Source organism: Rahnella sp. ATs2 (assembly GCF_051851855.1).
In the GTDB taxonomy this organism is placed as follows: Bacteria; Pseudomonadota; Gammaproteobacteria; order Enterobacterales; family Enterobacteriaceae; genus Rahnella; species Rahnella variigena.
This window is the reverse complement of sequence record NZ_JBLYPL010000021.1, coordinates 1-57,671: the sequence shown is the minus strand read 5'-3', so window position 1 is coordinate 57,671 and position 57,671 is coordinate 1. Positions and strand designations below refer to the sequence as shown.

53 protein-coding genes and 1 pseudogene (1 of these 54 running past the window's edge) are annotated in these 57,671 nt (G+C 51.6%); 36 read left to right on the top strand and 18 right to left on the bottom strand.

All coding sequences use genetic code 11. The features are described 5' to 3' along the window. Positions 1-876 carry the 3' portion of an HlyD family secretion protein gene (locus tag ACJY2G_RS20310; RefSeq protein ID WP_430319047.1) on the top strand. 156 nt of this gene lie to the left of the window's left edge, so the window shows 876 of its 1,032 coding nt (coding positions 157-1,032); the start codon falls outside the window, past its left edge; its stop codon occupies positions 874-876. Positions 877-957: 81 nt separating this feature from the next. Here the strand turns inward: ACJY2G_RS20310 and mdoC are convergent, their stop codons facing one another. Beyond that, positions 958-2,142: a glucans biosynthesis protein MdoC gene (gene mdoC, locus ACJY2G_RS20305; RefSeq protein WP_430319048.1), complete on the bottom strand. Its 1,185-nt coding sequence runs from the start codon at positions 2,140-2,142 to the stop codon at positions 958-960. Positions 2,143-2,474: 332 nt separating this feature from the next. On the opposite strand from mdoC, the gene ACJY2G_RS20300 reads away from it, so the two are divergent. From ACJY2G_RS20300 to ACJY2G_RS20290, 3 genes are all read left to right on the top strand, one after another. Then, positions 2,475-4,010 carry a glucan biosynthesis protein G gene (locus ACJY2G_RS20300; protein WP_430319049.1) on the top strand — a complete coding sequence of 512 codons (1,536 nt, stop codon included), beginning with the start codon at positions 2,475-2,477 and terminating at the stop codon, positions 4,008-4,010. Further along, a complete protein-coding gene (mdoH, locus tag ACJY2G_RS20295) occupies positions 4,003-6,585 on the top strand; it encodes a glucans biosynthesis glucosyltransferase MdoH (protein WP_430319050.1) in 2,583 nt (860 codons plus the stop codon). The genes ACJY2G_RS20300 and mdoH overlap by 8 nt, the downstream gene beginning before the upstream one ends. A gap of 204 nt (positions 6,586-6,789) precedes the next feature. Beyond that, positions 6,790-7,035, top strand: a complete 246-nt coding sequence (locus ACJY2G_RS20290) for a YceK/YidQ family lipoprotein (RefSeq protein ID WP_112291169.1) — start codon at positions 6,790-6,792, stop codon at positions 7,033-7,035. Between the two features lie 16 nt (positions 7,036-7,051). On the opposite strand, the gene ACJY2G_RS20285 is transcribed toward ACJY2G_RS20290, so the two are convergent. Further along, the gene (locus ACJY2G_RS20285) at positions 7,052-7,459 is read right to left on the bottom strand and encodes a MysB family protein (RefSeq protein ID WP_112291168.1); all 408 of its coding nucleotides are present in this window, start codon (positions 7,457-7,459) and stop codon (positions 7,052-7,054) included. A gap of 213 nt (positions 7,460-7,672) precedes the next feature. On the opposite strand from ACJY2G_RS20285, the gene ACJY2G_RS20280 reads away from it, so the two are divergent. Further along, positions 7,673-8,071 carry a VOC family protein gene (locus ACJY2G_RS20280; protein WP_430319051.1) on the top strand — a complete coding sequence of 133 codons (399 nt, stop codon included), beginning with the start codon at positions 7,673-7,675 and terminating at the stop codon, positions 8,069-8,071. Positions 8,072-8,104: 33 nt separating this feature from the next. Here ACJY2G_RS20280 and mdtG read toward each other — a convergent pair whose 3' ends face one another. The 4 genes from mdtG to ACJY2G_RS20260 form a co-directional block, all read right to left on the bottom strand. Beyond that, complete coding sequence (gene mdtG, locus ACJY2G_RS20275) at positions 8,105-9,343, bottom strand: multidrug efflux MFS transporter MdtG (RefSeq protein ID WP_430319052.1); 1,239 nt, start codon at positions 9,341-9,343, stop codon at positions 8,105-8,107. A gap of 284 nt (positions 9,344-9,627) precedes the next feature. Further along, positions 9,628-10,062: a DoxX family protein gene (locus ACJY2G_RS20270; protein ID WP_430319053.1), complete on the bottom strand. Its 435-nt coding sequence runs from the start codon at positions 10,060-10,062 to the stop codon at positions 9,628-9,630. 210 nt (positions 10,063-10,272) lie between these two features. Next, complete coding sequence (locus ACJY2G_RS20265) at positions 10,273-11,208, bottom strand: Kdo(2)-lipid IV(A) acyltransferase (protein ID WP_120160600.1); 936 nt, start codon at positions 11,206-11,208, stop codon at positions 10,273-10,275. Positions 11,209-11,548: 340 nt separating this feature from the next. Then, positions 11,549-12,646 carry an NADH:flavin oxidoreductase/NADH oxidase gene (locus ACJY2G_RS20260; protein WP_439292035.1) on the bottom strand — a complete coding sequence of 366 codons (1,098 nt, stop codon included), beginning with the start codon at positions 12,644-12,646 and terminating at the stop codon, positions 11,549-11,551. A 229-nt stretch (positions 12,647-12,875) separates the two neighbouring features. Here ACJY2G_RS20260 and trhO point away from each other — a divergent pair, with 229 nt between their 5' ends. Next, entirely contained in the window at positions 12,876-13,931 is a 1,056-nt protein-coding gene (trhO, locus tag ACJY2G_RS20255) for an oxygen-dependent tRNA uridine(34) hydroxylase TrhO (RefSeq protein ID WP_120506115.1), read from the top strand. A 66-nt stretch (positions 13,932-13,997) separates the two neighbouring features. Here trhO and ACJY2G_RS20250 read toward each other — a convergent pair whose 3' ends face one another. After that, positions 13,998-14,573, bottom strand: coding sequence for a YceI family protein (locus ACJY2G_RS20250; RefSeq protein WP_120160736.1), 576 nt, complete (start codon positions 14,571-14,573; stop codon positions 13,998-14,000). Between the two features lie 64 nt (positions 14,574-14,637). Continuing rightward, a complete protein-coding gene (locus tag ACJY2G_RS20245) occupies positions 14,638-15,183 on the bottom strand; it encodes a cytochrome b (RefSeq protein WP_112291157.1) in 546 nt (181 codons plus the stop codon). Between the two features lie 561 nt (positions 15,184-15,744). On the opposite strand from ACJY2G_RS20245, the gene ACJY2G_RS20240 reads away from it, so the two are divergent. Genes ACJY2G_RS20240 through ACJY2G_RS20230 form a run of 3 tightly spaced genes read left to right on the top strand, consistent with a single transcriptional unit; the run spans position 15,745 to position 21,067 of the window. Next, entirely contained in the window at positions 15,745-16,905 is a 1,161-nt protein-coding gene (locus ACJY2G_RS20240) for an efflux RND transporter periplasmic adaptor subunit (protein ID WP_430319056.1), read from the top strand. A 9-nt stretch (positions 16,906-16,914) separates the two neighbouring features. Next, positions 16,915-20,010, top strand: a complete 3,096-nt coding sequence (locus ACJY2G_RS20235) for an efflux RND transporter permease subunit (protein ID WP_430319057.1) — start codon at positions 16,915-16,917, stop codon at positions 20,008-20,010. A 19-nt stretch (positions 20,011-20,029) separates the two neighbouring features. Next, positions 20,030-21,067 (top strand): AI-2E family transporter, encoded by a 1,038-nt coding sequence (locus ACJY2G_RS20230; RefSeq protein ID WP_430319058.1) that lies wholly within the window; start codon positions 20,030-20,032, stop codon positions 21,065-21,067. Between the two features lie 2 nt (positions 21,068-21,069). Here ACJY2G_RS20230 and ACJY2G_RS20225 read toward each other — a convergent pair whose 3' ends face one another. From ACJY2G_RS20225 to pyrC, 6 genes are all read right to left on the bottom strand, one after another. Beyond that, entirely contained in the window at positions 21,070-21,528 is a 459-nt protein-coding gene (locus tag ACJY2G_RS20225; protein ID WP_439292034.1) for a MarR family winged helix-turn-helix transcriptional regulator, read from the bottom strand. Positions 21,529-21,718: 190 nt separating this feature from the next. Continuing rightward, positions 21,719-22,387 carry a response regulator transcription factor gene (locus tag ACJY2G_RS20220; RefSeq protein WP_430319060.1) on the bottom strand — a complete coding sequence of 223 codons (669 nt, stop codon included), beginning with the start codon at positions 22,385-22,387 and terminating at the stop codon, positions 21,719-21,721. A 202-nt stretch (positions 22,388-22,589) separates the two neighbouring features. Beyond that, the gene (solA, locus tag ACJY2G_RS20215) at positions 22,590-23,705 is read right to left on the bottom strand and encodes an N-methyl-L-tryptophan oxidase (RefSeq protein WP_430319061.1); all 1,116 of its coding nucleotides are present in this window, start codon (positions 23,703-23,705) and stop codon (positions 22,590-22,592) included. Between the two features lie 142 nt (positions 23,706-23,847). Next, positions 23,848-24,102, bottom strand: a complete 255-nt coding sequence (gene bssS, locus ACJY2G_RS20210; RefSeq protein ID WP_013576258.1) for a biofilm formation regulator BssS — start codon at positions 24,100-24,102, stop codon at positions 23,848-23,850. 346 nt (positions 24,103-24,448) lie between these two features. Further along, the gene (dinI, locus tag ACJY2G_RS20205) at positions 24,449-24,703 is read right to left on the bottom strand and encodes a DNA damage-inducible protein I (RefSeq protein ID WP_112291148.1); all 255 of its coding nucleotides are present in this window, start codon (positions 24,701-24,703) and stop codon (positions 24,449-24,451) included. Positions 24,704-24,784: 81 nt separating this feature from the next. Further along, positions 24,785-25,834 carry a dihydroorotase gene (gene pyrC, locus ACJY2G_RS20200; RefSeq protein WP_430319062.1) on the bottom strand — a complete coding sequence of 350 codons (1,050 nt, stop codon included), beginning with the start codon at positions 25,832-25,834 and terminating at the stop codon, positions 24,785-24,787. Between the two features lie 222 nt (positions 25,835-26,056). Here pyrC and ACJY2G_RS20195 point away from each other — a divergent pair. After that, a pseudogene (locus tag ACJY2G_RS20195) lies at positions 26,057-26,343 on the top strand (putative quinol monooxygenase). 82 nt (positions 26,344-26,425) lie between these two features. On the opposite strand, the gene rne reads toward ACJY2G_RS20195, so the two are convergent. Next, positions 26,426-29,752 carry a ribonuclease E gene (gene rne, locus ACJY2G_RS20190; protein WP_430319064.1) on the bottom strand — a complete coding sequence of 1,109 codons (3,327 nt, stop codon included), beginning with the start codon at positions 29,750-29,752 and terminating at the stop codon, positions 26,426-26,428. Positions 29,753-30,352: 600 nt separating this feature from the next. On the opposite strand from rne, the gene rluC reads away from it, so the two are divergent. Continuing rightward, positions 30,353-31,315: a 23S rRNA pseudouridine(955/2504/2580) synthase RluC gene (gene rluC, locus ACJY2G_RS20185; RefSeq protein WP_129638483.1), complete on the top strand. Its 963-nt coding sequence runs from the start codon at positions 30,353-30,355 to the stop codon at positions 31,313-31,315. A 53-nt stretch (positions 31,316-31,368) separates the two neighbouring features. On the opposite strand, the gene ACJY2G_RS20180 is transcribed toward rluC, so the two are convergent. Continuing rightward, the gene (locus ACJY2G_RS20180) at positions 31,369-31,971 is read right to left on the bottom strand and encodes a Maf family protein (protein ID WP_390889610.1); all 603 of its coding nucleotides are present in this window, start codon (positions 31,969-31,971) and stop codon (positions 31,369-31,371) included. 142 nt (positions 31,972-32,113) lie between these two features. Between ACJY2G_RS20180 and yceD the strand changes: the two genes are divergently transcribed. The 22 genes from yceD (at position 32,114) to ACJY2G_RS20070 (ending at position 51,192) form a co-directional block, all read left to right on the top strand. Continuing rightward, complete coding sequence (gene yceD / locus ACJY2G_RS20175) at positions 32,114-32,638, top strand: 23S rRNA accumulation protein YceD (protein ID WP_112291141.1); 525 nt, start codon at positions 32,114-32,116, stop codon at positions 32,636-32,638. A gap of 12 nt (positions 32,639-32,650) precedes the next feature. After that, on the top strand, positions 32,651-32,818 hold the full coding sequence (gene rpmF, locus ACJY2G_RS20170) for a 50S ribosomal protein L32 (protein WP_013576249.1): 168 nt from the start codon (positions 32,651-32,653) through the stop codon (positions 32,816-32,818). A gap of 48 nt (positions 32,819-32,866) precedes the next feature. Then, on the top strand, positions 32,867-33,901 hold the full coding sequence (gene plsX / locus ACJY2G_RS20165; protein WP_430319065.1) for a phosphate acyltransferase PlsX: 1,035 nt from the start codon (positions 32,867-32,869) through the stop codon (positions 33,899-33,901). 6 nt (positions 33,902-33,907) lie between these two features. Then, positions 33,908-34,861 (top strand): beta-ketoacyl-ACP synthase III, encoded by a 954-nt coding sequence (locus ACJY2G_RS20160; RefSeq protein WP_112291138.1) that lies wholly within the window; start codon positions 33,908-33,910, stop codon positions 34,859-34,861. Positions 34,862-34,879: 18 nt separating this feature from the next. Continuing rightward, on the top strand, positions 34,880-35,809 hold the full coding sequence (fabD, locus tag ACJY2G_RS20155) for an ACP S-malonyltransferase (RefSeq protein ID WP_430319066.1): 930 nt from the start codon (positions 34,880-34,882) through the stop codon (positions 35,807-35,809). Positions 35,810-35,822: 13 nt separating this feature from the next. Next, complete coding sequence (gene fabG, locus ACJY2G_RS20150; RefSeq protein ID WP_112291135.1) at positions 35,823-36,557, top strand: 3-oxoacyl-ACP reductase FabG; 735 nt, start codon at positions 35,823-35,825, stop codon at positions 36,555-36,557. A gap of 153 nt (positions 36,558-36,710) precedes the next feature. Further along, a complete protein-coding gene (acpP, locus tag ACJY2G_RS20145) occupies positions 36,711-36,947 on the top strand; it encodes an acyl carrier protein (RefSeq protein WP_015690190.1) in 237 nt (78 codons plus the stop codon). 101 nt (positions 36,948-37,048) lie between these two features. Beyond that, on the top strand, positions 37,049-38,290 hold the full coding sequence (gene fabF, locus ACJY2G_RS20140) for a beta-ketoacyl-ACP synthase II (protein WP_112291134.1): 1,242 nt from the start codon (positions 37,049-37,051) through the stop codon (positions 38,288-38,290). A 233-nt stretch (positions 38,291-38,523) separates the two neighbouring features. Next, the gene (gene pabC / locus ACJY2G_RS20135) at positions 38,524-39,321 is read left to right on the top strand and encodes an aminodeoxychorismate lyase (protein WP_430319067.1); all 798 of its coding nucleotides are present in this window, start codon (positions 38,524-38,526) and stop codon (positions 39,319-39,321) included. A 15-nt stretch (positions 39,322-39,336) separates the two neighbouring features. After that, positions 39,337-40,362 (top strand): endolytic transglycosylase MltG, encoded by a 1,026-nt coding sequence (gene mltG, locus ACJY2G_RS20130; protein ID WP_430319068.1) that lies wholly within the window; start codon positions 39,337-39,339, stop codon positions 40,360-40,362. After that, positions 40,352-40,999 (top strand): dTMP kinase, encoded by a 648-nt coding sequence (tmk, locus tag ACJY2G_RS20125; RefSeq protein ID WP_120160624.1) that lies wholly within the window; start codon positions 40,352-40,354, stop codon positions 40,997-40,999. Before mltG ends, tmk begins: the two co-directional genes overlap by 11 nt. Then, positions 40,996-42,015, top strand: coding sequence for a DNA polymerase III subunit delta' (gene holB, locus ACJY2G_RS20120; protein ID WP_120160626.1), 1,020 nt, complete (start codon positions 40,996-40,998; stop codon positions 42,013-42,015). The genes tmk and holB overlap by 4 nt, the downstream gene beginning before the upstream one ends. Before the next feature lie 28 nt (positions 42,016-42,043). Beyond that, positions 42,044-42,838: a metal-dependent hydrolase gene (locus ACJY2G_RS20115; RefSeq protein WP_430319069.1), complete on the top strand. Its 795-nt coding sequence runs from the start codon at positions 42,044-42,046 to the stop codon at positions 42,836-42,838. Positions 42,839-43,176: 338 nt separating this feature from the next. Continuing rightward, positions 43,177-44,610, top strand: coding sequence for a PTS glucose transporter subunit IIBC (gene ptsG, locus ACJY2G_RS20110; protein ID WP_112291126.1), 1,434 nt, complete (start codon positions 43,177-43,179; stop codon positions 44,608-44,610). A 200-nt stretch (positions 44,611-44,810) separates the two neighbouring features. After that, on the top strand, positions 44,811-45,164 hold the full coding sequence (gene hinT / locus ACJY2G_RS20105) for a purine nucleoside phosphoramidase (protein WP_112291124.1): 354 nt from the start codon (positions 44,811-44,813) through the stop codon (positions 45,162-45,164). Between the two features lie 8 nt (positions 45,165-45,172). Beyond that, positions 45,173-45,541 carry a YcfL family protein gene (locus ACJY2G_RS20100; protein WP_112291123.1) on the top strand — a complete coding sequence of 123 codons (369 nt, stop codon included), beginning with the start codon at positions 45,173-45,175 and terminating at the stop codon, positions 45,539-45,541. A gap of 21 nt (positions 45,542-45,562) precedes the next feature. Then, on the top strand, positions 45,563-46,159 hold the full coding sequence (gene lpoB, locus ACJY2G_RS20095) for a penicillin-binding protein activator LpoB (RefSeq protein ID WP_120160634.1): 597 nt from the start codon (positions 45,563-45,565) through the stop codon (positions 46,157-46,159). Beyond that, complete coding sequence (locus ACJY2G_RS20090) at positions 46,143-47,000, top strand: phosphotransferase (RefSeq protein ID WP_439292032.1); 858 nt, start codon at positions 46,143-46,145, stop codon at positions 46,998-47,000. The genes lpoB and ACJY2G_RS20090 overlap by 17 nt, the downstream gene beginning before the upstream one ends. Positions 47,001-47,048: 48 nt before the next feature. Further along, entirely contained in the window at positions 47,049-48,077 is a 1,029-nt protein-coding gene (nagZ, locus tag ACJY2G_RS20085) for a beta-N-acetylhexosaminidase (RefSeq protein WP_430319116.1), read from the top strand. Between the two features lie 52 nt (positions 48,078-48,129). Continuing rightward, entirely contained in the window at positions 48,130-48,672 is a 543-nt protein-coding gene (gene ycfP, locus ACJY2G_RS20080; protein WP_112291118.1) for an alpha/beta hydrolase YcfP, read from the top strand. 324 nt (positions 48,673-48,996) lie between these two features. Continuing rightward, the gene (locus ACJY2G_RS20075) at positions 48,997-50,301 is read left to right on the top strand and encodes an NAD(P)/FAD-dependent oxidoreductase (RefSeq protein WP_120160639.1); all 1,305 of its coding nucleotides are present in this window, start codon (positions 48,997-48,999) and stop codon (positions 50,299-50,301) included. A 354-nt stretch (positions 50,302-50,655) separates the two neighbouring features. Then, positions 50,656-51,192: a glycine zipper 2TM domain-containing protein gene (locus tag ACJY2G_RS20070; RefSeq protein ID WP_120160641.1), complete on the top strand. Its 537-nt coding sequence runs from the start codon at positions 50,656-50,658 to the stop codon at positions 51,190-51,192. A gap of 71 nt (positions 51,193-51,263) precedes the next feature. On the opposite strand, the gene ACJY2G_RS20065 is transcribed toward ACJY2G_RS20070, so the two are convergent. Both ACJY2G_RS20065 and ACJY2G_RS20060 read right to left on the bottom strand, forming a co-directional pair. Beyond that, positions 51,264-52,247 carry an XdhC family protein gene (locus tag ACJY2G_RS20065; protein ID WP_430319070.1) on the bottom strand — a complete coding sequence of 328 codons (984 nt, stop codon included), beginning with the start codon at positions 52,245-52,247 and terminating at the stop codon, positions 51,264-51,266. Beyond that, on the bottom strand, positions 52,234-52,848 hold the full coding sequence (locus tag ACJY2G_RS20060) for a nucleotidyltransferase family protein (RefSeq protein ID WP_439292031.1): 615 nt from the start codon (positions 52,846-52,848) through the stop codon (positions 52,234-52,236). Before ACJY2G_RS20060 ends, ACJY2G_RS20065 begins: the two co-directional genes overlap by 14 nt. Positions 52,849-53,057: 209 nt before the next feature. Here ACJY2G_RS20060 and ACJY2G_RS20055 point away from each other — a divergent pair, with 209 nt between their 5' ends. Genes ACJY2G_RS20055 through ACJY2G_RS20045 form a run of 3 tightly spaced genes read left to right on the top strand, consistent with a single transcriptional unit; the run spans position 53,058 to position 57,633 of the window. Next, a complete protein-coding gene (locus tag ACJY2G_RS20055) occupies positions 53,058-55,847 on the top strand; it encodes a xanthine dehydrogenase family protein molybdopterin-binding subunit (protein WP_430319072.1) in 2,790 nt (929 codons plus the stop codon). Beyond that, positions 55,844-56,392 carry a (2Fe-2S)-binding protein gene (locus ACJY2G_RS20050; protein ID WP_112291108.1) on the top strand — a complete coding sequence of 183 codons (549 nt, stop codon included), beginning with the start codon at positions 55,844-55,846 and terminating at the stop codon, positions 56,390-56,392. The genes ACJY2G_RS20055 and ACJY2G_RS20050 overlap by 4 nt, the downstream gene beginning before the upstream one ends. Next, positions 56,392-57,633, top strand: coding sequence for a c-type cytochrome (locus ACJY2G_RS20045; protein WP_430319073.1), 1,242 nt, complete (start codon positions 56,392-56,394; stop codon positions 57,631-57,633). Before ACJY2G_RS20050 ends, ACJY2G_RS20045 begins: the two co-directional genes overlap by 1 nt. Positions 57,634-57,671 lie beyond the last annotated feature (38 nt).

Genomic DNA, 57,671 nt, shown 5'->3' with positions numbered 1-57,671 from the left:
ATTTCTGGCACTATCGCCGAGGTCTATGTGCAGGACAACCAGAGCGTGAAGGCGGGGGATGTGCTGGCAAAAATAGACGACCGGGATTACCGCAATGCCGTGCAGACTGCGGAAGCTAATCTGGAAACAGCCAATGCGCAGATGCTCAGCCTGACTGCACAACTGGCTAAGCAGCAACAAACTATTTTGCAGGCGCAGGCACTGGTGAATTCGGATGCTGCAAGCATTGCCTATGCGCGCCAGAGTGCGGATCGCTACAAAAGACTGCTGCAAAATGGCTCTGGCACTGCCGATGCACGTGACGAATCCGATGCCAATTTACGTGCGAAACTGGCGTCGCAGCAAAGTGATATAGCCGCGGCACTGGGTGCTGAAAAGCAGGTGGATGTCCTGAAAGCACAGCAGGCGCAGGCAAAAGCCGGAATCGATTCAGCGGCGACAGCGCTGGCGCAGGCTCAACTGAACCTTTCTTATACTGAAATTACTGCGCCAGTGGATGGCATCGTCGGCCAGCGCTCTTTGCGTATTGGCGGATATGTCAGCGCAGGCACACGCGTTCTGGCGATTGTGCCACTCAGGGACGCGTATATTGTGGCGAACTACCTGGAAACTCAACTGGGTGATGTGCATACCGGGCAGCCGGTAGAAATTAAAGTCGATGCGCTGCCGGGCGTGGTGCTGAAAGGTAAAGTGGACAGTATCTCGCCGGCAACCGGCGTGACGTTTTCACCGATTTCACCTGATAACGCGACAGGGAATTACACTAAAGTTGTGCAGCGGCTGGCCGTGAAAATTGTGCTGGATGCGCATCAGCCTGATGCCCGTCGTCTGAAAGTGGGGATGTCGGTGATCCCGTCGATTCAGACAGCGCGCTGATAAAGCGCCGGCTCAGCAATTAAAAAGGCGGCTCTGCATCAGCAGGGCCGCCTTTTCTTTATGTCCGCTCCGCAAAAGGGATCAGGATGCCTGATTTTGGGGAGGCGTTGGCTCAGATGCGTTTTTCTTTGCCGGATGCTGCGGTTTACCTGAGAACAGGAAACGCAGGATCGGGATGCGTTTGTGAACCTCATAAAGGAAGAACGCGATACCGAACACAAACACCAGTCCCAGGAAGAAGCCCAGCCAGTCGCTGTGAATTTTCGGCGTAATAAATGCACCGTAAATCAGCGTTAACGGATGGTGGATCAGATAGATGAACAGCGATGAATTCACCAGATAGGTTATCCATGGCGCCTGGAAATTCAGCAGATAATGGCTGAACGAGAACACCACGTTAACCATCAGGATGCCCAGCAGGGTAGTGATGATGGCATCAATTTCCATCGAATAAAGCTGCGGGGTATTCACATGCTGATTGAACATGTAAGCCACGAACAGGAAGATGCTGACCACGCCCGCTGTTGCCGAAGGTTTCAGGAACAACTCTTTAAGCCAGGAGAATTTATAAGCAAACGCACCGATGATGAAAAATGGCAGATAAAACAACGTCTGCATAACGATGAAATTAAAAGCACCGTTCGACAGTAGCTCGGGTGCAAAAAGATACAGGCTTCTGTTAAATGCCGCGTAAATTAATCCGATGAACAAAAATATAATTGAGAGTTTTCCTAAGCTGTTTGTACGGCTTTTAATAATTTGAATACGACTACTCTTAATTTCTTTAATGAATTTGAACAGGTAAAAACAAATACTGGTAAGAATAACTAACGTTAACAGGAACCATAAATGAGAGACCAGTTCCCAGACGGTGGTATTAATTTTCTGATAAAAACCCATGCTGTCCCAGCCGGAGAATTTATCGGTAAATTTCATCAGGAAATACAACTGCGGAATAGTGATGAGCGGGAAGGCCGCCGCCAGCGGGATGGCGACACGCTCCAGACGTACCTTTAGCCATTGCTGGGGATTGTAGCGCTCATAGAGCATATAAGAAAAATACCCTGAGATAACAAAGAATACCTGCATCCGGAAGGCGTGAATGACATCATTGAATATTGTCAGGCCGTGAGAAGGTATTGCACTGTTTACCGCCCAGATATGGCTGGAGTAAATCAATGATATATGGAAAGGAATACCCAGCAGCATCAAATATGCGCGGATTGAGTCTAAGAAGAACTCACGTTGAGGTTTTTGTTCTTTCATTACGTATCCGTGGTAGAGAGCTCATCCTAATTTTAGAGCGTGATTTGTCTTTAGGCCTAATTTTACCCGTAAGCAAAAATGACCTTCGTTGACATTAGTTTAGTTTCTAACCTTAAAACATGCTTTGTTATAGGACAAGTTTCCATAGCCGGAGTTTCAACGAATTGATATCCTTGTACCCTGTCGCGCTTAAACGGTTCATCAATGGCTGAACCATCGACTGCTCAAGTTGTCGGAAACCTGACACTTCCCTTAAAATAGTTACAGTTAACGAGTTAAGCGCGCGTAAAGGAGACAAGGTGTCGGATAAAAATTTTTCCATAGGGTCACGTATGATCAAAGTCCGTTTGCTAAGTGCCGCAGTGTTGATGACCATGTTCACCTCATCTGCCTGGGCTTTTTCTATAGATGATGTTGCCAAACAAGCGAAGGCATTAGCCGATAAAGGTTACGAAGCGCCGAAAAGCAATCTTCCGTCTCAGTTCCGCGATCTCAAATTCGCAGATTACCAACAAATTCAATTCAATCATGATAAAGCGTACTGGAAAAACCTGAATACGCCTTTCAAGCTTGAGTTTTATCATCAGGGTATGTACTTCGATACGCCGGTTAAAATCAACGAAGTGACGGCGAACTCAGTTAAAGAAATCAAATACAGCCCGGACTACTTCAACTTTGGCAACGTCAAACATGACGCTGACTCAGTGAAAAACCTCGGCTTTGCCGGCTTTAAAGTGCTTTACCCGATCAATAAAGCCGACAAAGATGATGAAATTATGAGTGTGCTGGGTGCCAGCTACTTCCGCGTGATCGGTAAAGGTCAGGTTTATGGCTTGTCCGCCCGTGGTCTGGCAATCGACACGGCACTGGCTTCCGGCGAAGAATTCCCGCGTTTCCGTGAATTCTGGATCGAGCGTCCAAATCCGGATGAAAAACATTTAGTCATTTATGCGTTGCTGGATTCTCCACGTGCAACCGGTGCTTACCGTCTGGACGTTTATCCGGGTAAAGAAGCGACGGTGGATGTGCAGTCTCAGGTTTATCTGCGCGACAAAGTGGGCAAGCTGGGTGTGGCACCATTAACCAGTATGTTCCTGTTTGGCGCCAATCAGCCTTCACCGGTACTGAACTACCGTCCGGCGCTGCATGATTCCAACGGTCTGTCGATTCACGCCGGTAACGGTGAATGGATCTGGCGTCCGCTGAACAATCCGAAACACCTTGCGGTTAGCCAGTTCTCAATGGAAAACCCGAAAGGCTTCGGTCTGCTGCAACGTGGTCGCAGCTTCTCCAACTTCGAAGATTTGGACGATCGTTACGACTTGCGTCCGAGCGGTTGGATTGAGACCAAAGGCGACTGGGGCAAAGGTAAAGTTGAGCTGGTCGAAATTCCGACGGCTGATGAAACCAATGACAACATCGTTGCTTTCTGGACGCCGGAGCAATTGCCTGATGCAGGCAAACCGCTGAGTCTGAACTATCGTCTACACTTCACCCGTGAAGAGGAGAAATTACATTCTCCTGATCTGGCGTGGGTTGAACGGACAATGCGTTCTACCGGTGATGTGAAACAGTCGAACCTGATCCGTGAGCCAGATGGCAGTGTTGCTTTCCTGATTGATTTCGTCGGTCCAAATCTGAAAGCACTGAAGAGCGATACGCCGGTGGCGTCTCAGGTCAGCGTTGGTGACAACGGTGATCTGGTTGAAAACTCCGTCCGCTATAATCCTGTCACTAAAGGCTGGCGTCTGACGCTGCGCCTTAAAGTGAAGGATCCGAAGAAAGCGATCGAAATGCGCGCTTCTCTGGCCAATGGCGACAAAACTCTGAGTGAAACCTGGAGCTATCAGCTGCCTGCAAATGAATAAGTCAACGCACTCTACTCAAGATTATGTAGAAGCTTTGCCGCTTACTGATGAACAGAAAGCGGCGCTCACTCAGCAGCTTCCCGTTGCTGAAGAGCAGGCTTTTGCAACCGTCCATCACCGCTTAGGCGGTGATGTGTCGGCCATCGTTGATGCTGCGGATCCTGATGCCCCTTTGGTGTCAGTCAAAGCACGCGTCAGCGCAAGCTGGCCAGACGCCCGGGAGAAGGGTTCTCTGGACGAAGTCGATAATGAAGGCCGTACCATCGCCAGCGCGATGCCACCGGTTAAACGCTCCAGCATGTTCCCTGATGTCTGGCGCACCAACCCGGTCGGTCGCTTCTGGGATAACCTGATGGGGCGTAGTGCGGCTTCCCGCCATCGTGCCTCAGAAATGCCTGAGTCGGAAAAGCGCTGGCGTCATGCCGGTTCTGTTCGTCGTTATATCCTGCTTATCCTGATGCTGGTTCAAACGGCGATCGCTACCTGGTACATGAAAACTATCCTGCCTTATCAGGGCTGGGCGCTCATCGACCCAAGCGATATGCTGAATCAGGACTGGCAACAGTCGGTTCTGCAATTGCTGCCTTATGTCTTACAGACCGGAATTCTGGTGCTGTTTGCGATTCTGTTCTGCTGGGTTTCGGCCGGTTTCTGGACCGCACTGATGGGCTTTTTGCAATTGCTCATCGGTCGTGACAAATACAGCATTACAGCATCGACTAAAGGCAATGAGCCGCTGAATCCGAACAACCGTACTGCGCTGATCATGCCAATTTGTAACGAAGACGTGGAGCGCGTTTTCGCGGGTCTTCGTGCAACGTATGAATCAGTCAAAGCCACGGGTGACCTGGATCAGTTCGATATTTACGTGCTCAGCGATAGTTACGATCCTGATATCTGCGTAGCGGAACAAAAAGCCTGGATGGAAGTGTGCCGTGACGTCGAAGGTCACGGGCGTATTTTCTATCGCCGTCGCCGCCGTCGTGTGAAACGTAAAAGCGGAAACATTGATGACTGGTGCCGTCGCTGGGGCGGGGAATATGCCTACATGGTTATTCTCGATGCCGACAGCGTCATGAGCGGTGAATGTCTGACCGGCCTGGCTCGTCTGATGGATGCTAACCCGAACGCCGGTATTATTCAGTCTGCGCCAAAAGCATCAGGTATGGATACGCTGTATGCGCGTTGCCAGCAGTTTGCGACCCGCGTATACGGCCCGCTGTTCACCGCCGGTCTGCACTTCTGGCAGCTGGGCGAATCTCACTACTGGGGCCACAACGCGATTATCCGCGTGAAGCCGTTCATCGAACACTGTGCGCTGGCGCCATTGCCAGGTGAAGGTTCATTTGCCGGTTCCATCATGTCTCATGACTTTGTGGAAGCCGCGCTGATGCGCCGTGCAGGCTGGGGCGTGTGGATTGCCTATGATCTGCCGGGCAGTTACGAAGAGTTACCGCCAAACCTGCTGGATGAGCTGAAACGCGACCGCCGCTGGTGTCACGGTAACCTGATGAACTTCCGTCTGTTCCTGGTTAAAGGGATGCACCCGGTTCACCGTGCGGTGTTCCTGACGGGCGTGATGTCTTATCTTTCTGCTCCGTTGTGGTTTACGTTCCTCGCGTTGTCTACCGCATTGCAGGTCGTTCATACGCTGATGGAACCGCAATACTTCCTGCAACCCCGTCAGTTGTTCCCGGTGTGGCCGCAGTGGCGTCCTGAACTGGCGATAGCCCTGTTCTCGACCACCATGGTCTTGCTGTTCCTGCCGAAGCTGCTGAGTATTGTGCTGATCTGGGCAAAGGGCGCGAAAGAGTTTGGCGGCGCATTCCGTCTGCTGGTTTCGATGTTCCTCGAGATGTTGTTCTCGGTGCTGCTTGCGCCGGTACGTATGCTGTTCCACACCGTTTTCGTGGTCAGCGCGTTCCTGGGCTGGGAAGTGGTCTGGAACTCACCGCAGCGTGATGATGATGACACGCCATGGGGCGAAGCCTTCAAGCGTCACGGATCTCAGCTGTTGCTGGGTGCTGTCTGGGCTGCCGGTATGGCATGGCTGGACTTGCGTTTCCTGTGGTGGCTGGCGCCAATCGTCTTCTCTCTGATCTTGTCGCCGATTGTTTCGGTGTTGTCGAGCCGTGCAACGCTCGGGATTAAGAGTAAACGAGCCAAACTGTTCCTGATCCCGGAAGAGTACAATCCTCCGCGTGAACTGGTAGCGACTGAAGAATATCTGACGCTGAACCGTGAACGTAAGCTGCAAAATGGCTTCATGCACGCGGTATTTGATCCGGGCTTCAACGCACTGGCAACGGCGATGGCAACGTCCCGCCACCTGCTGCGTGATGCCGTTGAAAACGGTCGTCGTGCTCATCTGGAACATGCGCTGAAAACTGGTCCGAAGGATCTGGGTAAAGCGGATCGTCTGATTCTGCTGAGTGATCCGGTGCTGATGGCACGTTTACACTCTGCGGTGTGGACACAACCGGATCAGCAGGCATGGGGTGCATACTACAACCAGCTGCCTCGTAACGTACAGGCGTTCCCTGTTACGCAGACGCTGGAAGTAAAACCCGCCTGACTGACAGTGCAGGGCTAAAAACGGGCAGTATGTGCAAACATACTGCCCGTTTTCTTTATGCGTGAAGACAGGTAATCTTTAGCGGATTACGGTGTAAATTTTACCTCCCCTTAACATTGAAAGTGTCACGCGCGTGCTAAGCTCAGAGCGCAATTTTGCGCTAAAAAGCGTGCTTCTTTTAATTTGATTCGACAGGTTGTGTGAGTGATTAAACGGGTTGTTTTACGGGGATGTGTGCTGGCTTTACTGACCACTCTGCTTGCCGGATGCGGCAGTATTATCAGCCGTACCGTTCCGGGGCAGGGACATGGCAATCAGTATTATCCCGGCGTGCAGTGGGATTTGCGTGACAGCCCGTGGCGTTACGTCACCGTCATTGACGTCCCTTTATCAATGATTGTCGACACTTTTATGTTGCCGATTGATGCCCGCCACGGGCCTTATGAATGAGTCTTAATCCGCGCCCTTAATCAATATCGCGGCCGGGATATTCGTCTTCATCATCCCATTCTTCCGCTGCGGCTTCACCTTCTTCGGTATCAAGCTGCGGCTCGTGCTGGAATTCGCCTTCATCCCATTCATATAACGTGGCTTCGTCATCCCACTCTTCTTCGAGTTCTATCTGATCATAGTCCTCGTCAAAGATAGCCTGCGCTGCCGCGCCGCTGCGGAAAGTCAGTGCGTCGACAGCTTCGCCTTCACCGGTGAAAAATTCTGCCTGCCACATGATATCGCCATCCTGCATGATGTATTTTTGCAGGTTGAACTGATCCGGAACGGGCTCCTCATCACCATGGATCCTGTCTTGCGCAGCTTCGAGAAATTCTTCGCGGGCGGCATCAATAGCTTCTTCAAGCGTTGCGTACATGCTCATTGTTGTCTCCTGGATTGAAAGGAAAATAGGGGGGCAGCAAATAGCGTTATTAATGAACAAGTAACGACCATCTGACAGTGAAAAACCTGATTAAATGATTGTTGTCGATAACTGGCAGGATGCAAGTTTTCAGACCAAATCAGTCGGATTTTTTTCTGCTATTCTCAATTTCTTGCTGGTGATTTTCATCGGACAAAAAGAGAGAAGGTACAAATGGTTTCACGACAGGCAGTTATGCGGGTGGCGCGTCCGACGGATAATCTTGAATCGTTGGCGCGGATGTATTGCGAGGGGCTGGGTTTCGGGGAGATCGGCCGTTTTAGCGATCATCAGGGCTTTGATGGTGTGCTGGTAGGGCATCCGCATCACCATTATCATCTGGAGTTCACGCATCACCACGGCACATCAGTTGGGCGGGCGCCGACGCAGGACAATCTCCTGGTGTTCTATATCCCGGATAACGAGGAATGGCGTAGTCAGTGTGAGCTGATGTCAAAAGCGGGCTTTATCGCCGCGCCATCGTTTAATCCTTACTGGGATGAATGCGGTAAAACCTTTGAGGATATTGATGGTTATCGCGTGGTTCTGGCTCAGCGTGACTGGCGCGCCTAGCGTCAGTACAAGCCTTGCGACGCCAGTCAGGCGCTAGTCCGCAATGGCCTGTTTAGGGCGGCGTTGCAGACACCAGTACGAATATCCCGCATTGAACAGCACGACCATCGCCGTAACGAAAAATACCGTACGGAAGCCGTAACTGGCGGATACCGCCGCGCCCAGTAAAGGACCCGTGACGTTCCCGACGTCGCGGAAAGACTGGTTGTAACTGAACACGCGTCCGGCAACCTGATTGGTACAGTTATAAATCAGCAGCGTCTGCACGGCGGGAAGCAGGGCGCCATCGCAGGCACCCAGCAGAAAGCGCAAAATACCGAGTTGTAATGGCGTCTGGACAAAAGCCATGGGGATCAGAAGCAACACTGACAGTGCCAGCATCGCCACCAGAATTCGCTCCGGGCCAATCCGGTCGCCAAGTTTGCCCAAACGGGGCGCACTCATCAGCGCGGCCACGCCAGGTACCGACGCAATCATCCCACTGATGAACGCCAGATTTTGCGTATTTCCCGCCAGTTCACGCACATATAACGTCAGGATCGGCGCAATTGAGCCGGTCGCAATCTGAATAATCAACGTAGTGACGAAAAGACATAACACCAGCTTGGGGTTTTTCAGCGAAGCAAAAACTTGCTTACGGTTGAGTATGTCTTTTTTATTCACCGGCACGAACTGCTCGCGGATGAAATACAGCGTCATCAGAAAACACAGGAATAACACGCAGGCGGTGATGAAGAATACCGGACGCAAACCGTAGCTGTCGGCGAGTAACCCTCCGACCAGCGGGCCGATCAGTGCGCCACTGACCGCACCGGTAGATAACGTGCCCAGCGCCCAGCCGCTTTTATTGCGCGGGATTTGGGTGGCGATCAGCGCATTGGCATTAGGGACGAATCCGCCAAGAAGCCCGAGGAGCGCACGCAGGATCAGGAATTGCCAGATATTTTGTGCGAAGCCCATCAGCACCATAACAATCGCCATGCCCAGCGCGGAACGCAGCAGCATGAGCTTACGGCCTTTACGGTCGGCGAGTCCGCCCCAGAAAGGCGAAGCGATAGCAGAAAACAGGAAAGTAATACTGAAAACCAGCCCCGACCACATATTCAGGGATTCATGGCCGGTGACACCGAGGGTTTCTATATACAAGGGCAGGAACGGCATGATCAGGCTGAATGCGGCACCGGTCAGGAAGCAGCCAATCCAGGCGACATACAGATTACGTTTCCAGTTTATAGGATCTGGTGCGATTTCAGGTTCAGGTGCCGGAGTCATAAAATACCGAAAAATGAGGTCAGGTTCGCTCTGGAATGACAGACGAAAACAAGACAGAGCACAAGTAACAATCAATTGGCATGATAATTATGCGCCTAATTATCATTCACTTCAATGATGTTAATGAACTGTAACAGTAAGAACTAAAATACAGGTTTAAAAAAATCAGGGAGTGAAGAAGATCAAACGAAGGGTGAAAAATGCAAAAAAAAACGGCCAGCAACGAAGCTGACCGCGACAGACACAGATTTAATAACAGCCAGGATGACGCAAAAAAAGACCGGTCAACGCAAGGCTTCGTTTTTCATAACGGAATAACGGCCACTGCCCAGGAACATGATCACCATACCGCCGAAGAAGTACATGGCTTCACCTTCCAGACCCCAGGCTCCGACTTCTGTGGTGGTAAAGAACTTGCCGGCGACGACCAGGAACACAGCGACTAAAATATTGAAGGCCATTACCAGCGCAGCAGGGCGGGTGAAAATACCCAGGATAATCAGAACCGGCGCAATCACTTCGCCAATGTAAGCGCCATAAGCGATAAAACCAGGCAGACCGTCAGCCTGCAACATCTGGGCAATCCAGCCGACACCGTTTTCTATTTTAGCCACGCCATGAAATAAAATGAGAATACCAAAAGTCAGGCGTAACAGCAGCTTACCGAAATCCTGATGATCAATGGCGCGGGTAAAAGAAGCGTTCAGTTTAGCCAACATAATGTGTTCCTTTTGAAGGTAACATGCCCGGGTGCAGGCAGGGTGTCACGCGGCTCCAAAATCAGCGGAGTAATCACGTGGAGAAATTATGCAGAGAGTATTGGCCTAAACGGGATGGGATAAAATCTGATAACTTTGAAGATGTCTGTCAAAAAAACTGTCGAAGCAAATCAAAAAACCGGCAGAACCTGAGTCCGCCGGTTTTGTTCGTTAATCCCTGAGGGCTTTATAGAGCGACGGTTCCCCTTGCGGGCGCGTTTTGAAGCGGCGGTGCAGCCACATATATTGCTCCGGCGCCTGGCGGATTTCGTTCTCAACCACTTTATTCATATACGTCGCGGCGACCACTTCATCATCCAGCGGGAAGTCAGCCACCTGAGGATGAATGATCATCTCATAGCCTTTTCCACCCGGCAGACGGCGCGGGGTGAACGGGATAATGGCCGGTTTGCCCATCCGCGCCAGCAGGTAGGTGCCGGTGGTCGTGGCGGCTTTATCCACGGCAAAGAAAGGAACGAACACGCTGGCACGCGGGCCATAGTCGTGATCCGGCGCATACCAGATGATGTCGCCCTGCTTGAGACTACGGATCATACCTTTGAGGTCTTTGCGATCGAGCATCCCTTTGTTCGAACGCATACGTCCTTTGGTCTGGATCCAGTCCATCAGCTTATTATCATGCGGACGGTAAACGCCCACGCCCGGGTTGTGAATGCCGAAAATGCGGGCGCCCAGCTCCAGCGTCAGGAAGTGTACGCCTATCAGCAACACGCCCTGTTTGTTGTCACGTGCGTGCTGGATATGCTCCAGACCGCTGACTTTGAACCAGCGCTCGATACGCCAGTCCGGCCAGAACCAGGCCATGCCGGTTTCAAATAAGCCCATCCCCACGGATTCGAAGTTTTTCACCACCATATCTTCACGCTGTTCCGGGTGCATATCCGGGAAACATAATTCGATATTACGCCGCGCAATTTTATAGCGGTGTTTGAGAAAACGCATAGAGAAGCGGCCCAGTCCGGTGCCAATTCGATAAATGACCGGATAAGGTAATAATACCAGCGCATACAGCAAGCCCAGACCAAGCCAGGTGATCCAGTAGCGTGGGTGAAGCAACGATCGGTTAAAGGTCGGTACCTGAGTCATAGATTCTCTGCGTCAATGGATCGAAGTAGAAAGTTTATAAGCTCTGTCTAGTGCAGCAGCCTGCCACGGAAATACGTCCATATTTCGATGGGAATAAAAGTTGTTTGTAATTATTTGCAGTAAAGTGAAACATTGTGGCATTTTTTTTGGATGAGGTGAAAATTCACGGCACTAATACCTCATTTTACTTATGGATTGGGTGAATGGAAAACAATTTGGTTTTTATCTACTCATCCGTTTTGCCATGGTATACATCGCATCAAATATCAGCAGAGAAACGGTTTTGTCAATGAAACAGGCAGCCCTGAAGGCTGCCTGTTGTGCTTTTGCGACTGAGGGGTTATTCCGAATGGAACAGACCTTTCAGCCTGTGAGGCTCACTGCGCCAGTACTGTTTCGGCGCCGAAACTTTGGCGCCCAGTTTCGCGGCAGCATGCCACGGCCAGCGCGGGTTATATAAAATGCCACGAGCGAGGGCAATCATATCAGCCTGACCGGTGCCGATAATGGCTTCAGCCTGCTCCGGTTCGGTGATAAGTCCTACGGCGATCACTGGCATGTTCACATAACGCTTGATGCCGTCAGCGAAAGGCACCTGATAGTTCGGGCCAACGGCGATTTTCTGCTGCGGACTCAGGCCGCCGCTGGAGACGTGAATATAGCTGCAACCCAGCTTGTCCAGCGCTTTAGCCAATTCAATGGATTGTTCCAGGTCCCAGCCACCTTCCACCCAGTCAGTGGCAGAGATTCGCACACCAATCGGTTTTTCAGCCGGGAATTCGGCTCGTATTTCCTGGAAGATTTCCAGCAGCAATCTCATACGGTTTTCCAGTGAGCCACCGTACTGATCCGTGCGCTGGTTCGACAATGGTGACAGGAACTGATGCAGCAGATAACCGTGCCCACCGTGCAGTTCGAGCAGGTCTAAGCCCAGACGATCCGCGCGGCGGACAGTCTCAACGTACGCTTTTTTCAGCTCATCAATACGCGCCAGAGACATCGCCTCAGGTGCTTCAGTGCCCTCTGTGAAAGCAATAGCGGAAGGTGCGACCGTTTGCCAGCCGCCAGCAGATTGTGGGATTTGCGCGCCACCGTTCCACGGCGCAGCGCAGGAGGCTTTGCGACCGGCATGTCCCAGTTGCAGACCCAGCGGCATTTTGCTGTTGGCGCGCAGGCCGGAAATCAAATCTTTCATTGCTGCTTCAGTGGCATCGTCCCATAACCCCAAATCCTCGGCAGAGATACGTCCTGCGGCTTCAACGGCAGTGGCTTCAAGGATGAGCAGACCGGCACCGGAGAAGGATAACTGCCCCAGATGGGCGTGATGCCATGCAGTAGCTTTCCCCTCATCGGAGGAATACTGGCACATTGGAGCGATCACAATGCGGTTTTCCAGCGTCAGCTCGCCTAAGGTAATTGGTTCAAAAAGCTTACTCATATTTCATGCCCCTTAAATTCAGCGTAGTGAAGAGTTCCCAAGGATGGGTGACATCTAAGAATAGGTTATCGCATTTAAAACATGGGCAATGAACAGCAGGTGTTTTTCTTATGACGAATTTGCAACGGAAGATGTCCTCGTTGTTGCTTTAATGTATAATCTTGCCGCTTCAAAAGTAGCTATTCGGTATCCAATAGTTAAATTCCCCTGAAAGACAGGAACGTACACCATGCCAGTGTTACATAACCGTATTTCTAATGAGGAACTCAGGGCGCGCATGTTGGCTGAAACAGAGCCGCGCACCACCGTTTCTTTTTATAAGTATTTCCAGCTCGAAGATCCGAAAACCTTCCGCGATGCTTTGTATGTCAGCCTGACACGTCTTAACGTGTTTGGTCGTATTTACGTGGCAAAAGAAGGGATTAACGCGCAAATCAGCGTTCCGCAGAGCAAGTTTGAGGCGTTTAAAACCGAGCTGTTTTCCAGCCATCCGGCGCTGGATCAAATTCGTCTGAACGTGGCGCTGGAAGACGACGGTAAATCCTTCTGGGTGCTGCGTCTCAAAGTGCGTGACCGTATCGTGGCGGACGGGATTGATGATGATTCTTTCGATCCTTCTAACGTGGGGGAGTATCTGAAAGCCGAACAGGTCAACGCCATGATTGACGATCCGGACACGCTGTTTGTTGATATGCGTAACCACTACGAATATGAAGTGGGGCATTTTGACAAAGCGATAGAAGTGCCATCGGATACCTTCCGCGATCAGCTGCCAATGGCCGTTGATATGCTTAAAGAAGACAAAGACAAAAAAATCGTGATGTATTGCACGGGTGGGATCCGCTGTGAAAAAGCCAGCGCCTATATGCTGCATAACGGTTTTAAGAATGTGTATCACGTTGAAGGCGGCATTATTGAATATGCGCGCCGTGCGAAAGAGCAGGGCTTACCGGTCAAATTTAAAGGCAAAAACTTTGTCTTTGATGAACGCATGGGTGAGCGTATTTCTGATGACGTGATCGCGCATTGCCACCAGTGTGGCGAAGCGTGCGACAACCACACCAATTGTAAAAATGACGGCTGCCATCTGTTGTTTATTCAGTGCCCGACGTGTGCGGCGAAGTTTGACGGTTGTTGCAGCGAAATCTGTATGACCGAACTGAAATTGCCGGTGGAAGAACAGCGTGCGCTGCGCGCTGGCCGTGAAAACGGCATCAAGATTTTCAATAAGTCCAAAGGCCTGTTGCAAACCACCATGCATATTCCTGCTCCGGAAAACGACTGACTGGTGTCTGAATGACAAAAAGCCCTGAACGGCATTCGCTGTTCAGGGCTTTTTTGGCCCAGTGAATTACTTCTCCTGCACACCTTCCACGGAAATAATCAGCTCCACATTCTGAGACGCAGGGCCCAGATCGGTGGTGATGCCGTAATCTTTCAGCGCGATAGTGCCTGCGGCTTCAAAGCCTGCACGATAGCCGCCCCACGGATCCTTGCCCTGACCGAGCAATTTGGCCTGAAGGGTCAGCGGTTTGGTGACGCCGTTGAGAGTGAAATCACCGGTAACTTCCAGATCCTCACCTTCTTTTTTCACTGACGTTGATTTGAACGTTGCCTGCGGATGTTTGCCGACATTCAGGAATTCAGCGCTGCGCAGATGTTTGTCACGTTCGGCATGATTGGTAAACACGCTGGTGGTGTTGATGGTCACATTCACTTTATCCGCCGCTGGGTCTTTCTCGTCGAAAGTGAATCCGCCGTCAAAATCGTTAAAGCTGCCGTAGAGCCAGCTGTAACCTAAATGTTTGATACGAAATTCGATAAAGGCGTGCTGACCTTCTTTATCAATTTTGTAATTTGCTGCGGTGGCAGAACCGGCGGCCAGTAACAGGGATGCCAGCGTCAGTCCCAGAGTGGTTTTTTTCAACATGGTTATTCTCCGTTTATCCATAATGTGAACAACATAAGTAAAGAGCAGAACGTTAACCGGATCAGCGCCCCAGCATGCGTGTCAGGGTGCTGTCGCGGTCAATAAAATGATGTTTAAGCGCTGCAAGCGCGTGGAACCCTGAGACAATCACAATGCCCCACGCCAGCCACAGATGCAGGGTGCCTGCAATGTCCGCCTGCTGATTCAATCCGAACAGCGTCGCGGGAAGTTCAAACCAGCCGAAGACGCTGACGGCCTGGCCTTCAGCGGTCGAAATGAGATAGCCGCTGATAAGAATGCCGAACAACCCGATAAATAACAGAACATGAGCAAGCCACGCGCCGATCCGGGTTTTCGCGCTATAGCTTTCAAGAGGCGCAGGCGGCGGTGAAATAAAGCGCCAGGCCAGACGAAATACCATGGCAATAAATACCAGCACGCCAATACTTTTATGTATTTCCGGCGCTCGGTGATACCAGGTGTCGTAATAACCCAGTCCGACCATCCACAATCCCAGTGCAAATAATCCGTAAACGGCCAGTGCAATAATCCAGTGAAGGATTACGGATATATGACCAAACCGGACGGGCGTATTTTTCCACAACATAAACAGGCAATCTCAACAAAGGCTTTTTGTGGAAATTAAACATTTAGAAACATTCTGGCAAACTATTATTTCCAAAAAAGACGATTAATTTTACTCTTTCATTATTTTTGATGTTCTTATCATGATCTTATTCAGTGCTTTCGTTTTATCTGCACGGCGGTACGGGTTTTTGAGTACAAGGCAGAGCTGGCAAGGGTTGTCAGTTTTTGTCATCGAAGGTAAAGTTTGCTTTTCTTCTAAAAATTTGAGTAAAAATAATGATTACTACAGTGATTAATAATATCGGATGTTTTTGGTTTCAGGTTTTTTGAATGAATGAGGATCTGGAGTAACGCAGTGTTTATGTCGTAAAGACTCAATGTTTCTTAAAGAAAGCGTAAAGACTTTTAGGGTTTTGTTCAGACCTGATCGAGATCAGCTTATGCAATAGGATGATATTTATAATCCTTTTTAATTCCAATTAGGAATATTTTTATTGTCTTATATTTGATGTTTCCTGATGAGGTTTCTTTCCCTGAATTCAAAGAGAGCGGCATCCGGCATCACATGGAGAGTGACACTATGTTTACTGCAACAAAACGGTTCACTGCAACAAAACGTTTTGCCGCCATTCCGGTACTGCTGGCATTATTCATCGCCCCGCAGGTCGTTCAGGCTGCGCAGCCCCTGCCGGTAGTAACCGCTGCCACTATCAAAACCCAGGCTGACGGCGTTGGCCGCACTTATCTCGGGCGCCTTGAGGCCGTTCAGGCGGTGAATATTACCAGCCGGACGGAAGGATTTATTGCCCGCCGCGCCTTTGAAGAAGGGCAGTTCGTGAATGCCGGGGATCTGCTGTATGAAATCGAACCGGCCCTGCATCAGGCTGCGGTTGCTCAGGCAAAGGCTCAACTGGACAGTGCCAATGCCACCGCGCGCCACGCCCAGACACATCTGAACCGTATTCAGCGTCTGGGAGATGCGCGAACGGTAAGTCAGTCCGATGTCGATACCGCGCTCGCCGCACGTGATACCGCCCGCGCAGCCGTGGCGCAAGCGCAGGCTGCATTGAAAACGCAGGAACTTCAGCTCAGTTACACCCGTATCACCGCGCCCATTTCGGGGCGCATCGGCGTGAGTCATTTTCATACCGGCAGTCTGGTCAGCCCGGCCAGCGGTGTAATGACGGAAATTGTGCAACTTGATCCCGTTCGCGTGGTGATTTCGGTCAACGAGCGGGATGTTCTTAGCGCGACGCATACCAGCGGTGACCTCGGACAGGCATTTTCTGATACCCATATGGCTTTGTCCCTGCGCTTATCGGATGGTTCACCCTATATGAAAACGCCGGTGTTTGAGTCACTGGGTAACCGCATCGAAGCACAGACAGGAACGTTGCCGGTCAGGCTGACGGTCGCCAATCCTGAGCATCGTTTATTGCCGGGCGGAACAGTCAATGTCACCGCCCAGCCGCGCACAGGGGATCAGCTGCCGGTATTGCCGGCGCAGGCTCTGCAGCAAAATGCGACAGGATATTTTGTTCTGCTGGTGAATGCTGAACAGCGCATCGAGGCGCGTCCTGTCCGGCTTGGCGCACAAACTTCTCACGGCTATTTCGTGGCTGAAGGATTGCAGGGCGGCGAAAGTGTCGTGACGGAAGGCCTGCAACAGATTCAGCCAGGCATGAAGGTCAGTGTACGGGACGCTTCTGACGTCTCAGCCGCCGCTGCTAAGAAAGGTTAAGGAACAACGATGCTTCAGCAATTTATCAAAAGACCCCGTTTTGCGGTGGTGATCGCGCTGGTGACGGCGCTGTTGGGTGCCGTTGCACTGAAGGTGATCCCGGTCGAGCAGTATCCTGATATTACGCCACCGGTGGTTTCGGTCAGCGCCACCTATCCCGGTGCCAGCGCGCGCGATGTGGCGGAATCCGTCGCTGCGCCTATTGAAGCGCAGGTCAATGGCGTCAGTAATATGTTGTATATGTCATCGAACAGCGGCAATAACGGCAGTTACACGCTGACCATTACCTTTGCCAGTGGCACCGATCCGGACACCGCGGCCGTGGAAGTCCAGAACCGTATTTCTCAGGTCAGCTCGCGTCTTCCGCCGGAAGTGCTAAGCACGGGTGTATCGGTGCGTAAACAGGCGTCTAATATTCTGATGGGGATCAGCCTGCTTTCACCAAAAAATACGCACGACAAATTATTTATCAGTAACTTTGCCAGCATTCAATTGCGCGATGCGCTGGCGCGTATTGATGGCGTAGGTGATGTCAGGGTTTTCGGTTCGCGTGATTACAGTATGCGGATCTGGCTGGATCCGAACAAAATGGAAGCGCTGGATGTCAGCAGCATTGAAATCAGCACGGCTATCCGCGAGCAAAACGTACAGGCCGCTGCCGGACAGATTGGCGCGTCACCCAGTCCATCGATGCAGCAGCAAACCCTGACCATTAGCGGTGCCGGACGGCTGAGTTCGCCGGAAGAGTTCGGCAATATCATTGTGCGCAAGAATGCCAATGGCGGAACGGTTCGTCTGCGGGACGTCGCGCGAATTGAACTGGGCGCGCAGGATTATCAGGTCAATGCCACACTGAATCAGACGCCATCTGCGTTCCTGTCTGTATATCCCGCGCCGGGAGCGAATGCGCTTAATGTGGCCAATGCGGTGCGTGAAGAGATGACGCGTCAGGCGCGCAATTTTCCTCACGACCTCACCTATGAAATTAAATTCGACTCAACCCGTTTTGTCAGCGCTACGCTGGATGAAATCGCTGTTTCACTGGTGCTGACTTTTATCGTTGTTCTGACAATTGTGTATTTGTTCCTGCAAAGCTTGCGAGCGACATTCATCGTCGCGCTGACCATTCCGGTTTCGTTGCTCGGCACATTTGCTGTGCTGTACGCCTTTGGCTATTCCGCCAACACGCTGAGTTTGTTCGCCATTATTCTGGCCCTGACGGTGGTGGTCGATGATGCCATTGTGGTGGTAGAAAACGTCGAGCGTTTGATGATGGAAGACCCGTCTCTCGGACGCGTTGCCGCTACCCGCAAAGCCCTGAAGCAAATTGCGGGCCCGGTAATTGCGACGACCGTGGTTCTGCTGGCGGTATTTGTCCCGATTGCGGTTTTACCTGGCATTACCGGCGCCTTGTATCGTCAGTTTGCCGTTACATTGTCGGCTGCAGTGGTGCTTTCCAGTATCAATGCGCTGACGCTGACGCCGGCACTGTGCGCGACGTTGCTCAAACCGCGCCCTGAGAAACCCGCCCGCATTTTCCACCTCTTTAATCAGGGGCTGGACAGCGTGCGTGATAAGTATGTCAAAACCGCTGCGGGTCTGAGTAAACATGCCCTGACCAGCGTAGCGACGGTGCTGGTCATTACCGGCGCCTGCGTGTGGGGCTACAACAGCCTGCCAAAATCTTTTCTGCCGGATGAAGATCAGGGTTACTTCTTCGTGAATGTGCAGTTGCCAGATGGTGCATCCCTGAACCGGACTGACGCCGTGCTGGACCAGATGCAGACCCTTCTGGAGAAGGATCCTGCGGTGGAAGATGTGATCGCTATCAGCGGTTTTAGCCTGATGAGTGGCGGAAGTGCGCCCAATACTGCGTTCGGCATTGTATTGCTCAAACCCTGGGGTGAGCGCAGCGCAGTGGATCAGGTGATCGGTCGTCTGCAACCGGCAATGGCGGGCATTCCTTCTGCGATGATCATGGCGATAAATCCGCCGGCGATTTCCGGGCTGGGAACCGCTTCCGGACTGGATTTACGCCTTCAGGCATTGCAGGGGCAATCCCCGCAGGAACTTGCAGAAATTGGACGAACGATAATACAGGCGGCCAATCAAAATCCGCAGCTGAGCCGTGTCTTCACTACCTTCAGCGCCTCCGTACCGGAAATTGCCTTAAGCGTGGATCGCGATCGTGCCGCCATGATGCAGGTGCCCGTTGGCCGAATTTTCTCGACATTACAGATGTCTCTGGGCGGTGTGAATGTCAGCGATTTCATCAAGAACAACCGTTTGTTTAACGTGCAGATGCAAAATGAAATGGAAGATCGCCAGCGTGCGGACCAGATTTCGACACTCACTGTGCGCAGTGATAACGGTTCACTGGTAAGCCTTGGGAAAATGGTGGAGCTGACACCTTCACTGGGCGCGCCCTTTATTACGCAATATAACCAGTTCCCGTCGCTGGCGGTGAGCGGGGCGGCGGCGCCGGGCGTCAGTTCCGGTGAGGCGATGGCGCAAATGGAAAATATCCTCAGTGAAAAGTTACCGGCAGGCTATGGCTATGAATGGAGCGGAATGTCATTGCAGGAAATTCAGGCCGGAGGGCAGGCAATCCTTATTTATGCCGCGGCACTTCTGTTTGCCTATCTGTTCCTGGTGGCACAATACGAGAGCTGGAGCATTCCGCTGGTGGTCATGATTTCGGTTATTTTTGCGGTATTTGGCGCTATCGGCGGCCTGCATTTAGCGGGATTAAGTAACGATGTCTATGCTCAAATTGGCATGGTGTTGCTCATCGGGCTGGCCGCGAAAAACGCCATATTGATCGTCGAGTTCTCCAAAGCGCGCAGGGAAGAAGGGGCAACCGTCCGCGAAGCCGCGCAGGAAGGGGCGAAACAGCGTTTTCGCGCTGTTATGATGACGGCCATTTCCTTCATTCTCGGCGTGTTACCTCTGGTAATGGCGTCAGGAGCGGGAGCCATGAGCCGTCATATTATCGGTGTCACAGTGTTTAGCGGCATGTTGCTGTCCACGACGGTGGGGATCCTGTTTATCCCCGCGCTGTATGTTCATATTCAGCGTTTACGTGAGTGGACGAAATCCCGCTAAAGGCATGAGGGAAAGAAATTTGCGTAAGACAATGGTGACAACTCAGGGCCTGAGGATCGTCGTGATGATGGCGATGCTGGTGGTGATATTTGCGGGCATTAAATCGGCAGCAGATATCATTGTGCCATTCATTCTGGCGCTGTTTCTGGCTTTCGTCCTCAATCCGCTGATTGTCTTACTGGGAAAATGGCGGGTGCCCCGGGCACTCGCGGTATTACTGGTTGCGACACTGACGGTATGCCTGATGGTGTTTCTGACCACCAAGTTGCTGATGACCCTGAATGAGTTTGCCCGCACATTACCGCAATATCGCGGGCTAATTGCAGCAAAGCTGATCGAAATTGATGCCTGGTTCCACTGGTCAGAATTTTCATTAACACCTGAACAACTGGCCGGCTATATTGATCCGGCCTTCATGCTCAATCTGGTCAGCAAGCTTATCAGCTATCTGTCTAATGCCATGGCGGGTTTATTTTTACTGCTGATGACCGTCGCCTTTATGCTGCTCGAAGTTCCGCAACTGCCTTATAAGGTGCAGCAGTTGTCCGAAGATCCGGGCAAGGGCATGGCGAATGTTCAGCGTGCGCTCGACAGCGTAACCCGTTATCTGGTGATCAAAACGTTGATCAGCGTCGTGACCGGGCTGGCGGTGTGGGCGTTGCTGGCCGTTATGGGGATCAGGTTTGCGTTTCTCTGGGGGATGCTGGCTTTTGCACTCAATTATATCCCCAACATTGGTTCCTTTATCGCGGCAATTCCTCCCATCACTCAGGCATTTTTGTTCAATGGCTTCAGTGAAGGTCTGATTCTGACCGGAGGATATATCCTGATCAATCTGCTGTTCGGCAGCATTATTGATCCGAAAATTCTTGGCCGCGGGCTTGGGCTTTCGACGCTGGTGGTGTTTGTATCGTTGATTTTTTGGGGATGGCTGATGGGGCCGGTGGGAATGCTGCTGTCAGTACCGCTGACCATTGTGCTGAAAATTGCACTGGAGCCGACCGCTGCTGGACACAAAATTGCCGTCCTGCTGGGCGACGGACCGCTGAAACGCTAATTTCAGTTCTGCTCTTCTATTCGCTGTGCGAGCATTTCGATGCTTTGCAGCGATATCAGTAATTGCTGACGGGCGGCTAGATCAAGCCCGTCAAACAATCTGTCGATGGCTTCCTGCTTGGGTTTTTTTACCTGCGCCAGTGCCTGTTTGCCGGCTTCTGTCAGCTCAAGCAATTGCGAACGGCGGTCAGTAGGATGGCGACGACGCACCAGTAAACCATCTCTGTCCATCGCATCTATCGCATCTGTGATCGTACGGGGAGATTGCTGAAGCACGTTGGCCAGCTCAGCCGGACGGCAGGTCCCTTCCTGGGCAATCGCTGTCAGCAGTTTTTCGCGTGCAAGAGAAAGCCCCTGAGCGGACATGGCGGCGTCTACTTGTTTACGCATCATCCGGATAACCGACAGCAGCGTTTCAGTGATCACCGCCGGAGTTGCATCGTCAGATGTGTGTTCAATCATATTGTGAGGCCGCTCAAAATTAGTCTGCTAACGTTGAGTTTATTGTATCCCTCCGCGGGCGGAGTGCAACCTGCCTGTGGCATGGAGTTTAAAGCACGACGGGTAAAGTGGAAGGTTTGAAGCGGAGAAATAGCGATGACAAAGCCACTTAATACCCTGACTGAACAGGATATTAATTAGCTTTGTTGGCTTAACTGTAGATTTTGTAAATCTGCTGAAGGTCATCTTTAATCTGACGACTGACGGGTGTTGCGGAAATATCATCGATCGGCCAGAACATATACTTGATTAGATTATAAACGAAGCAGAACTCCAGACGGTTACGGACTTTTATTTTTTGCGCCAGATGACGCTTGTGGACATAAACCGTTCGGCTGCTGATATTCAATTTTCTGGCGATGCGGTAGTTAGGCATTTCCGACATCCAGTAACTCATCACCAGAATCTCCTGATCGCTAAACAAGGTTCTGGGGGTCTTGAAATTATTAACTGGCATAAACGACTGCGGGTCTAAAGCTATCTCTCGTAATAATGACGTCAGTGACTGTTTGTTGAGAATAAATACTTCGCGGGTAACCGCAATCGGAGTATCACAATCAGGATAATTCGCATCGATATAACAGTATATACTTGCGCCGTGTCGAAACTCGAAGAAGTTTTTTAATTCCTGAGACAATTCGGAGTTGTGACAATACTTCGTCATGTTAACTAAGATAATGTCTGGCTGAAATTCAGGGATAGAGTCTAACGCCTGTGAAACATTCACTGCATCAATAATCTGGAGATTATTATTCTCAGCCAGATACGAGAAAATTCCTAATCGGGTAAAGCCACAGGGTTCAATAATTGAGATTTTCATGTCACGTCCTTGTCATGCGTGTCATTACGCGATGGAAACCACTCCTGTGATTTCTGCGGCTAGCATAGTTTTTTTTCTATAATGCTGTCAATTCGGAAATACCAGACTATTGATCTCGTTCAAAGCGAAATTAGAAATATTCCTTACAGAAATATAATGACAACCATCGTTAAATATCAACGATGGTTGAAACATTTTTACATTAACTGAATCTTGAGAGAGAAAAGGGTTCAAGATCAAAAGGAATAGGATGATTGTTAGCGAAGTAAGTAACTATTTCACCTAATACGCTGGCAAATTTGAAGCCATGCCCGCTTAACCCTGAAATAACCAGCGTATTTTTGTGGTCAGGCAGTGTATCTATAATGAAGTCTTCATCTTCAGTCATATCGTAAGTGCATGATGCACCGAGCAGACTGACCCCAACTCCGGGCAGGAAATGTCGGAAAAAATTGAAGGACTCGGTACCATCCTGACTGATTTTGCCGAAAGGTGACCGTTCCTCTGGTTCTGTGATCCACTGGCCCCCGTTGTGTTTTCCTAGTTTCAGGGCATCTTTGACAGAGGGGAAACCGTAGTACTGATCGCCTTGCTGTGTTTCAAGGGTAAATGCAGGGAAGTGGTTTTCCTCACTATAACGGCCATCTGCATGGAACCAGGCGAAAACTTTGCGCAGAGGTTTAACCGGCAATTCAGGCAGAATCCTGGTGACCCAGGTGCCCGCAGATACCAGCATTTTTGCCGCACTGTAGACGCCATCCGCCGTAGTCACCTCAACGCTGTTCTCATGCCATTGAATACTTTCAACCGGGCAATTAAACAATTGCGCGCATCCGGCTTCTCGTGCCAGACGGATATATGCGGTGACGGCCATTTCACATTGCAGATAACCGGAGTCAGGCTCAAACACGCCTGAATAACCGTCAGGTAACGTGAATAAAGGCCATTTATCACGGATATCCGCGGCGCTCAGGTTCTGTGTGTTCAGGTGATAGGTTTGTGCGCTGTGTTTTACATTGCCGATGAATTCAGAATTTTCAGGACCGATGTTGAGCACGCCGCTGCGATGAAAAATCTTCTCGCCGCTCAGTTCTGCCAGTTCATTCCACAGCGTTTGTGCCCTAAGCAGCATAGGTACATAACGCGCGCCTTCACCATAAGCATGGCGGATCAGACGGGTTTCACCGTGATGGCTGCCTGCCTGATGGGGCGGCATTGAACTGTCTATCATCAGCACCTTCAATCCGGCACGGGTGGCGTAGTAGCCCGCCGCAGAACCGACTGAACCGCTGCCGACGATAATGAGATCGTAATCCATATTTAAAAATTCCTGAGGTGAGTTTTTAACAAATAGGCTACAGGCATGATAGAGAGTTTACGACGGTGAAGGCAAGCAGGGCAGAGGCAAAGAAAAAGGCACCAGGATGAAATCGCTGGTGCCTCAGGCTGGCAGATTAAAATCAATGTTTTCGGTGATCACTGTATTCGTACTCGTTAGATTCTATCTTTTCAATGCCGGCTTCGAGAATGTTGATCAGTTGTCGGGCAACGTCGGTAGTTAACCACAAGGTTCTGTCTACCTGAGCATCCTCGGGTGTCTGGTCTTTTGAAGACAGGTAATGAAGACGTATCATCATGGCGTCATAAGAGTCGACGGTACTGATATCCCAACCAACAAGCGGGTGTGTCTGAATAACTTCATCATTTCTGTCCATATAGACCCCTTATATTGTAGTGACTAACGTGAGTGACTATCTGAGGATCAATGCGGCTCATTATCAGGTGAGCTTGTTCAGTATAAACAGTTAAATCGATTTATGGTGAGATTTGAGAGTATTAAATTGTAAATAATTTGTGGCGATTAATAATTCAGCAGAATAGTCCGAAGATTAACCAAAATTATTTTTTGGGGGAAGTGTGATTTATGCATTCCAATGGAATAAAAAACCGGACTGCGACGCCCGGTGAAATACAGAAATAGCCTTACGGCGTGGTTTTAATAAACCTGATTATTATAAATAGGGCAGAGAAAATGAATAGGTTTGCAGACATTTCATAGTGTTACTCATCGTTCTGATTTGAAAACCAGTCGTCGGCACTTTCCCAGGTTTCCTGCAAAATTTCTTCGATCAGATCGCGATCAGTTTTAGCTCCGCCCAATACGGACAGGCTATTTGCTCCCGCATAACGGACCTGAACTTTATTTTCGCGATCAGTAAACTGTTTGTTAATTCTCTTACTCAATTCACCCGATAACGCGTCCAGCGCGCCAACAGGCAGAGGCTTGGTTTTATCGATTGTGACTTCAACACGCATAGGACCTCCTGAATAGATTTGACTGTATATTTATACAGTCAAATCATGATCAGCGCAAGCTACCGTGCAGAGAAATCGTATTTAGTACGATGTCACTTTCCAGTTCAGGGTTTGTCCCGCGAGGAATGGCACAACAGATTCGTTACCTAAAGCAATTTCTTCCGGCTGCGTCACCGGCGTGCGCGTCAGTTCGATGAAATCTTCATTGAGCGGCAAACCATAGAAACGCGGACCATTAAGAGAGCAGAATGCTTCGAAATGCTGCAGCGCATTCATCTCTTCAAAGACGGTGGCATAAGCGGACAGCGCGAGTGGTGCATTAAAGCAACCAGCACAGCCACAGCTAGATTCTTTACGGTCTTTAGTGTGTGGCGCGGAATCTGTGCCCAGGAAGAAACGGTCAGCACCGCTGGCGATGACTTCACGCAGTGCTTCCTGATGAACGTTGCGTTTAAGAATCGGCAGACAGAACAGATGCGGACGAACTCCGCCTACCAGCATATGGTTGCGGTTAAACATCAGATGCTGTGGCGTGATGGTAGCGCCCAGATATTGATTACCGGAAAGAACATACTGAGACGCTTCTTTGGTCGTGATGTGCTCGAAGACAATTTTCAGCTCAGGGAACTGACGGCGAACCGGATCCATCACTTCATCGATGAAACGAGCTTCCCGATCAAAAATATCAACATGGCTGTGAGTGACTTCGCCGTGGATCAGCAAAGGCATGCCGATTTTTTGCATACGCTCGAGCACAGGATAAATCGTTTTGACATCCGAAACCCCATGCTGGGAGTTGGTGGTCGCATTGGCCGGATACAGTTTTGCCGCAGTGAAAACACCTTGCTCGAACCCGCGGGCAATTTCTTCCGGATCCAGAGAATCGGTCAGATAGCAGGTCATCAGCGGGGTAAATTTATGCCCGGCAGGCAGCGCGGCCAGAATACGTTCCCGATAGGCGATTGCCGCAGCGACAGTCGTTACAGGTGGCGTCAGGTTTGGCATGACAATCGCGCGACCAAAGACTTCACTGGTGAAAGGTAACACCGTGCTGAGCATTTCGTCATCACGAAGGTGAATATGCCAGTCATCTGGGCGGCGGATTTTCAAAACTTGCGGTGTTGCGGTCATCAGGCAAAACTCCGGCATTGAGAGACAAGATGTTGGGATCAGGTGCGGTAATGGGAGCATTAACGGCGGGGAACAAGAATAAGCGTAAAACCGTTGTGTTGCATCTGTTAAATAAAGTTCGTATTGAAATCAATGTATCGAAAGGTTCATAGTGGAGGGAGATTTTAGTCACCGTGCTTCATGGTGTGTGCCTGAGCATGACAAAATAACGGGAGAACCATAATGGAAATCAGAGTTGTTGCCACAATTGTCGCGAAAAAAGAATTCAGGGCAAAAGTGACAGAAGCATTGCTGACGTAATTGAGCCAAGCCGGCAGGAAGTGGGATGCCTGCAATATGAGCTGCATCAGGATCTGGATAACGACGGCACTTTTGTTTTCTATGAGCGCTGGGCATCAGAAGATGCGTTGAACCAGCACAATAAGACCGAGCATTTCCAGAATTTCGCCAGAAGCCTGGAAGGGAAACTTGAGGAACTGACGATCCGTCGTCTGAAAAGTCTGGCCTGATTTTCATGGGGCAGATAACTCGCCAATAAAAAAACCCGCCGAGGCGGGTTTTTAGTTTTGTGACACTGTCAGCTCAGCGGAATTACTCTGCTGGCATCTCCGGCTTAGTGGCAGGAGCCGTGGCAGTAGTTACTGCAGCATGGCCACCGGCAGAACCTTTGCCATCAAAGTTGAACTCAGGGCGAACCCAGTCACTTTTACGCGCGGGTTCAGGCACATAGCTAGGTGCTGGTGCTTTCGTCATAGGCGCTGTCGCGAAATGCTTGAAGCGAGGTGCAACAACCGCAGCTTCAGTCACTGCCGGAGCTTGCGCAACGGGGGCAGCCTCCACGGCAGGTTTTACTTCCGCAACCGGTTCTGCTTTCTCTTCCACTTTCACTTCAGGTTCAGCGACTGGCGCAGGTGCCTGAAGTTCAGGTTCAGCAAGCACGGCTGTCGGTTCAACGACGGCTGGCTCGTGCGCTTCAGGTGCCACTTCGACAACAGGCGTTTCTTCAACAGGTTCAGCTGTTGCAGGTTCAACCAATACAGGTTCGTCAGCAACAGGCTGTGCTGCTTCTGCAGGTGCAGCATCTGTAGCTGCTTCTTGCTGAGTAGCGTCAACCACTGTCTCTGACTGAGCTACTGGCTGAGGTGCAACCTCTGCAGTTTCAGAAATGACCGGCGTATTGGCCTGGGCAATCTCAACTTGCTGAGTCAGCACTTCAGGTGCTTCTGTTTCAGTGTTCTGCTGCTCATGGGACTGATATTCAGAAGACTTATATTCAGAAGATTGAGCCACCGGATAGGTGATCCAAACCTTGCCAGACGCCATTTCCGGAGAAACGAACGCACCTGCCATTGGCATTGGCGACTGAGTCGGGTAACGCTCGTCACGGTAACGACGACGACGCTGTCCGCTGACACGCAGGTGACGCGGAGAACGACGTGAACGACGCGGCATTCCATTTTCACGGGCGTTGTCATTCTGATTATCTTCGTTGTCTGCTGCGTTTGCTGGTTCTGCATCAGAAGATTCTTGCGTAACCACGGCTGGCGCTGGTGCTGCCGGACGAGTGCCGGTGATCAGCAACTGAGCCGCAGCTTCTTCTTCGTGATCAACTTCTTCAGATTCGAAGCGGATTTTCTGATTCAGCTGGCGACGTTGACGGCGCTGTGCTGGCGGACGATCTTCCTGTTCAGTTTCATCAGTAACAACCGGTGCGACAACAACTTGCTCAACAGCAACCGCATCCTGAATTTTCTCTTCAGTTTGTGGTTTACGTTTGTCTTCAGAACGGCGACGCGAACGCTCACGACGAGGTTGTTGCTGCTGTTCTTCGCGAGCAGCAGTTTCCACTTCTTCGTTACGGGTTTCAGTAACAACCGGCTCCTGGTTACGACGGCCACGACGCTGATCGTCACGTTGTTCGCGATTATTTTCGCGGTTATCACGGCCTTCGCCACGATTATCACGATTGTTGTCACGACCTTCGCCACGCTCACCACGATTACCGCGGTCATTGCGCTCGCCACGTTCACCGTTACGCTCACGGCGTCCGCCCTGACGACGTTGGTTGCGGCGTTCGTTATTACGACGGTTTTCGGTTTCAGTTGCTTCCGTAGTCTCTTTTGGTGCTTCAACAGGTTTAACTTCCTGTTGTGGCTCCGGTGCGAACAAGCTCTTCAACCCGCTTAGCAGACGGCTGACAAAACCGGATTTTTCAACAACAGGGGCTGCCGGAGCATTCACTGTGGCTGTTCTGGTTTTGACAGGTTCTTCAGTCACAGTAGCCTGCTCGAAGCTGGAAGGAGGTGCTTCGCTTTGCAGCGCGAATGCAGCCAGTGCCGGTTGCTCAGGACGACGACGTTCAGCCGGCAACTCTTCAGAAGGTTGCAGCATTTCTGCTTCGTGGATCTGAGGCAGCAGGTAGCTCAGTGCAGAGATTTCTTCACCTTTACGTACACGCAGAACGTGGTAGTGCGGAGTTTGCATCTGATCGTTAGGTACGATCACTGCACGCACGCCACCCTGACGTTTTTCGATGGCATTCACCGATTCACGTTTTTCGTTCAGCAGGTAAGAAGCGATTGGCACCGGAACGATGGCATGCACTTCTTTGGTGTTTTCTTTCAGCGCTTCTTCTTCAATCAGACGCAGAATCGACAGTGACAGAGATTCGTTGTCACGGACGGTACCGGTACCTGCACAACGCGGGCAGATATGGTGCGTTGATTCACCCAGTGAAGGGCTCAGACGCTGACGGGACATTTCCAGTAAGCCGAAACGGGAAATACGACCAATCTGGATGCGGGCGCGGTCCTGACGAACGGCGTCACGCAAACGGTTTTCCACTTCGCGCTGATGGCGAACTGGCGTCATATCGATGAAGTCGATAACGATCAGGCCACCCAGGTCACGCAGGCGTAACTGGCGGGCAATTTCGTCAGCCGCTTCAAGGTTAGTGTTGAATGCTGTTTCTTCGATATCGCCGCCGCGGGTTGCACGCGCGGAGTTGATGTCGATAGCGGTCAACGCTTCAGTGCTGTCGATAACAATCGAACCGCCGGAAGGCAGACGGACTTCACGCTGGAAAGCGGATTCGATTTGCGATTCGATCTGGTAGTGACTGAACAGCGGAATTTCACCGACGTACGGTTTAATTTTGCTGCTGAAATCAGGACGGCCCAGAGCGGCGATATGCTCTTTTGCCAGGTCGAGGATTTTCGGGTTATCGATAAGGATTTCGCCGATATCCGGACGCAGATAGTCACGGAATGCACGAACGATAACGTTACTTTCCTGATGGATCAGGAATGGGGCAGGGCGGCCTTCAGCAGCTTTCTTGATTGCATCCCAATGTTTGAGACGGAAAGTCAGGTCCCATTGCAGGGCTTCTGCGGATTTGCCGACACCGGCCGTACGCACAATAAGACCCATGCCATCAGGCAGTTGCAGAGAAGACAGCGCTTCTTTCAGCTCAGTACGGTCATCACCTTCAATACGGCGGGAAATTCCCCCAGCACGTGGATTGTTAGGCATCAGAACCAGATAGCTACCGGCCAGACTGATAAACGTCGTCAGTGCTGCGCCTTTATTTCCACGTTCTTCTTTATCAACCTGAACGATAACTTCCTGACCTTCGCGCAACACATCTTTGATGTTTGGGCGGCCGTGGGAAGAATAGTTGCTAGGGAAATATTCACGGGAAATTTCTTTCAGAGGGAGGAAACCGTGTCGTTCTGCGCCGTAATCTACGAATGCCGCTTCCAGACTAGGTTCAATGCGGGTGATTTTACCTTTGTAAATGTTCGCTTTTTTCTGCTCATGGCCCGGACTTTCAATATCCAAATCATACAGCCGCTGTCCATCTACAAGGGCAACGCGCAACTCTTCTTGCTGAGTCGCGTTAATCAACATTCTTTTCATCGTAACTTACTCATTATTATTCCATTATTGACAGAGCTGCGGGCAAAATGACCTCATGACCGGGTAAACCGTTGGCCCCGAGTCTTCTCGCAAATCGTCAACCTCACGGTTGTCGCTTGCATAGGGGCGCATTATTTCGGTAAGTCTGCTTTTGCTGTATTAAAGACACCAGCGTTATGAAAGCAGCACTTTTATTAGGGGAATAGCTTCTGAATTTAGGTTAACAGATCTCATTCCGTATGCCGGCCAAGCTGCAACCCGCAGCCCGCTAATTGCTTGATTTCACATTACGTCTTACGCCATTGCTGCGTTTTTGCGCGATCAGGCAAATCTATAATTCCTGCGTTTTCCCTAACTTAAGAGAAACAACGCCGAAAGTAGTTTCATTATTCCATTGCAGGCACTGTGATAGCAAGGTGACTTTTCCCATGCGGGTAAGATATTTACCTCAATGAGAGATGTGCCGCATTGTCTGAACTTTCGCTTTCTGTAAAAACAAGGGGTATAGAAGGGTTTTCCTCAGCAGTTACTGGTAAAGTAAGAGTTAAGCACATAAAAATCAGTGGCGCGAACCGTGCCGGATATTTAGAATCGCGAGCCATGAAAACTGAGAATCCAACTGTACAATTAATCCCCATCTCCGAAGACGAAGCCGGTCAGCGCATCGACAACTTCTTACTTAAAATCCTTAAGGGCGTGCCGAAGAGCATGATCTATCGCATCGTGCGTAAAGGTGAGGTGCGGGTTAATAAGAAAAGAATTAAGCCTGAATACAAATTACTTGCCGGTGATGAAGTGCGTGTCCCGCCGGTTCGCGTGGCAGAGCGTGATGAAGCGCCGGTTTCTGCGAAGCTGGATAAAGTCGCGGCTTTAGCAGATTGCATCTTATATGAAGACGACCATTTACTGATCCTGAACAAACCTTCCGGTACTGCCGTACATGGTGGCAGCGGTCTGAGCTTTGGCGTGATCGAAGGTCTGCGAGCCCTGCGTCCGGAAGCGCGCTTCCTTGAACTGGTTCACCGTCTTGACCGTGATACTTCCGGCGTTTTGCTGGTCGCCAAGAAGCGCTCCGCCCTGCGATCACTGCATGAGCAATTGCGCGTTAAAAGTATGCAGAAGGATTACCTGGCGCTGGTGCGCGGTGAATGGCCTTCACATTGCAAAGTGGTGCAGGCTCCGCTGCTGAAAAATATCCTGCAAAGCGGTGAGCGTGTTGTCAGGGTGAATGCGGAAGGAAAACCTTCTGAAACACGTTTCAAAATTGAAGAGCGTTATGAATTTGCAACGCTGGTGAAAGCCAGCCCGGTGACAGGCAGAACGCACCAGATCCGTGTGCATGCGTTGCACGCTGGTCACCCGATTGCTTTTGATGATCGTTATGGTGAGCGTGATTTCGATGCGAAACTGTCAGGAACGGGTCTGAACCGTCTTTTCCTGCATGCGGCTGCGCTACGTTTTGAACATCCGGCTAGCGGTGAAACCATGCGCATTGAGGCTCCTATGGATGCCAAACTGCGTAACTGCCTGAAAATTTTACGCGGCAAAGCAAACGCTCGTTAAAAAGATCAGCTTATAAAGAGGCGCACTGGTTGCGCCTTTTTTATGCCTCTCAATTAACGGCTTTCAAGCAATGGATTGATGCCGTGTTCGCGCAGTAAGGAGAGCAGGGCAATAAGTGGCAGCCCGATTAGCGTGTTTGGGTCGCGCCCCGTCAGACTGTCGAAAAGCGTAATCCCCAAACCTTCGCATTTAAAGCTACCCGCGCAGTCGTACGGCTCTTCGCGATGTAAATATCCGGTAATTTCTTCATCGGTCAATGGCCGGAAGGTGACGTCAAACGTTTCGCATAACGTCTGCGCTGTTTTTGCATCGCTGTTATAGAGACTCAGGCCGGTATAGAACGTAACCATTTTTCCGCTGGCTGCCCGCAACTGACGGAATGCATTATCGAAAGTGTGCGGCTTTCCGGTGATTTTTCCATCGATAAAGCAAACCTGATCGGAGCCAATGATCAGATGATGCGGATAAGCAGTAGCGAGCGTGTCGGCTTTGGATTGCGCCAGCCGCTGCACCAGTTCTGCCGGATTTTCATCGGGAAAAGGGGTTTCATCAATATCGGGTGAAGCGCAGGTAAATTTCAGCCCGGTTTTCTCCAGCAAGGCTTTCCGGTAGGCCGAGGTCGAGGCTAAAAGTAAATCTGGTGCAGACATAATCATAATTTTTTTTCACAAAGCGTAGCGTTATTGAATCACACATTTTAAACTGTCGTCCGCTGCGGAAGCGAATATTGGTGAAAGGTGCGGTTTTGAGGCCTTTTTCTTTGACTCTCTGTCGTTACAAAGTTAATATGCGCGCCCTATGCAAAAAGTAAAATTACCCCTGACCCTTGATGCGGTCCGCACTGCCCAGAAGCGTTTAGACTATACAGGTGTCTATACTGCAGATCAGGTTACGCGTGTTGCCCAATCAGTGGTCAGTGTGGATTCTGATATACAAACCTCATTGTCGTTTAATATCGACAATCAGCGCCTGGCTGTGATTACCGGCCACTCCGATGTTGCTGTGACTCTGGAATGCCAGAGATGCGGTAAGACGTTTGAACATCAGGTTCACACAACATATTGTTTTAGCCCTGTCCAGAATGATGAACAGGCTGAGGCATTACCGGAAGCGTACGAGCCTATCGAAGTCGATGATTTTGGCGAAGTCGATTTGCTGGCAATGATTGAAGACGAAATTATTCTTTCACTGCCTGTCGTTCCGGTACATGAATCTGAACACTGTGAAGTGTCCGACGCGGACATGGTATTTGGCAAACTGCCTGAAGAGGCGGAGAAACCTAATCCATTTGCCGTATTAGCGAGTTTAAAGAAAAGTACTTAAGGAGTAAGGTCCATGGCCGTACAACAGAATAAACCAACCCGTTCTAAACGTGGCATGCGTCGTTCACATGACGCTCTGACCACTTCCACTCTGTCTGTGGACAAGACTTCTGGTGAAACTCACCTGCGTCACCACATCACTGCCGACGGTTTCTACCGCGGTCGCAAGGTAATCGGCTGATAATTGCCTGCAACTTATTCACGTGATAAGTGCTGGCAAGGCGATACCTTGACTCGTCTAACCATCGCGTTAGATGTAATGGGCGGAGATTTCGGTCCTTCCGTCACAGTGCCTGCTTCATTGCAGGCACTGATCTCTAATTCTGAATTAGATCTTCTTCTGGTCGGCGATCCCGACGCAATCACACCTTTCTTAGCCAAAGCCGATCCTTCTATATTAGAACGAATTCGGATAATTCCTGCTGAATCAGTTATAGCCAGCGACATGCGCGCGTCGCAAGCTATACGTGCCAGTAAAGGAAGCTCAATGCGTGTGGCGTTGGAACTGATCAAAAGCGGAGATGCACAAGCGTGTGTCAGTGCCGGGAATACCGGCGCTCTGATGGGATTAGCCAAAATGGTGGTCAAGCCACTGGATGGCATTGAGCGCCCGGCGCTGATGAGCGTCCTGCCCAATCAGCAACGCAGTAAAACTGTGGTGCTGGATTTGGGGGCGAACGTTGAGTGTGACAGCACAATGTTGGTCCAGTTTGCCGTGATGGGTGCAGTAATGGCGGAGCAGGTGGTGGGTATCAGTAACCCCCGCGTCGCCTTACTCAATATCGGTGAAGAGGAAAGCAAAGGGCTGGATAATATCCGCGAAGCCGCCGCTGTTTTAAAAAATACCGCACTAATCAACTATATCGGCTATCTTGAAGGCAATGACCTTCTGACCGGTAAGACAGATGTGATGGTGTGTGACGGCTTCGTGGGCAATGTTACGCTCAAGACCATGGAAGGCGTAATAAGGATGTTTTTGTCACTGTTAAAATCCTCCGGTGAGGGTGGCAAGAAAGCCTGGTGGTTGAAATGGTTGGGACGGATAGTCCAGAAGAAGTTGCTAAAGCGTTTTAGCCACCTCAACCCCGACCAGTATAATGGCGCATGTTTGTTAGGATTACGGGGCATCGTTATTAAAAGCCACGGTGGAGCAAACCAGCGTGCGTTTGCTGTTGCTATCGAACAGGCTGTGCAGGCGGTGCAGCGGCAGGTCCCTCAGCGGATTGCCGCGCGCCTTGAAGCTGTATTACCCAAGAGTGACTGATCGTACATGTATACAAAAATTCTCGGTACGGGGAGCTATTTGCCCGTGCAAGTTCGGACTAATGCCGACTTAGAAAAAATGGTGGATACCTCCGACGAGTGGATTGTCACCCGCACAGGTATTCGTGAACGTCGTATCGCTGCACCGGATGAGACTGTGGCCACAATGGGCCTGCACGCAGCAGAAAAAGCACTTGAAATGGCCGGCGTCAGCGCAAGCGACGTGGGTTTGATCATTGTTGCAACAACCTCATCTTCACATGCATTCCCGAGTTCAGCCTGCCAGGTGCAGAACATGCTGGGCATCAAGGATTCTGCAGCATTCGATCTGGCCGCCGCTTGTGCAGGTTTTACATACGCACTGAGCGTTGCCGATCAATACATCAAAAACGGTGCAGTGAAATATGCACTGGTGATCGGCTCTGATGTGTTGTCGCGTAAACTCGATCCTGAAGATCGCGGTACGGTTATTCTGTTCGGTGATGGCGCGGGCGCAGTATTGCTGGGCGCATCAGAAGAGCAGGGCATCATTTCTACGCATATGCATGCCGATGGTCATTACGGCAACCTGCTGACGCTGGCCTACCCAAGCCAGACAGAGCCGGAAAAACCTGCTTATGTCACCATGGCGGGTAATGAAGTCTTCAAAGTCGCTGTGACTGAACTGGCGCACATTGTTGATGAAACACTGACCGCAAATAATCTCGACCGTACTGCACTCGACTGGCTGGTTCCGCATCAGGCGAACCTGCGCATTATCAGTGCGACAGCGAAAAAGCTGGGTATGGGAATGGACAAAGTCGTGGTTACGCTCGATCGTCATGGCAATACCTCTGCGGCCTCTGTGCCTGCAGCATTTGACGAAGCAGTGCGTGACGGCAGAATTCAGCGCGGGCAATTAGTGTTGCTCGAAGCATTTGGCGGTGGCTTTACCTGGGGCTCGGCGCTGGTACGTTTTTGATTTAACAGGATGATAAAAATGACAAAAATTGCAGTTGTTTTCCCTGGTCAGGGTTCTCAGACGCTCGGTATGCTGGCTGATTTAGCCGCTGCGCATCCGGTGGTTGAAGAAACATTTGCCGAAGCTTCTTCGGCGCTGGGATATGATTTATGGCAGCTGGTGCAACAGGGGCCTGCTGAAGAACTGAATAAAACCTGGCAGACACAGCCTGCGTTGCTGGCCGCTTCCGTCGCTATCTGGCGTGTATGGCAGCAGCAGAACGGCGCTCAGCCTGTTCTGATGGCGGGTCATAGCCTGGGTGAATACTCTGCTCTGGTTTGTGCCGGTGTGCTGGATTTCAAACAGGCGATTTCACTGGTTGAACTGCGCGGCAAACTGATGCAGGAAGCGGTTCCGGCGGGTACTGGCGCGATGTACGCTATTATCGGTCTGGACAACGACGCGATTGCCAAAGCCTGTGAAGAGTCAGCTCAGGGGCAGGTTGTCTCTCCGGTTAACTTTAACTCACCAGGTCAGGTTGTGATCGCGGGTAACAAAGAAGCGGTAGAACGCGCCGGTGCGGCCTGTAAAGAAGCAGGTGCAAAACGCGCTCTGCCACTGCCAGTCAGCGTGCCATCGCATTGTGCTCTGATGAAGCCTGCTGCGGATAAACTTGCCGTTGCACTGGAAAATGTCACATTCAGCGCACCGCAGTATTCCGTGGTGAACAACGTTGATGTGAAAATTGAAACGTCTCCTGAAGCCATCCGCAGTGCGCTGGTACGCCAGCTGTACAGCCCGGTGCGCTGGACTGAGTCTGTCGAATTTATGGCAGCACAGGGCGTTGAGCAGCTTTTAGAAGTGGGGCCGGGTAAAGTGTTGACCGGTCTGACAAAACGTATTGTTGACACCCTGACGGCGTCCGCTGTGAATGACACGGCAAGCCTGGCAGCGGCGTTAGAGCAGTAATAAGAGGATGAGTATGACCTTCGAAGGCAAAATTGCACTTGTTACTGGTGCCAGTCGTGGTATTGGCCGCGCTATTGCAGAGAAACTGGTAGCAGGCGGCGCGAAAGTGATCGGCACAGCGACCAGCGAGAAAGGTGCTGAAGCGATCAGCGAATATTTAGGCGAAAATGGCAAAGGTATTATGCTCAATGTGGTTGATTCTGCATCTATTGAGCAAGTATTGGCGACAATTCGAGCTGAATTTGGCGAAATTGATATTTTAGTTAATAATGCCGGCATTACCCGTGATAACCTTCTCATGCGTATGAAGGATGATGAGTGGCAGGATATCCTGGATACGAATCTGACTTCTGTGTTTCGGCTTTCAAAAGCTGTCATGCGAGCTATGATGAAGAAACGGTGTGGACGGATTATTACAATTGGTTCCGTTGTTGGCACCATGGGTAACGCAGGGCAGGCGAACTACGCGGCGGCTAAAGCTGGCTTGATTGGTTTTAGTAAGTCTTTGGCACGTGAAGTTGCTTCACGTGGCATTACTGTCAACGTCGTCGCTCCCGGCTTTATTGAGACGGATATGACAAGGGCGTTGACAGATGATCAACGCGCAGGCATTTTGTCATCAGTTCCAGCCAACCGGTTGGGCGATGCCAAAGAAATTGCCAGCGCCGTTGCTTTTTTAGCCTCTGACGAGGCCGGCTATATCACGGGTGAAACATTACATGTCAATGGCGGCATGTATATGATTTAAAAATTACGAAATTATTTGCGTTTTTTGCGGTAAAAACCGCAAAATAGAGCAAATTCGTGGTTTGACCAGCCTGGATTTAGTTGCATCTTTTTCAACATTTTATACACTACGAAAACCATCGCGAAAGCGAGTTTTGATAGGAAATTTAAGAGTATGAGCACTATCGAAGAACGCGTTAAGAAAATCATCGTTGAACAGCTGGGTGTTAAACAGGAAGAAGTAGTGAATGCTGCATCTTTCGTAGACGACCTTGGCGCTGATTCTCTCGACACCGTTGAGCTGGTTATGGCTCTGGAAGAAGAGTTTGATACCGAGATCCCTGACGAAGAAGCTGAAAAAATCACTACTGTTCAGGCAGCAATTGATTTTATCAACGCTAGCCAACAGTAAGCGTACATGCTTTAAGTTTAGATAGTTAGGCGGTCATTTGACCGCCTAAGTTTTTTATATCCCACGGTATTACTACTTTTTTCCCTCCCTGGAGGACACACGTGTCTAAGCGTCGAGTTGTAGTGACTGGACTGGGCATGCTGTCTCCTGTCGGCAATACTGTAGAGTCCACTTGGAACGCTCTCCTTGCCGGTCAGAGTGGCATCAGCCTGATCGACCATTTTGATACTAGTGCCTATGCAACCCGTTTTGCTGGCTTAGTAAAAGATTTTAACTGTGAAGACTACATCCCGCGCAAAGATGCCCGCAAGATGGACGCCTTTATTCAGTATGGTATTACTGCCGGTATTCAGGCGATGCAAGACTCCGGGCTTGAAGTGACTGCTGAGAACGCGACACGCATTGGTGCGGCGATCGGTTCTGGCATCGGCGGACTTGGTCTGATTGAAGAAAACCATACGTCATTGGTTAACGGCGGACCTCGCAAAATTAGTCCTTTTTTCGTTCCATCAACCATCGTTAACATGATTGCCGGTCATCTGAGTATCATGTTCGGGTTGCGTGGGCCGAGTATTTCTATTGCTACAGCCTGTACTTCTGGCGTGCATAATATTGGTCATGCAGCCCGTATCATCGCCTATAACGATGCTGACGTGATGCTGGCAGGCGGCGCAGAAAAAGCCAGCACCCCGCTGGGTGTCGGTGGTTTCGGTGCAGCACGCGCGCTATCCACGCGCAACGATAATCCGCAGGCCGCAAGCCGCCCGTGGGATAAAGATCGTGATGGTTTCGTACTGGGTGACGGTGCCGGGATTATGGTGCTGGAAGAGTACGAACATGCCCGCAAACGCGGTGCAAAAATTTATGCTGAAATCGTCGGCTTTGGTATGAGCAGCGATGCTTACCATATGACCTCTCCACCGGAAGACGGTGCAGGTGCCGCGCTGGCGATGGAAAACGCTTTGCGTGATGCAGGCATTTCTGCGTCGCAAATTGGCTATATCAACGCGCATGGGACTTCTACCCCGGCGGGTGACAAAGCCGAAGCGCAGGCGGTTAAATCTGTCTTTGGTGCGGATTCTCACAAAGTGCTGGTCAGTTCAACCAAGTCTATGACCGGCCACCTGTTAGGTGCGGCGGGGGCGGTGGAGTCTATCTTCACTTTACTCGCGCTGCGTGATCAGGCCGTTCCACCGACCCTGAATCTGGACAATCCAGACGAAGGGTGCGATCTGGACTTTGTACCGCACGAAGCGCGTCAGGTAAAAGACATGCAATATTCACTGTGCAACTCCTTCGGATTCGGCGGAACTAACGGTTCCCTGGTATTCCGCAAGATGTGATTGCGACGGTGTATTATTGAGAAAGGCCCGTTAATCGGGCCTTTTTGCTGTCTGAATAAAAGCATTTGCTATGCGGTAAAGTGGAATCAAACGGCAGCTCAACGGAAAGAGTCTTCCCGCCATTTCGGCCTGCCGGTACGATAAAGTAAGAATGCTCCACTTGCTGCCAGAAGCCTGCTCACGCAGTCTCAGCGGTCGGAGAACGCTAACCCTGAAGTCAGGAGGAAGTAACCATGTGGATTAACGGTGCGGCGGCGACAACATTGCCAGCGGCAGACCGGTCTGTGCAATTTGGCGACGGTTGCTTCACTACGGCCAGGGTGTTGCGCGGTGAAATCCAGCTTCTTCCAGAACACATTGCGCGGATGCAGCGCGCGGTGTCTGTTTTGCATATTGATGGCGTGGACTGGGCTGCTTTAGAACGCGAAATGATTCAGGCCGCAGGACAACAGGAAGAGGCTGTCGTTAAAGCCGTTGTGACACGCGGGCAGGGGGGACGAGGCTACAGTTCGGCAGGATGCTCTGAACCGACCCGGATTGTATCAGTATCCGCTTATCCCGCACATTATCACGCGTTGCGGCAACACGGTGTAAAACTTGCCCTGAGCCCGGTGACGTTGAGTAGAAATCCGCTGGTGGCGGGCATAAAACACCTCAACCGTCTTGAGCAGGTGATGATCCGCCTGCATCTTGACCAGACGGACGCCCACGAGGCTCTGGTGGTTGACACCTCAGGTTGCCTGGTGGAATGCTGTGCGGCTAATTTATTCTGGCGGAAGGGAAATCAGGTATTTACACCGAATTTATCACAGTCGGGGGTGGATGGCGTTATGCGTCAGCACATTATCCGGCTCATTGAAAACTCGTCGCCCTGGGCGTTGCACATTGTCAGTGAACCCGCCGAGGTATTGTCTGATGCCGATGAGGTGCTGATTTGTAATGCGTTGATGCCGGTTTTACCCGTGGCACAGGCGTGCGGATGGCATTATTTATCCCGAGATTTGTACAATTTTTTGCTCCAGAACTGTTAAAAAAGTGAATAAACAATGACAAACAAAAAGACCAAAATCTTCGCCATTATTGTCCTGATCCTTGCAGGACTGGCGACGTTTGCCTACCAGAAAGTGAAACAGTTTGCGGACCGCCCAATCAATGTCAGCAGTGAAACGATCTTCACCCTGCCTGCCGGTACCGGGCGTGTGGTTCTGGAAACGCTGCTCATCGACAAGAAGCTGATGAAGCCCAACCCGTGGTTCCCATGGTTATTACGTTTAGAGCCCGAACTGAGTGAGTTTAAAGCCGGTACCTACCGTCTGGAAAAAGGCATGACCGTTCGCCAGATGCTGGAGCTGCTGAAAAGTGGCAAAGAAGCCCAATTTAGCATTCGTTTTGTCGAGGGCTTTAAGCTCAGCGACTGGATGAAGGTTTTAGATACTTCAGAGTATCTCAGGCATGAACTTAGCAGCAAAAGCGGTGAAGAGATCGCCGCAGCCTTAGGCATGACCGATACCAAAAATGCCGAAGGCTGGTTGTATCCCGATACTTACCATTACACTGCGGGCATGACGGATTTATCTCTGCTCAAACGCGCCCATGTGCGCATGGAAAAAACCGTTGCGGATATCTGGAAAGGCCGCGCTGATTCGCTGCCGTATAAAACGCCTGAAGAAATGGTCACTATGGCGTCGATTATTGAAAAAGAGACGGCCGTAAAAGATGAGCGTCCTGAAGTGGCGTCTGTGTTCATCAATCGTCTGCGGATCGGCATGCGTCTGCAAACAGACCCGACCGTCATCTATGGTATGGGTGATAAATACACCGGCAATATCACGAAGAAAGATTTAGAAACGCCGACCCCTTACAATACTTATGTGATCACCGGCCTGCCGCCTTCTCCGATTGCGATGCCGAGCGAAGCCTCACTTCAGGCTGCGGCACATCCCGCAAAAACGCCGTATCTTTATTTTGTCGCTGACGGCAAAGGCGGGCATACTTTCAGCACTAACCTTGAGAACCATAACAAGGCGGTTCGTGTGTATATAGAGGCTCTTAAGAACAAGAATGAAAAGTAACTTCATTGTGATTGAAGGCCTGGAAGGGGCGGGAAAAACCACTGCTCATAACGTGGTGGTGGATGCATTGCGCCAGCACGGCGTAGAAGAAATTGTGTTTACCCGTGAGCCGGGCGGTACGCCGCTGGCGGAGAAATTACGCGATTTATTTAAGCGTGGCGTAGATGGCGAAAAACCGACGGTCAAAGCCGAAGTGCTGATGCTTTACGCTGCCCGTGTCCAGCTGGTTGAGACGGTGATTTTACCCGCTCTGGCGCGTGGCGCATGGGTGGTGGGTGACCGGCACGATCTCTCCTCGCAAGCTTATCAGGGCGGCGGACGGGGGATTGATGCCAAACTAATGACCTCTTTACGCGATACCGTTCTGGGTGATTTCCGCCCTGACCTGACGTTGTATCTGGATTTACCTCCGGCCATCGGCCTGCAACGTGCCCGTGCCCGTGGTGAACTGGATCGTATCGAGCAGGAAGCCTTGCCTTTCTTTGAACGTACGCGCGCCCGTTATCTGGAGCTTGCCGCCGCTGACAGTCGCATTAAAACCATCGATGCCTCGCAGACTATTGAAGAAGTAAAGTCATCGATCGAACAGACACTGAAAAGCTGGTTTGACGAGCAGGCAACCCGGGAGCATTCATGAACTGGTATCCGTGGCTCAGCGCCCCTTATCGCCAGCTGACAGGGCAATATCTGACAGGCCGCGGGCATCATGCGGTGCTGATGCATGCCGCAGCGGGGATCGGGGATGAGGCGCTGGTATATGGTCTGAGCCGCTGGCTGCTGTGCCAGCACAAGGACGGCGAAAAGAGTTGTGGTTCATGCCACAGCTGTCAGCTGATGATTGCCGGCAACCATCCTGACTGGCATATCCTGCAACCTGAAAAAGGCAAAAACTCGCTGGGCATTGATCCGGTGCGTCAGCTCATCGAAACGCTCTACAATTATTCCCAGCAGGGCGGTTCGAAAGTTGTCTGGATCCCGCAAACGGAATTGCTGACCGAAGCCGCAGCGAATGCCTTGCTGAAAACGCTGGAAGAACCCCCGGCGGGCACCTATTTCCTGCTCGGATGCCGCGAACCTTCGGCGTTACTGGCAACGATCCGCAGCCGCTGTTTCTACTGGCATCTGCCGGTACCGGAAGAAGCGCTGGCAGTGCAGTGGATTAACCGTCAGCTCAGTGCTGATCCTGTCTCGATCAAAACCGCATTGCGTCTGACCAACGGTGCGCCGTTGTCAGCCATTGAACTGTTGCAGCCGGAACGCTGGAAGCAACGCGTGGCATTATGCCAGCAGCTTTATACGCAATGTCAGCAACAGGATATGCTTTCCCTGTTGCCGCAGCTTAATCATGATGATGCGCCGGAACGTCTGTACTGGCTGGCGACGTTACTTCTTGATGCCATTAAATGGCAGCAACAGGCGGGGCAGTTCATCATCAACCACGATCAGCAGCCGTTAATTGCGTTGCTCGCCGGTGCGCAGTCCAGCGTGGCTTTACAGCAATCGGTGAGTGCCTGGATGCATTGCCGCCATCAGCTGCTTTCTATCGTCGGTGTTAACCGTGAGTTACTGCTGACCGAACAACTTCTTGAGTGGGAACAGATGCTTCAGGGCACGGTTTCTGCGTCGATTTTCAGTTCCGCGCTTTCCCGCTGAACCCCTTATTTGTCATGAGTTAAATACTATGTTTTTAGTCGATTCCCACTGTCATCTCGACAGCCTTGATTACAATGAGCTGCATTCCGGCGTGGATAACGTGCTGGAAAAAGCCCGTGAACGTGACGTGAAATTTATGCTGGCGGTGGCGACCACATTGCCCGGTTATCGTGCGATGACACAGCTGATTGGCGACCGTCCCGACGTTGCATTTTCCTGCGGTGTGCATCCGCTGAATATTGACGATGGTTATGATTTCGCAGAACTGCGTGAGCTTGCCGCCAGCCCGAAAGTGGTGGCGATGGGTGAAACCGGTCTGGATTATTTTTATCAGAAAGAAGCGCATCAGCTGAAACTGCAAAAGGATTCATTCCGCGAGCACATCCGCATTGGCCGCGAGCTGAACAAACCGGTGATCGTCCATACACGTGATGCCCGTCAGGATACGCTGGATATTCTCAAAGAAGAGAACGCAGGGGAGTGCGGTGGTGTTTTGCATTGCTTCACCGAGGATCTGCCGACGGCAAAATTCCTGCTGGATCTGGGGTTCTTTATCTCGTTCTCAGGGATTGTGACTTTCCGTAACGCTGAAGCGTTGCGTGAAGTGGCCCGTTATGTACCGCTGGATCGTTTGCTGGTGGAAACTGACTCGCCGTATCTGGCACCCGTGCCACATCGTGGTCAAGAGAACCAGCCTGCTTATGTACGGGACGTTGCCGATTACATGGCCGTGCTCAAAGGTGTGAGTGTGGAACAGCTGGCAGAAGCGACCACTGCAAACTTTTCACGATTATTTCACATCGATACTTCCTCCCTGATCTAACCTTAGGCTTAGTCATATACGCCAGATTTATTTTACACCTCGTAATTAATCACCAGAATGAGGTATCGTGGCCCCGTTTTTTGCGGGGTCACTGGCGTCTATTTCGGATTAAATGTTGTAAATCGTGGGTTTTTTAAACGCTCTCACTGCATTTTTCAGAAAAACGTGACTGCCATCAAACATTAACAAAGGGAATTATTTTACCCTGCGTAAAAATTAAAAGGGGTGCTCAGACACCCGATAGCAAAGGGCTGTACGACCTTTTGCAAAGCGGTTAGTTATCAGGCTAAACCGCATGAAGTATCAAAAAGCATCATTACTCAGGAGCACACTCAATTATGTTTAAGAACGCGTTTGCAAACCTTCAAAAGGTCGGTAAATCGCTAATGCTGCCAGTATCCGTACTGCCAATCGCAGGTATCCTGCTTGGTGTCGGTTCTGCAAACTTTAGCTGGCTGCCAGTGATCGTTTCCCATGTTATGGCCGAAGCCGGTGGTTCCGTCTTCGCTAACATGCCTCTGATCTTTGCTATCGGTGTGGCGTTAGGCTTCACCAACAACGACGGTGTTTCTGCACTGGCGTCCGTTGTGGCATACGGCATCATGGTGAAAACCATGGCAGTTGTTGCACCACTGGTTCTGCATTTGCCTGCTGAAGAAATTGCAGCCAAGCATCTGGCGGATACCGGCGTACTGGGCGGTATTATCTCCGGTGCGATTGCGGCATACATGTTCAACCGTTTCTACCGCATCAAGTTGCCAGAATACCTGGGCTTCTTCGCCGGTAAACGTTTCGTGCCAATCATCTCTGGTATGGCAGCGATTATCCTGGGTGTGGTTCTGTCCTTCATCTGGCCGCCAATCGGTACAGGTATCCAGACCTTCTCACAATGGGCTGCTTACCAGAACCCGGTTGTGGCATTCGGTATCTACGGCGTTGTAGAACGTGCGCTGGTTCCGTTTGGTCTGCACCATATCTGGAACGTTCCATTCCAGATGCAAATCGGTGAGTACGTGAATTCTGCGGGTCAGGTATTCCACGGCGATATCCCACGTTACATGGCGGGTGACCCGACTGCGGGTAAACTGTCTGGTGGCTTCCTGTTCAAAATGTACGGTCTTCCAGCGGCGGCTATCGCTATCTGGCACTCAGCAAAACCTGAGAACCGTGCAAAAGTCGGCGGCATCATGATTTCCGCTGCACTGACTGCGTTCCTGACCGGTATCACCGAGCCAATCGAATTCTCCTTCATGTTCGTTGCGCCGATTCTGTATGTGATCCACGCGATCCTGGCCGGTCTGGCATTCCCAATCTGTATCCTGTTGGGTATGCGTGACGGTACCAGCTTCTCGCACGGTCTGATTGACTTCATCGTACTGAGCGGCAACAGCAGCAAAATCTGGCTGTTCCCAATCGTGGGTGCGGTGTATGCCGTGGTTTACTACAGCATCTTCCGTTTCCTGATTGCGAAACTGGATCTGAAAACCCCTGGCCGTGAAGACTCTACCAGCGAAACCACAGCGCAGGGCGGTTCTGAAATGTCTGCTTCTCTGGTTCAGGCTTTCGGCGGTAAAGACAACATCACTAACCTCGATGCCTGTATTACCCGTCTGCGCGTCAGCGTAGCGGACGTCTCCAAAGTTGATCAGGCTGGCCTGAAAAAACTGGGTGCGGCAGGTGTAGTGGTTGCAGGTTCTGGTGTTCAGGCGATTTTCGGTACCAAGTCTGACAACCTGAAAACTGATATGGACGAGTACATGCGTAACCATTAATGGTGAGCAATGTCTGGTTCTGAGAAAGGAGGCTTCGGCCTCCTTTTTTCATGCCTGCGATTTGGAGGAACGGTTGCCGCTGCCTCTCGCTGGCGCTTTCTGCGTCAATTAAGCATCAAAAAGCGTAATCAGGTTGAAAGGAATGGAAATTCTAACCCATACTGCGTACAACGCTTTTTACTTTGTTAAGGACAGTTAAGATGGCCGAAGAGACAATTTTCAGCAAAATTATTCGCCGTGAAATTCCCGCCGACGTGGTTTACCAGGACGAACTGGTGACTGCATTCCGCGATATATCTCCTCAGGCGCCAAGCCATATTCTGATCATCCCGAATACCCTGATCCCGACAATGAATGACGTTGATACCACGCATGAAGCCGCGCTGGGCCGGATGATGACGGTTGCGGCTAAAATTGCTGAACAGGAAGGGATTGCCGAAAGCGGTTACCGCCTGATCGTCAACTGCAACCGCGACGCGGGTCAGGAGGTTTATCATATCCATATGCATCTGGTCGGTGGCCGTGCATTGGGTCCATTGCTGTCACGTCAGTAAGGGTAAACATGCGTTTCCTGATGGCATTATTGCCGGTAATTTTGTTGACAGCCTGCAGCAGCAAGCCAGGCATTGCGCTCAATAATCAGCAAAGAGTGGTCATGGAGTCCCCCGTTCTGACGGCGGGTATTATCCCGAGTTCGCCATCCGTGTCTGATTCCGGTGGGCAGAAAAAAGCCACCAGTACACTGGATAATAACCAGCCACATCCTGTCACCCTGCATTACCGTTTCTATTGGTATGATAAGCAGGGACTGGATTTATTACCGATTGCCGAATCCCGGACCGTCACCGTGCCAGCCAACAGCAGCGTTGACATCAGTTCACTTAATGGCAATCTCGATGCGTACAGTGTGCGCATGTACCTTTATCTCTAAATTCCCGTACGGAGAAGGTTGATGAAAAAGTATTTTCTCATTGTGGCAATGGCCGCTTTGATCCTTGGTGGTTGTACTTTGCCAAACCAGCAACAAACCCAGCAGCCAGAACAACCACAGCAACCGCAACAGCCACTGCCGCCGGTCAATCCGCCAGTGCCAGAGCAGCCACCGGTTCAGCCGGTTCCACAGCCGCCAAAATTCGCGAATATTGACTGGACGGCGACCGTTCAGCCGATGCTGGCAAAAATGCTGAAATCCGATGGTGTGCAGTCCGGCAGCGTGTTGCTGGTGGATAGCGTTAAAAACAGCACTAACGGCTCACTGCAAATGGCCAAGGCGACGGATGCCCTGCGTAATGCACTGGCGAACAACACCACTTTCCAGGTGGTTCCGGCAGATCAGGTGTCTTCGGCCAAACAGTCACTGGGATTATCGCCGGATGACAGCCTGGCGTCGGTCAGCAAAGCCATCGGTCTGGCAAACATCGTGAAGGCCCAGTACGTGCTTTACAGCACCGTAAGCGGTGATGTAAAAGCGCCGACCATGTCGATGCGTCTGATTACCGCACCAAGTGGCGAAATCGTCTGGTCAGGCCGTGGTGCAGTCCAGAACTAACGCTGAGCTTCTGCAATCAGAACTACGGCAACTGATCGAAAAACATTATCCGGCGGTGAAAACCGCCGGATTTCGTTTATTACCGGTCGCCGGACTGACGGGAGAAAGCTGGAAAATTTGTTCGCCTGCCGGTGATTTACTGGCGCGGCATCAGTCTTTTGATAAGCGGATTGCGGGCGCTGACCGGCGACGAGAATCTGCGATTTTGCGGCATGTCGCGCGGCAAAGAACAGGCCCGTGTGTCAGACTTTATTCACCGCCGTGGATGATTGTTGACTGGATAGAGGGCACGTCGCCGACTGAACAGACCTTCGCGATGCCCGTCACACAGCAAGCACTGAGCCGGATGCTGGTCAGGCTGCACCAGTTACCGCCTTCAGGCTACCGGCTGGATTTGCAGCATCAGTTTGCACGTTACTGGCAACATATCGACCGGCGCAGACTCACGCCACGCTGGCTGCGTTTACATCGCAAGATGATGTCGCAGACACAGCCCGCGCCGCTGAAACTGGCGCTGGTGCATATGGATATCCACGCAGGAAATGTATTGCATACGCCAGACGGTCTGCGGTTGATTGACTGGGAATACGCGGCGGATGCGGATGTTGCCCTGGAGCTGGCCGCGATTGTTCGCGGCAATGGCTGGAACACGCAGCAGCAACATGTTTTTCTGCGTGAGTACATCAACGCGGGCGGCTATCAGGATATTTCTCTTTTGCAACAGCAGGTTAACCGCTGGATCCCCTGGGTCGATTACCTGATGCTGATGTGGTTTGAAGTGCGCTGGCAGCAGACCGGCGAGCATAAATACCGTGAATGGGCGCAACCGTTGCGGCCGTGATAATCGTCTGAAAAATAAAAAGGAGCGTCCATTTTGTTGGGACCTGTAATGCTGGATGTCGTTGGCTTTGAGCTGGATGCCGAGGAACGTGAAATTTTGCAGCATCCGCTGGTCGGCGGACTGATTTTATTCACCCGAAATTATCATGACGTTGATCAGTTGCATGAACTGATCCGCCAGATCCGCGACGCGTCCCACGACCGGCTGGTGCTGGCGGTGGATCAGGAAGGCGGACGCGTGCAGCGTTTCCGTGAAGGCTTCACCCGTCTGCCTGCCGCGCAATCTTTTGCGGCCCTGAATGCGCCGCATGAAGCGAAGCGCCTGGCACAGGAGGGCGGCTGGCTGATGGCGTCAGAAATGATTGCTATGGATATCGATATCAGTTTTGCGCCAGTTCTGGATATCGGTCATATCAGCGCGGCCATTGGCGAGCGTTCGTTCCACGCCGAACCGCAGAAAGCGCTGGATATGGCAGAGCAGTTTATTCTCGGCATGCATGCCGCGGGGATGAAAACCACCGGTAAGCATTTCCCGGGACATGGCGCGGTCAGTGCGGATTCTCATAAAGAAACGCCGCGTGACGATCGCCCGCTGGAGGTCATCCGCGGGCACGACATGGCAATCTTCCGCCAGCTTAATGAACGTAAATTGCTGGATGCCGTCATGCCAGCCCACGTGATTTATACCCAGGCTGATCCGCGCCCGGCCAGCGGTTCACCTTACTGGCTGCAGGAAATTTTGCGCAAAGAACTGAATTTCAACGGTGTGATTTTCTCCGATGATATTTCGATGGAAGGTGCCGCGATTATGGGCAGCTATCCGGAACGTGCTCAGGCTTCTCTGGATGCCGGTTGCGATATGATCCTGGCCTGTAATAACCGTCAGGGCGCAGTGAGCGTGCTGGATAACCTGTCTCCGGTCAAAGCTGAACGTGTTGCGCAGTTGTATCATCGCGGACTGTACAGTGGAAAACAGGCCCGTCAGGACCTGCAAAATTCAAGTCGCTGGAAAGACGCAAACCGTGAACTGACCGCGCTCGACGCCCGCTGGCAGGAACATAAAGAAACTGCCCGGTAACGTTTTTCAGACCGCGTGAGGGTTTCAACGCACATTCAGGATGAGGTAAACGATGATTATCTATTTGCATGGCTTCGATTCAACCAGTCCCGGTAACCACGAGAAAGTGTTGCAGCTACAGTTTATTGATCCCGACGTCCGTTTCATCAGCTACAGCACGCTGCATCCGCGCCACGACATGCAACATTTGCTGAAAGAAGTCGATAAAGTGCTGCATGAAACCACTGACAAAAATCCGCTGATTTGCGGTGTCGGGCTCGGCGGGTTCTGGGCTGAACGTATCGGTTTCCTGTGCGGTATCCGCCAGGTGATGTTCAATCCGAACTTATCGCCGCAGGATAATATGACAGGGAAAATCGACCGTCCCGAAGAATACGAAGACATCGCTACGAAATGCATCAGTGATTTTCGCGAGAAGAACCGCGACCGTTGTCTGGTGATTTTATCCCGCGAAGACGGTGTGCTCGACAGCAAGCAAACTGCTGAGAAACTTCATCACTATTACCCGGTTGAATGGGATGAACATCAGAGCCATAAGTTCAAGGACATCTCGACCCATCTTCAGCGGATCAAAGCGTTCAAAAACATCGCCTGATTTAACATTTCATTTCTGCAATATTTAAAAACCACTGCCCCAAAGCAGTGGTTTTTTTATTTGGTTCATTCCGCGCGATGAAATCATTTTTCCGCCTGTTTTTCCTCTAACCTGCTGATTTAAATCCGTCAAAATACGTGCCATTTCCCTAAGTCAAATTAGCCAAATGAAATTAAATTGACCTATATCAATTTTGGTATGACCAAATCACCACGCGTGATATCCTCCGTCTCAGATACCGATTTAACTTAAGCAACCCTATGTAATATAAGGATAATATTTTTACTCTTATATAACAATTGGTTCACATTTGAGGGGGTCATTTTGACATCACCAATGAAGAAAATTGTGATTATCGGCGGTGGCGCCGGCGGTCTGGAACTGGCAACCAGCCTGGGCCATAAACTTGGCCGCAAGAAAAAAGCGGAGATCATTCTGGTCGATCGCAACCACAGCCATTTGTGGAAACCCCTGTTGCACGAAGTGGCGACCGGCAGCCTGGATGACGGCGTGGATGCGCTGAGTTATCTGGCTCATGCCCGCAATCACGGCTTTACCTTCCAGATTGGCTCACTGACTGATATCGATCGCGAAAATCAGACCATCAAACTGGCTGAAATCTGCGACGAGAACGGTGAAATACTGGTGCCGGTGCGCGATATTGCGTACGACACTCTGGTGATGGCGCTGGGCAGTACCTCTAACGACTTCGGTACGCCGGGCGTGAAAGACAACTGCATCTTCCTGGATAACCCGCATCAGGCGCACCGTTTCCATAACGAAATGCTGAACCTGTTCCTCAAGTTCTCTGCCAGTTCCGATAAGCAGAAGAAAGTGAACATCGCGATTGTCGGTGGCGGTGCGACCGGCGTTGAGCTGTCTGCTGAGCTGCACAATGCGGTTAAACAGCTGCACAGCTACGGTTTTGAAGGTCTGGACAGCGAAGCGCTGAACGTCACGCTGGTGGAAGCGGGTGAACGTATTCTGCCGGCGTTGCCACCGCGTATTTCTGCGGCTGCACACAATGAGCTGACCAAATTGGGCGTGCGCGTTCTGACGCAAACCATGGTTACCAGCGCGGATAAAAACGGCCTGAACACTAAGTCCGGCGAATTCATTGATGCCGATCTGATGGTCTGGGCGGCGGGGATTAAAGCCCCTGATTTCATGAAAGAGATCGCCGGTCTGGAAACCAACCGTATTAACCAGCTGGTGGTGGAACCGACGTTGCAAACCACGCGCGATCCGAACATCTATGCGATTGGTGACTGCGCGTCCTGTCCGCAGCCATCCGGCGGTTTTGTACCCCCGCGTGCTCAGTCAGCGCATCAGATGGCCTCCCGCTGCTTTGCCAACATCATGGCGCAGCGCAAAGGGCAGAGCCTGAAACCTTACGTTTATAAAGACCACGGTTCACTGGTTTCCCTTTCACGCTTCAGTACTGTCGGCAGTCTGATGGGTAACCTGATGCGCGGTTCTATGATGGTCGAAGGGCGTCTGGCGCGACTGGTGTATATTTCGCTGTATCGTATGCATCAGATTGCACTGCACGGTTACATCAAAACCGGTCTGATGATGCTGGTCGGTGGCATTAACCGCGTGATTCGCCCGCGTCTTAAACTGCACTGATTCCGTTCAGCGACGTTTTTTTGAACGTCAGCTGAATCGTTTCGTACCTAAAAGCCTGTTTATTACAGGCTTTTTTATTTCTGATGCAATATTTAATACGTTACAGATACCCACACAGCACAAGATCACGTCACTATTACTTTGTCAGCTAAGAATCCTCCGAAACGCCCCTCAGGCAGGCCATTTTCCTCACTTACAGATTTCGTCTTATTGTTTGCTTACGTTTTGGTATGCACTATTGACAGTAAGTTTACAGACGGCGTTTCACGCACGCCGGACCTCAGATGTGTTGTTTTCCGCTGAGGAGCGTCCTAAGAGGGCGAATTGCGTGGTAACATTTTCGGAGGAAGTCCTGTGAACAAGTCAATGTTAGCTGGGGTCGGAATTGGTGTGGCTGCGGCGTTGGGCATTGCTGGCGTTGCGAGCATGAACGTCTTTTCGTCTGGCCCGCAATATGCGCAGGTTGTCAGCGCGACGCCAATCAAAGAGACCACGAAAACTCCGCGTCAGGAATGCCGTAACGTCACTGTCACTCATCGCCGCCCTGTGCAGGATGAGCATCAGATCACCGGTTCCGTACTGGGTGCGGTGGCGGGAGGGGTTCTGGGTCACCAGTTTGGTGGTGGACGCGGACGTGACGTGGCGACGGTAGCCGGAGCGCTGGGTGGCGGTTATGCAGGTAACCGCGTACAAAGCAGCATGCAGGATAACGATACTTACACGACTCAGCAGCAGCGCTGTAAAACCGTGTATGACAAAGAAGATAAAACCCTCGGTTATGATGTGACCTATAAAATAGGCGATCAGCAAGGGAAAGTTCGTATGGACCACGATCCGGGCACACAAATCCCGCTGGATAAAAGCGGTCAGTTGCAGCTTACCCGTTCGTAATCAACCGGTTAGTCTGTACAAAAAAGCCTGAGGCTCAAACCTCAGGCTTTTTTATGCAATCAACGGTGCATTCAGTCCGTCGTGCTGAACTGCTTTACTCCATTTTTATGTTTAACGATATCGGCCATGACGGCCAGCGCGATTTCGGCGGGAGTTTTGCTGCCAATTGGCAAGCCTACCGGCGCGTGCAGACGGGAAAAATCATCTGCTGTGAAATCAGCGATGGTTTGCAGACGCTCACGGCGACGTGCGCTGTTGCGCTGCGATCCCATCGCACCGATATAAAATGCCGGGGTATTCACCGCTTCCATCAGGGTCAGATCATCCATTCTCGGGTCATGGGTCAGCGCAACAATGGCGGTATTCGCATGACAGCTTTTTTGCTCGAGATATTTAGCAGGAAACTGTTTTTCCAGACGAATATCTGCTTTCAGCGACGGCAGAAAGTTTTCCAGCACGTCCTCGCGACACTCACATACCACCACTTCAAATCCCAGCGCGCAGGCAAAATCCGCGCAGTAAAGCGCGACACTCGACAATCCGGCAATCAGCAGACGCGGCGGGGCGGCCAGATGCAGGGTGATGCAATCATCATTGCGCATCACCTGAGTCGCATTATGATAATTCGTCAGTTCCAGATGATCGCAGGCTGCGGGCAGGGTAAGTGACTTGGTCAGGGCGTAATGTCCCGCCAGCGCCATGCCCATTCTTTGCAGATAATCCACATTACCTTGCGATGACGGCAAATACTCGATCAGCACATCCAGCGAACCACCGCACGGCAGGGCAATATTTGGCGTCAGACCGCCTTCTCCGTAGCGCACAATCTGGCTGGCTTGTTGATATTCACCCGCAGCAATGCGTTGCAGGAAATCCTCTTCGACACAGCCACCGGAAAGCGAACCGCAAAAATGCCCCCCGGCTGTTGCCACCATCAATGCACCGGGCGCTCGCGGGGAAGAACCGTAAGTGTTCAGCACCGTACAAAGCCAGACCGGCTGGTGCGCCAGCCATTCCATCGCCTGAGAAATAACCTGATTATCAAGATGCTGCATGCGGTTGTCCGTTCTGAGAAAGCGAGGATTCGGGGAGTTGCTCCGGCAGATCGATATCTGCGATCACTGCCGGATTGTTAAAATTCAGTCGTAAAACTTCGCGTCCGCGCAAAAGATCCCGCGCGCCATGATCGCCGCGCAACTGCAAAAGTCCCTCACGCATCGGCCGGGAAAAACCGACCGGATGGCCCGGCTCATTTTGCCAGTAAGGCCGTACCACCTGCGCCTGTTGCAGGTTTGCGGCAACGGCGATGAAAACGTCTGCGGGAACAAAGGGCATATCTGCCAGATGAATCAGCCAGCCGTCCCATTCCGGCGTATCGCGTACGCCGGCAGCAATGGATTCACCGGTTCCGGCACTGCTGACGAGGGTAAAAGGCACGGCTTTACGTGCGCAACTGGCCTGAACCTGCACATTTTCCGGACGGGTGACCACATGGACTGATAAACCGCTGCCGGTTAACTGATTCAGCGTGGTTTCAAATACCGTGACAGGATTTTCTGCTGTTTGACTCAGAACGGCATTGAGCTTGTTTCCCTCGCCACCGGCGGCAGAAAATCGCTTTCCTGACCCTGCTGCGAGCAAAATAATTCCGGCCATTTCGCTTCTATCCCTTCTGGTTATTGTTTGCGCAACAGAAACGAATTATCGCACTTTTTTGCGCTCATTTGTGAACAAGATATTAAAAATGTGTTTCTCATCATAGCTTATAAGGTTTTGCGTACCTATAATCGCCCGCGAAAAACAGGATTTTCAGAATATTAGAAAGTGCTGAACAATAAAAAGACATAAAAGAATCAAAGGAATTTATGAGCAATTTCAATCCGTCCAGGCGGCGCTTTGTGAAAGGCGCGGTGATCGCTGGCGTCTCCGTTTATCTCGCGCCGTTGCACAGTCGGGCTTATGCCGCACTGTTCGAAGAAAAAATTCTGCAATCACCCCAGTGGGATGCACAAAACAAACGCGTCCGTTTCCGTATCGATGGCAAAGCGAAAGTCATGGGGCAGAAAGTTTTTGCCCGCGATATCCGAGCCAAAGACATGCCGCACTGGCCGCAGAAACAGGCGCATGCCTTTATCCTGCGGGTAACTGAAGCCGATAAAATTTACACCGGTCTGGATCTCTCACTGCTTGGCGACGAACTTCAGCCCGATCAGCTGGTAACGGCCGACGTGCTGGCGCGCGACGGGCTGGCTTTCCCGGCCTTTTACGGTGAAGACATGCTGCTGCCGGAAGGCAAAACACCTGCCTATCTGGGACAAGCCGTGGCGATCCTGGTTTATCAGGATTTTGCCAAATTCCGTTTCGCCAAAAATGCATTGAAATTCAAAGAGGGCGTGGTGCGCTACGGCGAGAAAACCGGGCCGCTGGAACGCGACCCGTGGGGCACGTTCCGCTTCGTGCGCGTCGGGGGAGAAAATGCCTATGAAGACGATAAATTCTCCAGCCTGAAAGATATGCCGGTCTTCCCGGTCGGGATGCGCAAACACCTGCCGGTCTGGCCGGAAGGCCGCGAGGGCGGCAAGCTGGACGAGCAGGGCATGTTCTACGCGGGTGAAATGGCTGATGAACTGAAATCGCCGCCGCAGGACTGGCTGGTGATGTCGCGCCGTTTTACCACGCAATCCGTTGATACTTCCGCGCTTGAGCCGGATAACGCCAACGGCTGGTACGATGCTGCGACACAAACGCTGCATATGGTGGTGCCAACGCAGTCGCCGCAGGAAGTGGCGGATGAGATGCCGCGCATGATGGCGAAATCACATCGCACGGTGAAAACGCTGATTATGCACCCGTGCTACACCGTGGGTTACGGCTCGAAAGATCACTACAACTTCCCGTATTACGGTGCCGTCGCGGCGATGTACGGTGACGGCACGCCGGTGCGTCTGGCTAACGACCGCTTTGAACAGTTCCAGTCAGCGCTCAAACGTCATGCGTTTGATATGAATTACGACATTGCTGTGAACCGTGAAACCGGCATGTTGCAGTCATTCCATGCGGCAATGACCGCAGACGGCGGCGGGCGCAGCAACTTCACGCCGTCGGTGGTGATGGTTGGCGCAACAGCGGCACAGTCGATTTACTACTTCCCGAAAAGTGATTTATCTGCGGTCGGTCTGGCCTCGCGCGCGCTTGATGCCGGTTCAGCACGCGGCTACGGTACGCTGCAAAGTATGGCCGCCACTGAAATGATGATGGATGAACTGGCTGCTGAACTGAAGCTGGATCCGATTGCGTTTCGTATGCGCAACGTTCTGAAATCAGGCATGAAAAATACTCAGGGCGCCATTCCGGCGGGCGCAATTCGTGCCGATGAAGTGCTGGAAAAAGCCGCTGTTCATCCGTTATGGACAGAGCGTAAAAAGCGTAAAGCCGAATACGAAATTCAGAATCCGGGTAAACGTTATGGCGTCGGTTTTGGTTGCGTGCAGAAAGATTTCGGCACCGGCGCGGAAACCTCTTTTGCCCGCGTGGAACTCAGTGAAAAAGGCGAAATCAGCCTGTGGCACAGTGGCGCGGAAATGGGCACGGGGATGTCGACATCGCAGTCCGTTCTGTGCGCTGAATGGCTGGGGAAACCGGCTGAACAGGCGCATTTCTCGGTGACAGACTGGTCGGTACTGCCGGTGGAAACCAGCGGCGATCCGTACATTATGTCGCAGGAAGAGCAGGACAAACTGCAAACTAATCCGCGCTGGTCGCCTTCTTACTGCTCGCCATCCAGCGCCAGTAACTCGGCCTATTACTTCTCTCACAGCACCCGCGAAGCAGCGCGCCTGATCTTCGACAACGGCATCTGGCCGGCGGCGATGGCTATCTGGCAAACCGGCATTGGTGGCGGACAGGCTGCCCCTTATGTCGTGCGCAAAGAAGATGCCCGCTGGGTGGAAGGCGGTCTGACCGCTAACGGAATGCAAATTCTCAGCCTCGAAATGCTGGCGAAAAAAGTGTACGAAATGAAAGGCATGACCGGCGCAGCCGTTCACGTATTCAACCGCTGGCAATGGGCAGAAGCCGATTTTACCCTCAATAATGTGCGTCAGCGCATTCCGGTGGATGGCATGTCAGTACGTCACGGTGCGGATCAATTCCAGACCCTGGCGCGTGACGCGGTGTATTACCCGCCAACTCAGCGTAACAACGCTTCTGTGACCTACTACAGCGCGGTCGGTACGCTGGCCGAAATCGCAGTCGACATTGCCACCGGCAAGGTCGAACTCCTGACGCATCATTCCATTATGGAGTGCGGCAATCTGATCGTACCTGAGCTGGTTTCCGGTCAGCTACAGGGCGGGCTGGCGATGGGTATCGGTCACGCATTACACGAATATTTACCGCTGTACGAAGACGGGCCGGGCAACGGAACGTGGAACTTCAACCGTTACCATTTGCCGCGTGCCAGTGATGTGGCGGTCTGGAAACAGACCAGCGATATCCTGCCTGCGCTGTCGGAAACCGATCCGCCGAAAGGCATGGCTGAAGTGGTGATGATCCCGGTCGTCGCTGCGCTGGTGAACGCCATTGCCGAAGCCACCGGCCACCGTTTCCGTGATTTGCCTGTTCGTGCTGAAAATATTCGAGAGGTTTTACAATGAGCATTAAAACTCAGCCAATGACGCTGACCATCAACAATCAACAATACGGCCCGCTGGAGGTTCCTGAAGGCCTGATGATGATTGATTTCCTGCACGAATATGTGGCGCTGACCGGTTGCCGTCTGGGCTGCGGTCAGGGGATTTGTCACGCCTGCGTGGCGATCGTCGACCATGAAAGCGGCACCAGCGAAGAAGTGCGGACCTGCATCACCGGCGCACATTTCTTCAACGGAAAAAAAGTGCGTACCGTCGAAGGGCACGCGAAAACCGATGACAAAGGCGAAGTCCACCTTTCTCCGGTTCAGCAGGCGTTTCTGGAACATTACAGTTTCCAGTGCGGTTACTGCACGCCGGGTTTTGTGAATGCGGCAACGCTGCTGCTTGAGCGTCTGGAAAAACACCCGATCCCGCTGGCTGATCTCGAAGCGGCGATTAACGGCGCGCTGGAAAATCACATCTGCCGCTGTACCGGCTACGTGCGGTATTACGAAGCGGTACGCGATGTAGTGATGAAAACCCCAGGCCTGATCCGGGAGCATGCGTGATGAAAAAACGTCTTTTCCTCGCGCTGCTGGTGGTGATCATTATCGTGATCGCCGTGCTCTGGTGGCGGGAAAACCGCACGCTGGATGCGCCGGTGCAGAAAGTCACTGCGGATACGGCGCAGATTGAACGCGGTCGTTATCTGGTTCAGGCGTCTGACTGCGCGGCATGTCATACCGCTTCCGGCGGTGCGCCGCTGGCGGGTGGCTATCCGCTGGAAACGCCGTTTGGCAAAATCTTTGGCAGCAATCTGACGCCTTCTGCGGACGACGGCATTGGCCGCTGGACGTCGGACGATTTCTATCTGGCGCTGACCAAAGGCGTGGCGCCGGGCGGACGTCATCTGTATCCGGCGATGCCTTACACCTCGTACAAAGGTGTCACCCGCAAAGATTCAGACGATATGTATGCGTTTCTGATGACGCGTCCGGCGGTGGATCAGCCGGTGCCGGAAAACGAAATGCCATTCCCGTTCAACCAGCGTATGGCGATGATCGGCTGGAACCTGTTATTCCGTACCAGCGATCCGATGCCTGCCAGTTCTCAGGGGAATTCTGCCGACTGGCAGCGCGGTCAATACCTGACGGATGTGCTCGGTCACTGCGGCGAATGTCATACACCACGCGGCAAACTGGGGCAGATGGATACCGACAGTAACCTGAAAGGCGGCACGCTCGGACGCATTACTGCACCAGCGATCACCCCGGAGGCGCTGGCGCAACGTGGCTGGAACCCGGCAGATCTGAGCCGTTTCCTCGCGACTGGCATTGCGCCTCAGGGATCTGCCTTTGACGAGATGCATAAGGTTGTCGACCTCAGCACCCGTCATCTGACCGACGCCGATCACCGTGCGATCGTCACGTACCTGCTGGGCGACAAACCGCCGGCGGCGGTGCCGGTCAGTACCGGACAGGGCGGTAATGACGCCGGACGTATCACTTATCTGGATCAGTGTTCGGGTTGCCATATGGCCGATGGTTCCGGCAAACCGCACGTCGCGGTGGCGATGCAAAACAACGCCACCTTGCGCCAGCCGGATGGTCGTAACCTGATCGTTTCCGTGCTTGATGGTTTACCAGCGCAGGATTTCCCGAACGGTGAAAGCATGCAGTCGATGCCTGGTTTTGCGGATCGGCTGAACGATGCGCAAATTGCTGAGATGGTGAATTATCTGCGCGTGACCTTCGGCGGCCTGCCGGGGGATATTACGGCGGACCAGGTGAAAGCGTTGCGCAAACACTGATTAATCAGCCTGATGAGCCTGTAAAAAAGCCCGGTGAA

What these genes read in the sequence shown, in the direction of transcription:
- ACJY2G_RS20055 (WP_430319072.1), top strand. Translation starts at nt 53,058, where the DNA reads ATGAGCAATTTCAATCCGTCCAGGCGGCGCTTTGTGAAAGGCGCGGTG.
- solA (WP_430319061.1), bottom strand. Translation starts at nt 23,705, where the DNA reads ATGGATTACGATCTCATTATCGTCGGCAGCGGTTCAGTCGGTTCTGCG.
- mdoH (WP_430319050.1), top strand. Translation starts at nt 4,003, where the DNA reads ATGAATAAGTCAACGCACTCTACTCAAGATTATGTAGAAGCTTTGCCG.
- pyrC (WP_430319062.1), bottom strand. Translation starts at nt 25,834, where the DNA reads ATGACCGCAACACCGCAAGTTTTGAAAATCCGCCGCCCAGATGACTGG.
- ACJY2G_RS20280 (WP_430319051.1), top strand. Translation starts at nt 7,673, where the DNA reads ATGGTTTCACGACAGGCAGTTATGCGGGTGGCGCGTCCGACGGATAAT.
- ACJY2G_RS20270 (WP_430319053.1), bottom strand. Translation starts at nt 10,062, where the DNA reads ATGTTGGCTAAACTGAACGCTTCTTTTACCCGCGCCATTGATCATCAG.
- ACJY2G_RS20115 (WP_430319069.1), top strand. Translation starts at nt 42,044, where the DNA reads ATGTTTTTAGTCGATTCCCACTGTCATCTCGACAGCCTTGATTACAAT.
- fabG (WP_112291135.1), top strand. Translation starts at nt 35,823, where the DNA reads ATGACCTTCGAAGGCAAAATTGCACTTGTTACTGGTGCCAGTCGTGGT.
- ACJY2G_RS20045 (WP_430319073.1), top strand. Translation starts at nt 56,392, where the DNA reads ATGAAAAAACGTCTTTTCCTCGCGCTGCTGGTGGTGATCATTATCGTG.
- ACJY2G_RS20100 (WP_112291123.1), top strand. Translation starts at nt 45,173, where the DNA reads ATGCGTTTCCTGATGGCATTATTGCCGGTAATTTTGTTGACAGCCTGC.
- dinI (WP_112291148.1), bottom strand. Translation starts at nt 24,703, where the DNA reads ATGCGTGTTGAAGTCACAATCGATAAAACCAAGCCTCTGCCTGTTGGC.
- ACJY2G_RS20065 (WP_430319070.1), bottom strand. Translation starts at nt 52,247, where the DNA reads ATGCAGCATCTTGATAATCAGGTTATTTCTCAGGCGATGGAATGGCTG.
- tmk (WP_120160624.1), top strand. Translation starts at nt 40,352, where the DNA reads ATGAAAAGTAACTTCATTGTGATTGAAGGCCTGGAAGGGGCGGGAAAA.
- ACJY2G_RS20235 (WP_430319057.1), top strand. Translation starts at nt 16,915, where the DNA reads ATGCTTCAGCAATTTATCAAAAGACCCCGTTTTGCGGTGGTGATCGCG.
- ACJY2G_RS20050 (WP_112291108.1), top strand. Translation starts at nt 55,844, where the DNA reads ATGAGCATTAAAACTCAGCCAATGACGCTGACCATCAACAATCAACAA.
- bssS (WP_013576258.1), bottom strand. Translation starts at nt 24,102, where the DNA reads ATGGACAGAAATGATGAAGTTATTCAGACACACCCGCTTGTTGGTTGG.
- ycfP (WP_112291118.1), top strand. Translation starts at nt 48,130, where the DNA reads ATGATTATCTATTTGCATGGCTTCGATTCAACCAGTCCCGGTAACCAC.
- lpoB (WP_120160634.1), top strand. Translation starts at nt 45,563, where the DNA reads ATGAAAAAGTATTTTCTCATTGTGGCAATGGCCGCTTTGATCCTTGGT.
- acpP (WP_015690190.1), top strand. Translation starts at nt 36,711, where the DNA reads ATGAGCACTATCGAAGAACGCGTTAAGAAAATCATCGTTGAACAGCTG.
- ACJY2G_RS20285 (WP_112291168.1), bottom strand. Translation starts at nt 7,459, where the DNA reads ATGAGCATGTACGCAACGCTTGAAGAAGCTATTGATGCCGCCCGCGAA.
- pabC (WP_430319067.1), top strand. Translation starts at nt 38,524, where the DNA reads ATGTGGATTAACGGTGCGGCGGCGACAACATTGCCAGCGGCAGACCGG.
- ACJY2G_RS20160 (WP_112291138.1), top strand. Translation starts at nt 33,908, where the DNA reads ATGTATACAAAAATTCTCGGTACGGGGAGCTATTTGCCCGTGCAAGTT.
- holB (WP_120160626.1), top strand. Translation starts at nt 40,996, where the DNA reads ATGAACTGGTATCCGTGGCTCAGCGCCCCTTATCGCCAGCTGACAGGG.
- ACJY2G_RS20245 (WP_112291157.1), bottom strand. Translation starts at nt 15,183, where the DNA reads ATGTTGTGGAAAAATACGCCCGTCCGGTTTGGTCATATATCCGTAATC.
- ACJY2G_RS20260 (WP_439292035.1), bottom strand. Translation starts at nt 12,646, where the DNA reads ATGAGTAAGCTTTTTGAACCAATTACCTTAGGCGAGCTGACGCTGGAA.
- rluC (WP_129638483.1), top strand. Translation starts at nt 30,353, where the DNA reads ATGAAAACTGAGAATCCAACTGTACAATTAATCCCCATCTCCGAAGAC.
- ACJY2G_RS20300 (WP_430319049.1), top strand. Translation starts at nt 2,475, where the DNA reads ATGATCAAAGTCCGTTTGCTAAGTGCCGCAGTGTTGATGACCATGTTC.
- mdoC (WP_430319048.1), bottom strand. Translation starts at nt 2,142, where the DNA reads ATGAAAGAACAAAAACCTCAACGTGAGTTCTTCTTAGACTCAATCCGC.
- yceD (WP_112291141.1), top strand. Translation starts at nt 32,114, where the DNA reads ATGCAAAAAGTAAAATTACCCCTGACCCTTGATGCGGTCCGCACTGCC.
- ACJY2G_RS20240 (WP_430319056.1), top strand. Translation starts at nt 15,745, where the DNA reads ATGTTTACTGCAACAAAACGGTTCACTGCAACAAAACGTTTTGCCGCC.
- ptsG (WP_112291126.1), top strand. Translation starts at nt 43,177, where the DNA reads ATGTTTAAGAACGCGTTTGCAAACCTTCAAAAGGTCGGTAAATCGCTA.
- hinT (WP_112291124.1), top strand. Translation starts at nt 44,811, where the DNA reads ATGGCCGAAGAGACAATTTTCAGCAAAATTATTCGCCGTGAAATTCCC.
- ACJY2G_RS20060 (WP_439292031.1), bottom strand. Translation starts at nt 52,848, where the DNA reads ATGGCCGGAATTATTTTGCTCGCAGCAGGGTCAGGAAAGCGATTTTCT.
- ACJY2G_RS20225 (WP_439292034.1), bottom strand. Translation starts at nt 21,528, where the DNA reads ATGATTGAACACACATCTGACGATGCAACTCCGGCGGTGATCACTGAA.
- nagZ (WP_430319116.1), top strand. Translation starts at nt 47,049, where the DNA reads ATGCTGGATGTCGTTGGCTTTGAGCTGGATGCCGAGGAACGTGAAATT.
- rne (WP_430319064.1), bottom strand. Translation starts at nt 29,752, where the DNA reads ATGAAAAGAATGTTGATTAACGCGACTCAGCAAGAAGAGTTGCGCGTT.
- mltG (WP_430319068.1), top strand. Translation starts at nt 39,337, where the DNA reads ATGACAAACAAAAAGACCAAAATCTTCGCCATTATTGTCCTGATCCTT.
- mdtG (WP_430319052.1), bottom strand. Translation starts at nt 9,343, where the DNA reads ATGACTCCGGCACCTGAACCTGAAATCGCACCAGATCCTATAAACTGG.
- rpmF (WP_013576249.1), top strand. Translation starts at nt 32,651, where the DNA reads ATGGCCGTACAACAGAATAAACCAACCCGTTCTAAACGTGGCATGCGT.
- ACJY2G_RS20220 (WP_430319060.1), bottom strand. Translation starts at nt 22,387, where the DNA reads ATGAAAATCTCAATTATTGAACCCTGTGGCTTTACCCGATTAGGAATT.
- fabD (WP_430319066.1), top strand. Translation starts at nt 34,880, where the DNA reads ATGACAAAAATTGCAGTTGTTTTCCCTGGTCAGGGTTCTCAGACGCTC.
- ACJY2G_RS20265 (WP_120160600.1), bottom strand. Translation starts at nt 11,208, where the DNA reads ATGACTCAGGTACCGACCTTTAACCGATCGTTGCTTCACCCACGCTAC.
- trhO (WP_120506115.1), top strand. Translation starts at nt 12,876, where the DNA reads ATGCCAGTGTTACATAACCGTATTTCTAATGAGGAACTCAGGGCGCGC.
- ACJY2G_RS20180 (WP_390889610.1), bottom strand. Translation starts at nt 31,971, where the DNA reads ATGATTATGTCTGCACCAGATTTACTTTTAGCCTCGACCTCGGCCTAC.